Source organism: Lentzea kentuckyensis (assembly GCF_002150765.1).
Lineage (GTDB): Bacteria > Actinomycetota > Actinomycetes > Mycobacteriales > Pseudonocardiaceae > Lentzea > Lentzea kentuckyensis.
The window spans coordinates 1-55,269 of the sequence record NZ_MUYM01000008.1 but is presented as its reverse complement, the minus strand read 5'-3'; the positions used below and the strand labels follow the sequence as shown (position 1 = coordinate 55,269).

Genomic DNA, 55,269 nt, shown 5'->3' with positions numbered 1-55,269 from the left:
CGACCGGCGAGCCGGTCGAGCTGTTCGGCGACGGCTTCGGCGGGATCGACGGCACGATCGGCCGCCCGCCGCGGCCGCTGCAGCTCAAGGGCCCGCCCCAGGCAGGCCAGGCCGGCGCCGCCGCGGTGTACGAGTCCGCCGTGGTCGCCCACGAGAAGGCCGTCAGATTCGGGTTCGGTGACGTCGAGACCCACATCACCGCCCCCAACGTCACCAGAGCCGAGGTCGCCGCGGAGTTCGCCCGGCAGGGCAGGCCCGCCAGCTACATCGGCGGTGGCGCCGTGCGCAGGGTCGTCGTCTACTGCAAGAACGGCGAGATCTTCGTGCCACCGAGCACCGCCGTCGTGCCACCGCCGATCCACGTGGACGCCGGCAAGGACGAGGCCCGCGCCCCTGCGAGTGCGGGTGCGGCCGATGTCCTGTCTCGATCTACGTGATGCACAGACCTGCCCTCTGACCTGCACGGAATCAGATCCATTGAGACTCCTGGCGTGGCAATCTCTCTGTGTACCTGATCCGGACGGAATCGGGAATGAGCAACATCGGCATGGAATTTGCCAGCCGAGTCGTCGGCCGACCTCGGCGAACGCGGCGCGTTTGCCAGCGAAGAGGTTGGCCCGCTCGACATCGATCCCCGCGTAGACGAACGTGGCGGGAATCCGTTCGGAGAAGTACTTCAGCAGGTCGGAGACCTCGGCGCCGGAGCGGGTCGCGAGGTGGGTGGGTCCATGTCGGCTCAGCCCGAACGCAGCTCGGGCGGCTGAAGGTCCTGATGAACCCACCGCGCCCAAGCTTCCTTGGTAGTCAACGGCTCATCTGGCTGTGGATCGAACGACGACGATTCGGGCGTCATGGCCATCGCTGTGCCTCCGCTCGCGCGTCGAACACTCCGAACGGAATCACCGTTCCCAGCTCCTCCTCATCGACGACGCTGTCGTCGTCGAACTCCTCGTCGACCGCCGCGAGCTCAACAGGCTCGATCATGGGCCGCGCTGCAGCACGGGTGCGCGCGGCGACCCGCCGGTCCGCAGGCTCCGTGGCGGGTCGGCCAGCCGCCGATAGGGCAGCACGGACGCGGACATCTTCAGCGCCTCCACCCAGCCGGGCCGCATAGGCTCGGGCACCAGCATCCGTGCCAGTAGCAAGGAAGCATCGACGGCCTTTGTCCCCATTGGACGAAGAACAGCCGCGCAGATCGTGCGCGTGGCGACGTCGACAGCCGCTGTGTGTTCGACCCGCGGGCCTGGCCGTCGTCGAACACGGCCATTACGTCCAGGGAAGTGGAGTCGATCTGGACCTGCTGCCCAGGCCGAGCCGCCCACGACACGGTGAATGGCCCTCCGGGACGGTTGGCGGTGGAACGTCGCGCCGTCGCGGTGCCGAAGGTGTGCTGACCAGCCGACATTTTGGTGATCAGGCGGTGAAAGACCGCCTGTGACGGCAGCGGCACGATCTCGTCACCGTGCCCCTCCGCCAGGATGCTCTCGACCTTCCGGTGGAGCCGATCTCTGGTGCCAGTCGATCGGTTCACCTCGCCGGCCAGAGCCTCTTGGATCGCATCGACGACTCGATCGTCGGTCCGTCCGTGTGGCGAGCTCTGTCGTCGACTGCGCCCGTCGACCAGCCCCGCAGCCCCTCGGCGCGGTAGCGGTGCCGCATCCGCTGCACGGTGATCGCGCTGGTCGGGCGGCCCGCAGCGGTCAACTCGGCTGCTCCGCGTCAGCGGGCTGGGTCACGTTCGATCTCCATCACGGTGGCGAGACCGATCAGTCAACCAGCCGGCAACCGGCGCTCAAACCGAGTTACAACGTCGTCCCGAACTGGGCAGCTCCTGTCGATCAGGGGATCGTGCTCCACAACGGAGGGGCGCCACTGTGCCGCAGCGGCTTCACCGCCGCCAGTAGACGGCGTCATTCTCGTCGGCGGGAATTGGACAGTGTGATCGCGGCGAGGGTCCCCTCTCCCGCCCGCGATCGAGGCCCGGACCGTGAGGATCACCTCGTCGCGCGCGAATTCGCTGGTGTTGTGGTGGATAACGACCCTTATCCACCACAACACCGTTACGGATGATGCCCTTCCGGCCTCCTGGGTGCGGCAGGGAAGGGAGCGGTCGCTGGCGTGGTTGCGGCCGCCGGGCACAACGTCTGGATCGGTCACTGACATCCGACTCGACAGTTCGTGTGCGCATGCGCTGACATGCCGCTGCGTTTGCGCTGGTCGAGCGCTGACACCACAGCTGCGCGTCACATCGACCCGGCCGCCGCGCACCGCGTGCAGAATTCTGACCTCCGATAACGTTCACTTATCGGAGGTCAGACTTTTCGTGCCCGATTGGGTAGCGTTGCGTTGGATAACGTAACTGCACACGTAATTCTGCTACGATATTGCCGTGGAGACGAGCTGCAACTTCCCCGGCTGCGAACGCCCCGTTTTTCGAGGTGGCGGGCCAGGCAGGCCCTCGGAGTACTGCGACCTGCCGGAGCACACGCGCTGGCGGGCGTGGCGGGAGCGGCAGCGGCTGGCTGAAGCACCCGAGCAAAACCTGGAGGTCGTCACCGTGACGAATCTCCCGAGGGTCTCCGGTACCGCCAAGATCAGGGCCGAAGAGCTCCTCGACCGGTTCCGGGTGCTGTCCGAGCAGATGACGCAGACCCTCGGCCGCGCGGTCGGCGAGCTGAACGCCATGGCGGACCCGAGCGTCGCGGAGAGCCAGATCCAGGCGGCCGAGGCCGAGGCTGCCCGCCGGGTCGCTGAGGCCCAGTCGGAGCTGGCGGCCGCCGAACGGCGCCGGCACGACGCGGAGCGGGCTCGCAAGGTGGCCGAGGAGACGACCGAACAAGCCGTGCGCGCTGCGGAGGAAGCCGACGAGGCGGCGGACACGGCGTTCACCGAGCGGGATGAGGCCCGGGAGGCCGCGCGGGTGGCCGGCGAGCGGGCCGAGGCGGAGATCGCCGAGGTCAGGGTGCAGGCGGCGGCCGTGATCGAAGAGATCCGGGCCGAGGCGGACGAGAAGGTGCGCCAGGCCCTGGAGGCGGCGGAACAGGCGCGGGCGGACGCGGTGAAGCACGCCGAGCAGGCGCGGCGGCAGGCGGCGAAGGAGATCGAGCAGGCGCGTGCCCAGGCCGTTCAGGAGGTCGAACAGGCTCGCGCTGAAGCCCAGGTCGAGGTCGAACAGGCGCACGCGGCTGCGCAGGTGGTGGCTGAGCAGGCTCGGGCCGAGACGGAGTCCGCTGTGCAGGCACGTGCCGATGCGGCCGCCCTGGTCGAGGCGACGCGGCAGGAGGCCACCGAGACGGTGAGTCGTGCGGCCAAGGCGCGTGACCTGGCCGTGGTGCGGGCGGAACGGGCGGAGCAGGCCGCTGCGGATGCCCGTGCGGAGCTGGAACGCTCGCGCGGTGAGTTCGACGCGCGGATCGGGGAGGTCCGGCAGGAGGGTGCCGAGCAGGTGGCGGCGGTGCGGCAGACGTTGGCCGCGGTGGAGGACGCGCGGGCGCAGTTGCTGGCCAGGGCCGAACGGGCGGAGCGGCAGCTTGACGAGACGGCGGCCGAGTTGCGGGCGCTGCGCCGTTAGGGCGGGACGGCGGCCCGTATCCTGATCGGTGATGAACGAGCTGAAGGGCGACTGCGCCAACTGTTTCGGGTTGTGCTGCGTCGCGCTGCCGTTCGCGAAGTCAGCGGACTTCGCGGCCACCAAGGACGCGGGCACGCCGTGTCGCAACCTGCTGGCCGATCACCGGTGCGGCATCCACGACCAGTTGCGGCAGAAGGGTTATCCCGGCTGCACGGTCTACGACTGCTTCGGCGCGGGCCAGCGTGTGTCGCAGACCGTGTTCGGCGGCACCGACTGGCGCACCGGTGAGCGGCAGAAGATGTTCGACGTGTTCCCGGTCGTGCGGCAGCTGCACGAACTGCTCTGGTACCTCGCCGAAGCCCGAAGGCTCGACCCGCACGACGACCTCGACGCCGCTTACGCCGAGGTCGAGGCGCACACGGTCGCGGCGCCGGACGACATCCTGCGGCTCGATGTCGCGGAGGTCCGCGCCAAGGTGAACGTCCTGCTGCTGCGCACGAGCGAACGGCTGCGCAGCAGCGCCAAGTCGTACCGGGGCGCGGACCTGATCGGCGCGCGGCTGCGGAACAAGAACCTCGGCAACGCCGACTTCCGCGGCGCCTACCTGATCGGCGCGGACCTCACGAACTCCGATCTGTCGCGGGCGGACATGATCGGTGCGGACCTGCGGGGCGCCGAGCTCGCCGGTGCGGACCTGAGCACCTGCCTGTTCCTGACGCAACCGCAGGTCAACGCCGCGCGCGGGGACGCCAGGACGAAGCTGCCGGCCACGTTGACCCGGCCCTCGCACTGGAACGCGCCGGCCGGACGCCGCTGAGACGGACGTCCGCTGATTGCTCCGTTTGGCGGGCACGAGCGCGGCCGTCTGCCTACGATCGGAACGCACACCTGATCAATTACGGGGAGGAGGGGGAAGTGCGTTCGACGATCAAGCGCGTCGCGGCCACGGTATTGGTGGTCGCGACGGCACTGGGGTTGACGGTCGCGTCCAGCGGTACGGCACTGGCCTGGGGGCCCGCGTGCCGCAACGGTGAGGTCTCCACGGGGTTCAAGTTCACCGGCGACGGCATCAAGATCCGCACCAGGCCCGTCGGGAACGCGACGGTGCTCGGGCTGGGCTACCGCAGTCACAACCTGGCCGGTGGCAGCCGCAACGGCGACTTCATCTACATCATCGACTGGACCACGAACGTGCGCGGCTGGGCGCCGGGCGCGTACGTGACGTGGCAGTGCGCTGGCCAGACCCATCCAGCGGGCTGACCAGCTCGAACCGTTTGACTGAAATTTCAGTCAGGGTTATCGTCGCGCCATGAACAGGCGCAGCTTCGTGCAGTCGGCGGCAGCCGTCATGAGCGGTCTGCTCGCCGGCTGCACGGACGACACCGGCGGCAGGACGTGGCTGATGCCCGAGGAGGGCGAGCCGCACGCGCGGACGTGGATGGCGTTCGCGGCGAACGAGCGGATCTGGGGCCGTGACCTCGCGCCGCGGGTGAAGCGCGACCTGGCGACGATCGCGACCACGATCGCCCGGTTCGAGCCGGTGTCGATGCTGGTGCGGGCCGACGACTTGGAACAGGCGCGGTCACTGATCGGCTCCGCGAACGTCGAACTGGTGACCGCGGAGCTCGACGACCTGTGGATGCGCGACACCGGGCCGGTGTTCGTGCGGGAGCGGGGCGCGGTCGACTTCAACTTCAACGGCTGGGGCGGCAAGCAGGAGCACCGCCGGGACGCGAAGGTCGCGGCGTTCGTGGCCGGACGCGCCGGGGTCGAGCGGGTGCGCACGGACCTGGTGCTCGAAGGCGGTGCGCTGGAGGTCGACGGCCAGGGCACCGCGATCATCACCGAGAGCTGCGTGCTCAACGGCAACCGCAACCGGGGCTGGACCAAACACGATGTCGAGGAGGAGCTGGCGCGTCTGCTCGGGATCAGGAAGGTGATCTGGCTGCCGGGTATCGCGGGCCAGGACATCACCGACGGCCACACCGACTTCTACGCGCGGTTCGCCGCGCCGGGTGTGGTGGTGGCGGGGCTGGACACCGATCCCGAGTCGTTCGACCACGACGTGACGCGCCGGCACCTGGAGATCCTCAGGCGGGCGACGGACGCCGCCGGCCGGTCGTTGCGGGTCGAGGTGCTGGAGGGCCCGTCGGTCGTGCGGGTGCAGGATCCCGATTTCGCGGCCGGGTACGTCAACTTCTACGTGTGCGACGGTGCCGTGATCGGGCCGGAGTTCGGTGACGCGCGGGCGGACGCGGCGGCGAAGGCGACGATGGAGCGGCTGTTCCCGGGACGTACGGTGGTGCAGATCAACATCGACGGCATCGCGTCGGGTGGTGGCGGCATCCACTGCGCCACCCAACAGGAACCCAGGTGAGGACACAGTGTCGGAGCGCAGGACCCAGATGCTCGAGGCGGCGGTGCGGGTGATCGCGCAGGACGGCGTGCGCGGGTTGCGCGTCGAGAAGCTCGCGGCCGAGGCCGGGGTGTCCACGGCGTTGATCTACTACCACTTCAGGGACCGCGCCGGGATCCTGCGGGCCGCGCTGGAGCACGTGAACCACCGCGCGCAGACCTACGCCTCGGCCCCGGCGTCGGACGATCCGCGCACGCGCGTCGAGCAGATGTTGCTGGGCGAACTGCAGGACGTCGACCTCGTGCGCGAGACCAGCGTGGCGTGGGGTGAGCTGCGGGCCAGCGCGGCGTTCCACGAGGAGCTGCGCTCGACGTTGCTGGCCACCACCGACGCCTGGAACGCCGACGTCGAAACCCTGGTGCGCCAGGCGAATCCCGACGTGGACGCGGCGGCGGTCGCGGAACGGCTCACCGCGCTCGTCGAAGGCCTGAGCGAACGCTGGCACAGCGGCTCGACGACCCTGGAACGGGCGCGTGAGCTGCTGTCCGGCGCGATCGCCCGTGAACTCGGCTAGACCGACAACCGTTGCTGGGCCACGGCGCGCGCGAAGCCCTCGACGTTGTCGATCATGATGTTGTGGCCGGCGTTGGGCACGGAGACGATCTGCACACCGGCCGCGGTGAGCTCGCGTGCCCCGCGTGGCGGTGCCTCCTCGGGGTGCAGGAAGACGCGCGGGATCTCCAGCTCCAGCAACAGCTTGCGCATGGTCGGCGAGGTGCCGCGGATGAGGTCGACGGCGCTGCGGTAGAGGGCTTCGCGCCCGGCCATGCGCATGGTCGCCGCCCAGTGCGGTCCGACGTCGCGCAGCACGCGCTCGAAGCCGTGCGAGAGGAAGTCGGCCTCACCGTAGGCGGCGATGCCCCGGCTGCCGGGAGCACCGAGCGCGGGCGTGGCGGGGTCGACGTGGGGGTCGACGAGAACGAGCGAGCGCACCATCTCGGGGTGCCGCGCGGCCAGCACGATGGCGACGGCGCCACCCATGCTGTGCCCGATGATCTCGCTGCGCCGCAGGCCGATCTTGGCCAGCGCCACCGCGAGCGCGTCGGCGTGGCCCTCCAGCGAGTAGGCGAAGCCGGTCGGGCGGTCGCTGATGCCGAACCCGAGCAGGTCCATCATCAGGCTGCGGCGCCCGGCCAGCAGCGGGTGCGCGACGGCCTCGGCGTAGTACGGCGCCGATGACGCGCCGAGCCCGTGCAGGTACACGCGGGCAGGTGTCGCGCCCGGCACTTCCACCCAGCGGATCCGGACCCCAGGTCTGATCTCGACGGCGCGCATGTCTCTCCCCGCGTGAATTCGGATTGCCGGACCCTACCCCGCGTACACGGCGATTGAGACCGGTTTCGAGAGCCGTTTCTCATCTAGTCGACTACGCGTGCCGAGAGCGCTACGAACAACAGCGTCACGGCGGTGAACACGAGGGTGTAGCTGAATCCTATGACCGCGTGCAGCGGCCGCGAACGCGCTCCCTCGCACAACTGGAGCTGCCAGTACCCGGCGCCGAGGCCGAAGATCAGCCAGGGCACGACGACCAGCGGGTCCGTTGGCCCGCCGAGGATTGCGGCGACCGCGAACGGGGTCGCGGCGGTGAGGATCGCGGTGCCGGCGGCGATGATCCGCGGCTTCTCGGTGGGTTCGCCGGAGACGTGTCCGGCCGCCGTCGCGATCACGGTGGCGAGCAGTGCGGCGGTGGTCAGCAGGCCCAGCAGCCACAGGCTTTCGGGGCCGGCGGTGGTGACCGGGATGAGGGCGACCGCGATGAGCAGCACGGCGGCGGTGGGTGCCAGCGGCAGCACCCAGGCGTGGCGGAGGGTCACCCGCGTGATGCTCGCTCATGCGCGCGTTGATCGGCAGCGGCCGAACGGTGTCACTCAGCCGCTGTCTTGCCGTTCGCTTACGAACTGGGGTAACCGTTGTCGGCCCGGCGTCTGTTCTCAGGGGGGTCTGACGGTGACAAGTCCGAAGGCGTTCGTGGTCATGCCGTTCGCGCGGGAGTTCGACGACATCTGGACCGAACTGCTCAAGCCGGCACTCGAACGGGCGGGCTTTGTCGCGACCCGCGCCGATTCGGTGCTGAACCAGCGGAACATCCTGCAGGACGTCGTGCTCGGGATCGGTGAGGCGTCCCTGATCATCGCCGATCTGACCGGCCTGAACAGCAACGTGATGTACGAGCTCGGGCTCGCTCACGGCCTGCGGCGCCGAGTTGTGCTGATCACCCAGAACCTGGACGAGGTGCCGTTCGACCTGAGGGCGTACCGGGTGATCGAGTACTCGACGAGATTCGGCCGCAGTGACGGCCTGGTCTCCGTCATCACGGAGATCGCCGGCAATCTGTCCCAGCTCGGTTTCGGCAGCCCGGTCACGGATTTCTGGAACCCCGACCTGCACGCGATCGAGGCCCAGGACGAGGCGGAGCTGTCCTTGGCGGCGCGCTCGGTGGCACCTGCCGACGTCGAGGCGGCCATGGCGTTGACCGAGGCCTCGATGCGGACACTCCTCTCGCTCGCCACGACCGCGGTCGAACCCATCGGCACCGACACGGCCACGCTGGTCGGGCTGGCCACCGTGCTGCAGCCGGACGAGCCGCCGGTCGGCAAGCCCGGGCTCTTCCGCCGGCGCGCTCGCGAGAACGACGTGGCCGTGGCCGAGCGGGAGATGGCGTCGTGGATCACCGCGCTGGGTGCGCGCCTCGAGGAGTACCTCGCCGACATGACGCGCGAGCTGGAGAAGATCGCTCACGGGGTGAGCACCATCGCCTTCGCGGACCGGCTGGACTTCCCCTCAGCCGTCGTGACGCTGAACAGGTGGCGGATCTCCGTCCCCGACCAGCTCGAGAGAATCGGCAAGGCGGAGACGAGTCTGCGCCGGTTCGCCATGGGGTGCGAGTCGCTCGGCGCGGACTACCCGTTGATCCGGCGGGCCAGCGACCGGGCGGGCGTGCCGCTGTGGGCGATGGTCGACCGTTACGTGAGCGCTCAGGCGCAGCTGTCGCGGCTGGAGAGCCTGCTGGAGACCAAACCGGCCCCGGCCGCGGGCCAGTAGCTCAGGTCAGGCCGAGCGCGGCGCACGCGGCTGTCACCGTCGCGGCCCGCAGCTCGTCGACCGGCGCGTCGGGGAACTGCATGGTGCAGTCCTGCATGCCGCCGAACGCCAGCACCGCGCGTGCCTGCTGTTCCAGGGTCGGGGTGGGGCCGAAGACCAGGCGGGTGAGGCGGGCGCGCCAGGCCAGCACGACGTCGATCAGGCCGAGTTCGGCGAGCGTGGTGAGCTCGGAGAGCAGTAGCAGCATGTCGGCGCGGTGGCGGTAGTGGAAGTCGAAGAAGCCCTCGACGAGGTCGAGGGGCGAGACCTCGGCGCGGGCCTCCATGCGGGTCAGGAACCCTTCGCCGTCGTCGAGCAGCGGGGTGACGATGCTGCGGATCAGCTCGTCGCGTGAGGCGAAGTGGTAGTAGAGCGCGGGTTTGGTGATGCCGAGGCGGTCGGCGATCTCCTGCAGGCTGGTTTGCTGCACGCCCTTGGTGGCGAACAGGTCGCGCGCGGTCTGCAGGATGCGCTGTTTGGTGTCGGACGGTCGGGCCACGCGCCGAATCTTACTTAACAGTCGGTAAGTCTGAGGTGTAGGCTCGCCGACGAGTGACTTACCGACCGTTAAGTAAGGGGGTGTGACGTGCGGATACTGGTTTCCGGAGCGAGCGTTGCGGGGCCGGTGCTCGCGTACTGGCTCACGCGGTACGGGCACGAGGTGACGGTGGTGGAGCGTTCGCCGGTGCTGCGCAAGACCGGTGGGCACGCGGTGGACCTGTTCAAGCCGGCGATGGACATCTCCGAGCGGATGGGGGTGTCGCCGCGCATCGAGGCGTTGGCGACGGGGACGCAGCGGCTGACGTTCCTGCGCGAGGGGACGCGCCGGCCGATCAGCGCGGACGTGACGAAGCTGTTCGCGGCGGCGTCGGATCGGCACGTCGAGGTGATGCGTGACGATTTGAGCGAGATCTACTACGACGCCACGCGCGCCGGGGTCGAGTACGTGTTCGGCGACTCGATCACGTCGGTCGGTGAGGACGGCGCGGTGACGTTCGAGGTGGGCTCGCCCAGGCGGTTCGATCTGGTGATCGGGGCGGACGGGTTGCATTCGAACGTGCGGCGGCTGGTGTTCGGGGAGGTCGCGAAGACGTTCGTGGGCGCGTATCTGGCGGTGTTGTCGGTGCCGCGGGAGCTGGGGGTGCCGGGCGCGATGACCGGGCACATCGGGCCGGGGCGCAGTGCGGCGGTGTACGGGGCACGGCACCTGGACGACGCGCGGGCGGTGTTCCTGTTCCGCAGCGCCGAGGAGCTCGAGTACCACCATCGGGACGTGGCGCGGCAGAAGGAGCTGTTGCGGCAGGCGTTCGCCGGGCTGCATCCGCGGGTCGACGAGTGGATGTCCTACCTGGACGGCGACGGCGCGTTCTACTTCGACTCGATCACGCAGCTGCGCAACGACACCTGGTCGCGCGGACGGGTGGCGCTGGTCGGGGACGCCGCGTACTGCCCTGGTCCGGCGATCGGCGGGAGCACGAGCCTGGCGGTGCTGGGCGCGTACGTGCTGGCCGGTGAGTTGTCGGTGGGTGACGATCATCAGGCGGCGTTCGCGCGGTACCAGGACCAGATGCGGGAGCTGGTGGTGGCGAGCCGGGCGCTGGCGCTCGGGGTCGCGAAGACGCTGATCCCGTCGACGCGGGCCGGTGTGTGGGCGTTGACGCGGGGTGCGCAGTTGCTGACGTCGTTGCCGTCGTGGGTGGTGCGGCCGGTGGCGAAGCTCAACTCCAACGGTGTGCGGCTGTACGACTCGATGCGGGTGAAGGACTACGAGCGTCAGGGCGCCGGCGTACCGGCGCCCTGACGGCTCAGGCGGGAACCGCGGGGGTCAGAACTGCAGGCTCCACTTGTCGAGGAACCCGGTGTCCTGGTTGGCGTTGTCGTTGACCCTCAGCTGCCAGGTGCCGTTGGCGACCTCGCTGGAGGCGTTGACGGTGTAGGTGGTGTTGATGTTGTCCGTGCCGCCGCCGGTGCGGTTGTGCAGGATGTAGACGGTGCCGTCCGGGGCGACCAGGCTCACCTGCAGGTCGCCCTGGTAGGTGTGCTTGATGTCCACGGCGACCTTGAGGGTGGCCGGGGCGTTGCCCGTCACCTCGGACACCGCGATCGGGGAGTTGATGGTGCTGTTGTCCGCGATCTGGAAGTCCGTGGTGTTCTCGAAGTACTTGCCCGGCTGCGGCGGGGTGCCACCGCAGTACTGCGCTTCCTTGCCGATCGCCTCGTACGGGCAGTCGGCGCGCTCGAGCAGTTGCAGCACGGCTTCCTTGTTGCGGGCGGTCTGCTCCGGGATGACCTCGTCGGGCGGGTAGAAACCGCCGCCGGAGCCGGAGCTGCCGGGGTACATCTCGAAGGTGTAGGCGAAGACGCCCTGCGTGCCCCACAGCCAGTCAGGGATCGACCCGTCGGTGATGTACAGGTCGCTGGACTGCTCGGGCGTGTAGCCGTTGCTCTGCGCCATCGACTGGCCGATGGTGGCGAACGTGTCGCGCTGGTCCTGGGTCAGGCCGGGCGCGACGTCGTCGTAGGTCCAGCCCCACGGCCACAGGATGAGCTGGCTGTAGGTGTGGAAGTCGATGGACGAGGTGATCTGCTGCTTGCCACCGACGTTGCGGCCGCGCACGAAGTCGGCCACGACCTTGACCTCGGGCGCGGACTCCGCGCTCGGCCCGCGGTAGGTGTCGGAACCGGTGCTGCCCGAGGAACCGCCGCAGCAGCCCCACTTGTAGCCCCAGTTGCGGTTGAGGTCGGTGCCGACGTTGCTGGAACCGGCGTTGGGCTGCCGGTTCTTGCGCCACGACCGGTAGCTGCCGGTCGCGATGTCGTACTCGCCGCCGTCGGGGTTGACGTCCGGGATGATCCAGATCTCGCGGGTGTTCACCAGGTCGGTGAGCCGCGCTTCGCTGCCGTACTTGGTGGTGAACTCCTTGACCAGGTACAGCGCCATCTCGACGGTGAGGTGCTCACGGGCGTGCTGGTGGTGCGTGAACAGCACCTCCGGCTCGTTCTCGTCGACGCCGACGTTGTCGCTGATCTTGAGCGCGATGATGTCGCGGTTCTCGTAGGACTTGCCGATGACCTGCTTGCTGAGGATGTTCGGGTAGGCCGCGACCGCGCTGTTGATCTCGGCGGTCATCTCGGCGTAGTTGTGGTAGTTCGAGTCCGCGGCGGGGAAGTCGAACGGCCCGATCTCGGCGTTCGCCTCCATCCGCTTGGGCAGCTCGGCGACCTCGAAGCCCTGGGCCTTGAGGTTCTTCACCTCGCGCTCGGTCGCGGTGATCACGACGATGCCGTGTTCCTCGACCGAGTCGATCGCGGCACCGGACCGCGCGACCTTGGAGCGCTGTTCAGCGGTGCGAACGTTGCTGACCTGGTAGTTCGTCGTCGTCTCTGCCTTGTCGGGGGCGGCGCCGGTGGGCACCCCTCCCATCGTGAACACGACACTGGCGGCGACCGTGACCCCGATCAGGGGTCTGAGATGGCTTTTTCGCATGCAGGGCAACCCTTTCGTACCACGGCAGGGACATGGCACCGCCTTGTGTAGTCCGTGTGAAGGCTCACTGTCATCCCGCCATCCGTATGGGCTTGGCTGGCGAGATGACGCGCTACGACGCTGTGGAGGCTGCCTCGTACCGGGTGGCCCGTGAGATTTCGCTGGTGGGGTTGTCGTCGTGGCGGGACGCGGTGGCGCCGTATTTCCGGCCGGGCCGCACGGTGCTGGACCTGGGCGCCGGGACCGGGTTGTTCGTGCGGGCGTTCGCGCAGTGGTTCCCGGACGTGTCCGTGATCGCGGTGGAGCCGTCCGCCGACATGAGGGCGGCGTCCGGGCTGCCGATGCTCTCGGGCGACGCGGAGTCGATCCCGGTGCCGGACGGATCGGTGGACGTGGTGTGGATGTCCACCGTGGTGCACCACGTGCGTGACTTGCCGGCCGCGGGGGCGGAGTTGCGGCGGGTGCTGCGTCCGGGCGGGGTGGTGGTGTTGCGGTCGTTGTTCCGGGAGCGGCATTCGGGGATCGGGTTGTTCCGGTTCTTCCCCGAGGCGGTGCGGGCGCTGGACGGCTTTCCGACGGTGGCGGAGGTGGCCGGCGGGATGGGGTTCACCGTCGAGCGGCTGGAGCCGGTCGCCCAGGTGACGGCGGAGTCGTTGGCGGACAAGGCGTCGACCGTGCGGTGGGAGGCGGACACGTTGCTGCGGTCGCTGTCGGAGCGGGAGTTCGAGGCGGGCCGGGCGCGGCTGGAGGAGGCCGCGGCGGTGGAGACCGGGCCGGTGGTCGATCACCTGGATCTGCTGGTGCTCAAAACTGTCGGTGCTGTCTGAGACGCTGCTCGTCGTGGATCTCATCGACGAGAAAGCCCTGCTGCACCGGTTCCTGGAGGCGGCCCGCTCGGCGTTGCTGTGGAAGCTCGACGGCTTGTCGGAGTACGACGTGCGCCGCCCGGTGACGCCGACCGGCACGAACCTGCTGGGGCTGGTGAAACACGCGGCCGGGGTGGAGCTGAACTACTTCGGCCGCGTGTTCTCCCGGCCGTTCCCGGAGCCGCCGCTGTGGTCGACCGCGCAGGCGTTACCGGCGTCGGACATGTACGCCTCGCCCGAGGAGTCGCGCGAGTCCGTGGTGGCGTTCTACGCGCGGGTGCGGGAGTTCGCGGACGCGACGATCGCGGCGTTACCGGTGGACGCGCCGGGGGTGGTGACGTGGTGGTCGCCCGGCCGGCGCGAGGTGACGCTGCGGCAGGTGCTGGTGCAGGTGTCGATCGAGCTGCACCGCCACGCCGGGCACGCGGACGTGGTGCGGGAGCTGATCGACGGCGCGGTCGGCATGCAGGACGGCAACTCGAACATGCCCGCCGTGCCCGAGGAGTGGTGGGCCGGGCACCGCGCCCGGCTGGAGGAAATCGCCGTCGCCGCGGGCCGGGCTCTGCGAGGCTGAGCGGCATGGCATCGGATCCGAAAGCCGACCTGCACCGCTACCTGACGGTGGCCAGGGAGGCCGTTCGCTGGAAGCTCGACGGGTTGTCGGAGTACGACGTGCGCCGGCCGTTGACGCCGACCGCGACGAACCTGCTGGGCCTGGTCAAACATCTCGCGACCACCGAGCAGGAGTACTTCGGCGCCTGCCTGGGCCGGGAGTTCGGCGAGAAGCTGCCGTGGGCCGACCAGTACGACACCGACCCGAACGCGGACATGTTCGCCACCGCGGACGAGTCCCGCGAGGACATCCTGGCGCTGTACGCCCGTGTCGCGGAGTTCTCGGACGCGGCGATCGCGGAGCTGCCGCTGGAGGCGCCGGGGGTGGTGCCGTGGTGGCCGGAGGAGCGTCGTTACGTGACGCTGCACCTGCTGCTGGTGCACATGATCGCGGAGACGAACCGGCACGCCGGGCACATGGACGTCCTGCGGGAGGGCCTGGACGGTGAGGCCGGGTTGCGGGAGGGGCTGTCGAACCTGCCGTCGGTGGACTGGGCGGCTCATCGGGAACGGGTGGAGCTGGCGGCGCGGGAGGCGTCGGGTCAGGCGTGAGCTCACGTCCTGGGAAAGGCCGCTGACAGGGGGCGCGCGACGATCAATACTGCTGAGCATGGGTAAGGAATACGAGCGCATCGAGCCGCGGCTGTGGGAGTTCATCGAGAACCAGAAGGTGTTCTTCGTGGCCAGCGCTCCGCTGGCGGGCGACGGTCACATCAACCTCTCGCCCAAGGGCCGGCGGGGCACGCTGCGGATCCTCGACGACCGCACGCTGGCCTACCTCGACTTCGGTGGCAGCCACGCCGAGACGATCGCGCATCTGCGGGAGAACGGCCGCATCACGTTGATGTGGTGTGCGTTCGACGGGCCGCCGAACATCGTGCGCGTGCACGGCCGTGGTGAGCCGGTGTACCGCGACGACCCGCGTTTCGCCGAGCTCGCCGCGGGGTTCGGCGACGCGGACGGGCCGGCATTGCGGGCGATCATCGTGGTCACCGCCGAGCTGATCAGCGACACGTGCGGGTTCGCGGTGCCGTTCATGGACTACCGCAGTGAGCGCGACCTGCACGCGGACTACTTCGGCCGCAAGAGCGACGAGGAGTTCCGCGAGTACACGGGGAAGAAGCCGTACAACATCGAGAGCATCGACGGTCTGCCCGCGGTTCCGCTGCCGTTGCCACCCCGCTGAAAAGTTCTTGGCCGTGCGATGTCGAGAACGCGCGGCGGGCTCCGTCCCCGGGGTGACGACGACGAGGGAGACCCGAGATGCACAAGGACGAGATCGCCGAGGTGCTCGACCGGCCGCTGAGCAGGGAGCTGCTGGCCCGCGACCTGACCCGGCTGGCGTACGTGGCCAAGGACGGCACGCCGCGCAGCATCCCGATCGCGTTCACCTGGAACGGCGAGCAGATCGTGTTGTGCACGTCGAAGAACGCGCCGAAGCTGCACTCGTTGCGGGCGAACCCCGCGGTGGCGCTGACGATCGACACCGAGGTGCACCCGCCCAAGATCCTGCTGATCCGCGGCACGGCGGAGCTGGACCCGGTCGACGGCATCCCGGAGGAGTTCCTGCGGATGAACGGCAGCTACGAGATGTCGCCGGAGCAGCGGGTGGAGTGGGAGCGCGAGGTCCGCTCCCTCTACGACGACGGCATGGTCCGGGTCGTCGTCACGCCGACGTGGGCGAAGCTGATCGACTTCGAGACCACCCTGCCGACGCCGGTGCAGGAGCTGGCGGAGCGGCGGTCAGCTCGACAGGAAGCGGTCTAGGACGCGGACGCCGAACTCGAGGCCCGCGACGGGGACGCGTTCGTCCACGCCGTGGGCCATGGAGCGGTAGTCGAAGCCGGTGGGCAGCAGCAGTGGCGAGAACCCGTAGCAGTGGATGCCGAGCTGGCTGAAGGCCTTGGCGTCGGTGCCGCCGCCCAGGCAGTACGGGACGACCACGGCGGCGGGGTCCTCGTCGCGCAGCGCTTCGGCCATCGACGCGAACCACGTGGTGTCCACGGGTGCTTCGACCGGTGGCTGGTGTTCGAGGAACTCCCGCGTGACGCCGTCGGACAGCAACGAGTCGATGGTCGCTTCGAGTTCGTCGACGGTGCCGGGCAGGGTGCGCACGTCGAGCTGGGCGGTCGCGGTGCCGGGGATGACGTTGACCTTGTACCCGGCCTGCAGCATGGTCGGCGTGGTCGAGCAGCGCACGGTGTTCTCGACCAGTTTCGCGGCGGGGCCGAGGCGGGCGATCGTGGCGTCGACGTCGTCGAGGTCGACCTCGACGCCCAGTGCCTTGCCCGCGCCCACCAGGAACGCCTCGACGGTCGGCGTGAGCCGGACGGGGTGCTCGTGGGCCGCGATCCGCGCCAGTGACGTGACCAGCGCGGTCACCGCGTTCTGCGGGTTGCGGCGGGAGCCGTGCCCGGCCCGGCCGGTGGCGGTGAGCTTCATGTGCGAGGTGCCGCGCTCGGCGGTCCCGATCGGGTACAGCCGGGTGCCCTCGACGTCGAAGGAGAACGCGCCGGACTCGCTGATGGCCGCCTCGACGCCGGCGAAGTAGCCGCCGTGGTGTTCGACGAGCCAGTGCGCGCCGTATTCGCCCTGGTCCTCCTCGTCGGCGACGAAGGCCAGCACGATGTCGCGGCGTGGCCGGCGGCCTTCGACGTGCCAGCGGTTGATCACCGCGAGGGTCATCGCGGCCATGTCCTTCATGTCGACCGCGCCGCGGCCGTGCACGAACCCGTCGCGGATCTCGCCCGCGAACGGGTCGAAGCTCCACTCGGCCGGGTCGGCGGGCACGACGTCGAGGTGCGACTGGACCAGCAGGGCGGGCAGGTCCGGGTCGGTGCCGTGGATGCGCGCGAGGACGTTGGTGCGCCGGGGCGCGGGTTCGAGCAACGTGGGCGGCACGCCGTTGTCCTGCAGGATCGCGGCGACGTGCTCGGCGGCCTCCCGCTCGCCCGCGCTGTCGCCGCCTCCGCGGTTGGTCGTGTCGAAGCGGATGAGCCGCGCGCACAGCTGCGCCACGTCCAGCGTCATGCCGTCACCCTACGCATCAGCGCGCAGTGCTTTTTGTCGCCGGGCTTTGTCGCCGGCGTTCATCCGTAGATTCCCTCGATCGCGCCGGCGGCGACGTGGGTGACGATTTTGAAGGCTTTCATGGCGTCGGTCATCGACGCCGCGTCGAACCCGACCCGGCGTGGCCCGACGAGGTCGACGGTCGGCACGACGGCGGCGGCGTCGGCGAGGTGGGTGGCGTCGAACTCGACCTCGATCCGATGCGCCGACACCACGCCCTCGGTCCGCCCGGCGGACGCCATCGCCGCGGTGGCCGCTTCTGTGATCTGTGAAAAAGCCACCGCGGGCGGCAGGCACACGGCCGCGTAGCGCGACACGCACTCCTTCACCGCGACCAGCCTGGCGCCGGGCGCGTAGTCCGCGGCGTCGGCGCAGGTCAGGTCGTCGCCGGTGACCAGCAGCACGGGAACGCCGTACTCGGCGGCCAGCGCGGCGTTGAGACGTCCCTCGGAGGCGGGCAGGCCGTCGAGCCACACGCCGGTGATCGAGTTCTCCAGGTAGGTGTGCGCGAGCACGCCCGGTGAGCCCGCGCCGGTGTGGTAGCCGAGGAAGACCACGCCGTCCACGCCGCTGTCGACTCCCTGCATCATCGACAGCGGTTTGTGCCGGCCGGTGAGCAGGCGCGCCTCGGTGTGGAGGTCTTCGAGCAGCAGGTTTCGTTGCGAGGAATGGGCTTCGTTGACCAGGACGTCGTCTGCGCCGCCGGCGACCAGGCCCGCGACGCAGGCGTTGACGTCTCCGGTGAAGACACGCCGAAACCGTTGCCATTGCTCAGTACCGGGCAGCACGTCGCCGGTCCAGGTGACGCCGGTGGCGCCTTCCATGTCCGCCGAGATCATGATTCGCACATCTCGGTAACGTAGCGGTGGGCTGCTGGGGAAGAGGGGTATTTCGTGCGGGTCAAATCGTGCGCGTTGCTTGCAATAGCAACGACACTGGGGTTGTCGGCCGCTCCGGCCACCGCCCAGGCGCAGGCACCGGTGATTCTCAAGGTCGCGATCGTGCAGCAGATCGACTCGATGAACCCGTTCCTCGCGGTGTTCCAGTCGAGCACCGAGATGGGCCGGCTGATGTACGACTACCTGACCGCCTACGCGGCCGACGACCAGCGGGTCACCGAGGGCGTCGCGAACAAGTGGGAACCCTCGGCCGACAAGCTCACCTGGACCTTCAGCGTCCCGGAGGGCAAGAAGTGGTCCGACGGGCAGCCGATCACGGCGCAGGACGTCGCGTTCACCTACAACCTGATGCTGACCGACGAGGTCGCGCGGACCGCGAACGGCAGCTTCGTCACCAACTTCGCCTCCGTCACCGCGCCCGACGACAAGACCGTCGTGATCAAGACCAAGGCGCCGCAGGTGACGATGCTGGCCCTGGACATCCCGATCGTGCCCAAGCACGTGTGGGAGAAGGTCACCAGCATCAAGGACTACGCCAACGACCAGATGCCGGTCGTGGGCTCGGGCCCGTTCGTGCTGACCGAGCACGTGGCCGGGCAGTTCATCAAGCTCAAGACCAACAAGGACTACTGGCGCGGCGCGGCGAAGTACGACGAGCTGCACTTCGTGTACTTCCAGAACTCCGACGCCGCCGTGCAGGCGCTCGCCAAGGGCGAGGTCGACCTGGTCAACCGGATGGCCCCGGCCCAGTTCGACTCGCTCGAGGGCAAGGCGGGCGTCACCCGCAACAAGGCGCAGGGCCGCCGCTTCACCGAGCTGATGATCAACCCCGGCGCGCAGACCAGAACCGGTGAGCCGATCGGTGACGGCAACCCCGCGCTGAAGGACGTGCGGGTCCGGCGGGCGATCGCGCAGGCCATCGACCTCGACGCGCTGGTGTCACGGGTGAACCTCGGCTACGCGGAGAAGGGTGCCGGCCTGGTGCCGCCGGTGTTCGACAAGTGGCACTGGGAGCCCAGCGCGTCCGAGCTGCGCAAGTTCGACCCGGCCGCCGCGAACGCCGCGCTCGACGCCGCCGGTTTCCCGCGCAAGCCCGACGGCACGCGGTTCGGGCTGCGGCTGATCGGCCGGGCCGGCCGCGCCTACGACGAGCAGGCCTCGGAGTACCTGAAGCGGTCGATGAGCGACATCGGCATCTCGCTGGACGTGCGGCTGGTGTCGGACAACCAGCTCAACGAGGCGACCACGGCGGCGACCTACGACCTGGCGTTCTCCGGCTGGGGCACGAACGTGGACCCGGACTTCATCCTGAGCCTGCACACCTGCGCGCAGCGGCCGGGCGCGGACGGCAAGGGCGGCACCACCGACGCCTACTTCTGCGACGAGACCTACGACAAGCTCTACGCGCAGCAGCTCTCGGAGTTCGACGAGGGCAAGCGGGTCGAGATCGTGAAGCAGATGCAGGCCCGCTTCTACGACCAGGTGCCCGCGGTGGTGCTGGCGTACGAGAACGCGCTGGAGGGCTACCGCTCCGACCACTTCGCCCGGTTCACGACGCAGCCCGCGGAGGGCGGCGTGATCATGGCGCAGAACGGCATGTGGGGTTACTACGGCGCCGAACCCGCCGGCCAGGTCACGCAGTCCGGGCGCGGCAAGTGGGCCGGCCTGGCCCTGGGCGGCGCGGTGATCGGCGGTCTGGTGCTGATGACCGTCGTGTACGCGCGCCGGCGCAACGCCACGGCCGGGGAGCGCGAGTAGGTGCGCCTCGCCGGCCGGCTCGGTGGTGCCGCGGTCAGTCTGCTGATGGTGGCGGTGCTGGGTTTCTTCCTGTTCCGGGTGGTGCCCGGCGACCCCGTGGTCTCGATGACGCGCGGCCGGCCGACGACAGCGGCGATGCAGGCCGAACTGCGCACGCAGTTCGGCCTGGACCGCCCGCTGGCCGCCCAGTTCTGGGACTACGTCACCGCGCTGCTGCAGGGCGACATGGGCACGTCGTTCACGTTCCGGCGCCCGGTGGCGGACGTGATCCTGGAACGCCTGGGCCCGACGCTGCTGCTGGTCGGCACCTCGACCCTGATCGCCGTCGGGCTCGGCCTGTGGCTCGGCGTCCGGGCGGCGTGGCAACGCGACTCGGCGTTCGACAAGGCCACGACGGGGGTGTCGCTGACGTTGTGGGCGGTGCCGACGTTCTGGCTCGGCATGCTGCTGATGATGGCGACGGGAGACCTCTTCCCGTCGCGGGGCATGCGCGACACCGACACGGCACCGGACTTCGTCTCGCAGGCGCTCGACGTCGGCCATCACCTGGTGCTGCCGTCGGTCACGCTGGTCGCGGTGGTGTGCGCGGAGTACATGCTGGTGATGCGGTCGTCGTTGTTGGAGGAGATGCACGCGCCGTATCTCGTCACCGCGCGTGCGAAGGGCCTGCGCGACGACCTGGTGCGCCGCCGTCATGCCGTGCCGAACGCGGTGTTGCCGGCGATCACGCTGGTGTTCCTGCGGTTCGGGCTGGTGGTGGCGGGGGCGATCACGACGGAGACGGTGTTCTCGTGGCCGGGGCTGGGGTTGTTGTTCTACGACGCGCTGACCGGGCCCGACTACTTCCTGCTGCAGGGGCTGCTGGTGGTGACGGCGGGCGCGGTCGTGGTGATGAACCTGCTGGCCGACCTGCTGCACGGGGTGCTGGATCCACGGGTGAAGGTCGTATGAGCGGAGTCGGCGCGCGCGGGCGCGGGCGGGCTGGTCGTCACGGGGCGCGCGGGACGGGCGCGGCCGGGTTGGGCGCGGGTCGGGCCGGTCGTCGCGGCGACGTGCACTGGGTGGTGGCTGCGGCATGACGAGGTTCAGCACGCGTTGGTCCGGTCGCACCGGTCGCGGCGATGGCGCCGTGGGCGGCTTTCTCGCGCACCGGGCGGGTGTGGCGGGTGCGGCGATTCTGGCGGTGGCCGCGCTGGTGGCGGTGATCGCGCCGTTGTTCATCCCGGCGGACGCGTTGGACGTGACGCGGGTGACGGACGCGCCGTGGCAGGCGCCGGGGGCTGGGCACTGGCTGGGGACCGATCACACCGGGCGGTCGGTGGCGTTGCTGGTGGTGCAGGGGGCGGGGACGTCGTTGTTCGTCGGGTTGACGGCGGCGGTGCTGGCGGTGGGGATCGGCACGCTGGTGGGGATCGTGAGCGGGCACTTCGGGGGGCTGGCGGCCGGGGCGTTGTTGCGGGTGACGGACTTCTTCCTGGTGTTGCCGGCGTTGGTGCTGGCGATCGCGTTGTCGACGGTGCTGCCGCGAGGGCTGGGCACGATCGTGCTGGCGATCGGGCTGACGAGCTGGCCGTCCACAGCGCGGATGGTGCGGGCGCAGACGCTGACGATCGAGGCGCGGCCGTTCGTGGAACGCGCGCGGGCGTTGGGTGGCGGGCACTGGCATGTGATCGGGCGGCACGTGTTGCCGTCGGTGGTGCCGTTGGTGCTGGTCAACGCGACGCTGGCGGTGGCGTCGGCGATCGTGGCGGAGTCGACGCTGGCGTTTTTGGGGCTGGGGGATCCGACGCGGATCTCGTGGGGGGCGATGTTGCACCAGGCTCAGCTGCACGGGGCGGTGCCGCAGCGGGCGTGGTGGTTCCTGTTGCCGCCGGGGCTCGCGATCGTGGTGGTCGTGTTGGCGTTCACGCTGGTCGGGCGGGCGCTTGAAGCCGTTGTGACGCCGAAGAGGTAGCCAAGATGCTGGAACTGAGGAACCTCTCCGTCCATTACGGACACAAACGCGTCGTGCAGGACGTGAACCTGACGCTCGAGCCCGGTCAGACGCTCGGGCTGGCGGGCGAGTCGGGGTCGGGCAAGTCGACGGTGGCGATGTCGGTGCTGCGGTTGCTGCCCAGGACCGCCCAGGTGAGCGGGGAGATCCTGCTCGACGGTGACGACGTGCGGACGATGTCGTGGGGCCGGTTGCGGGCGGTGCGCTGGGCGTCGGCGTCGATCGTGTTCCAGGGCGCGATGCACTCGCTCAACCCGGTGCGGCGCGTCGGTGACCAGATCGCCGAGCCGATGCGCCTGCACGGCACCACGGGCAGCGTCGGTGAGTTGCTGGAGCAGGTCGAGCTGCCGCACGAGAAGGCGCGGGCGTATCCGCACGAGCTGTCGGGCGGGCAGAAGCAGCGGGTGATGATCGCGATGGCGCTGGCGTGCGGGCCTCGGCTGGTGATCGCGGACGAGCCGACGACGGCGCTGGACGTGGTGGTGCAGGCGCAGGTGCTGGGCGTGTTGAAACGGCTGGTCGCCGAGCAGGACCTCGGGCTGCTGATGATCAGCCACGACCTGTCGGTGCTCGCCGAGACGTGTGACGACCTGGCGGTGATGCACCGCGGCGAACTGGTGGAACGCGGCCGCACGCGCGAGGTGATCGCGAACCCGCGGCACCCGCACACGGCGGCGCTGACGGCGGCGTTCCCGGTGATCGGCGATCCGGCGCACCGCTGGGCCGAGCCCGCACCCGAACCACCGCCGCTGCTCGAGGTGCGGGATCTGGTGGTGGACTACGGCCGGACCCGCGCGGTCGACGGGGTGGATCTGACGATCGGGCGGGGCGAGATCGTGGCACTGGTCGGGCAGTCCGGCTCCGGCAAAACGACACTGGCTCGTACCATAATGGGGCTGCGGGCACCGTCCTCCGGTCGGGTGATCTTCGACGGTGTCGAGGTGCCTCGCAAGGGCAAGGCGCTCAAGGCCTTCCGACGCCAGGTGCAGCTGGTCCTGCAGGACCCCGCGAGCGCGCTGAACCCGCGGCACAAAGTGCACGACGCGGTCGCGGAGGGACTGCGGGTGCACGGCTTTCCCGGCGACGAGGAATCGCAGGTCACAGCCGCTGTCGAACGCGCGGAGCTACGGCCGGCGAGCCTGTATCTGGAGGCGTTGCCGCACGAGCTGTCCGGGGGTCAGCAGCAGCGGGTGGTGATCGCCGGAGCACTGGTGCTGGAGCCCCGTCTGCTGGTGGCCGACGAGCCCGTCGCGTCGCTCGACGCCTCGGTGCGCGGGGAGATCGTGGCGCTGCTGCTCCGGTTGCGGCGTGAGCTGGGCCTTGCTTCATTGATCATCACGCACGACCTCGGGCTGGCGTGGCAGATCGCCGACCGGGTCGCGGTGATGCATCAGGGGAAGATCGTGGAACAAGGCTCGGTGGAACAAGTGCTGCTCAACCCCACTCACGACTACACCCGCGCCTTGCTGCGCGCGGTGCCTCAGGTCTGACGTGATCCCGATCGAACACGCCCGGTACCGGGCCTCGCTGACGCCTGCGGAGATCGGGCGGGGCGGGGCCGACGGCTGGGTGCACGTGCACGAGGTGCCGACGCTGGCCTGGCTGGCGTGGAACGACCTGGGCCGCCCGCCAGGAGTGCTGGGCGAACTCGCCGAGGCCAGCGAGCCGGAACACGTGCTGGAGCTGTGCCGGATCCTGGCCTCGACCTCACGCGCGGACACCGCGGCGGTGTGGCGCTACTTAGCCGCGGACTGGGAACGCACGGGGGAGCGTTCCGACGGCAGGCAGCGGTTCCTGCTGGACCGGGCGATGCGTGGGGATGGCATGGACTGGCGCAGCTACTCGGCGTTGATGGGCACCGACCGGCCGGAGGAGGTCGACGCGGCGTTCGACCGCGGAGAGGACATGGTCGGCATCTCCGTCATCGGCCTGGCGTTGTCGTATCCGGATCCGTGGGTGGCGCTGTACCGCGTCGCACGCGCGTTGGACCACAACCGCATCGAGGTCCGCCAGCAGGGCGCCACCGCGCTGGCACACGTGGCACGGCTGCACGGGGTGGTGTCCCGGGAGTGCCTGGAGGTGCTGCGCCGCCACCCCAACGACGTCGCCGAGGACGACCTGTGGACGTTCATCGCCCACCGCCGGCTGCCGCCGTGGCTGTGGTGGCGGCGGATCAAGGCCCGGCTAGGGCGGCGAGTTCCGCGCGCACCGCGTTCTCGGTTACGCGGTTGCGTTGCCGCACCGCCCGGTCCAGCGCGTCGTCGAAACACGCCAGGGCCTCGCCGAGATCGCCTGCGGCACGGGCGATCCGGCCGCGTTCCAGCGCGATGTGGCAGCGCATCTCGTCCGGCCCGTACCAGCCACCGGGTGTGAGCTCCCACGCCTGGTCGCAGTGCGCTCGGGCGGCCGCGTGGTCGCCGATGAGCCGTGCCAGCTCAGCGAGCCCGAGATGGGCGCCCGCCTGCACCACGACCGCTCCGGCGCGGCGGGCCAGGCCGAGCGCGAGGTCGAAGTCGGCCAGCGCCCCGGCCCGGTCACCGGCCGCGAGCCTGGCCTGCGCCTGCGCGGTGACCACCTCGGCGGTGTCCTCGGTGGAGCCGAGCTCGGCGAGCAGCCGGCGGGCCCGCCCGACGTGGTCCAGGGCGGCCGCGGGGTCACCGTCGGCCAGCGCGATCTCGCCGAGCTGGTTCAACGCCAGCGCCGCACCCCACCGGTCACCCACCGACCCGAACGCCGCCGCACCCTCACCCAGCAGGTCCCGGCCACGCGCGACATCGCCCTGCATGCGGGCCACGAGACCGTCGCCGACGAGTGCGAGCGCCGCACTCCACGGGTCGGTGCCCAGCAGCCGGTTGCGGCGGTGCCACAGCTGCGACTCGGCCTCCGGCGCACCGAGCGCCATGCCCCACATCATGGTCATGATCGGGTAGCGCGGCGGCTCCCGCATCAGCTCCAGCAACGCATCGGCCTGCCGGATCCGCGCGGACTGGTCCCCGGACGCGACGGGCCAGGCGATCAGCAGGCACAACGCGTACTCCTGCTCGCGCCCGGCCGGGGGTGTCTCTCCGCACGCGTGCAGCACGGCGTCGGCCTGTTGTGCGGCCTCCGTGCGCAGCCCGCGGAACCAGTAGTAGGTCGCCAGCGCCGCCACGAGCTCCAGCGCGAGCTCGACGGAGTTCCCGGTCGCCCACGTGACGGCCGCGACGAGGTTGTGGTGGTCGGCGGCCAGCCCGCGCAGCCACCGCACCTGCTCGTGCGCCCGCAGGTGCGGTTCGGTCTGCTGGGCGAGCGCGAGGAACCAGCGGGCGTGCCGCTCCCGCAGATCGGGCGCGTGGGCGGCGCAGAACGCCCGGATGGTGTCGAGCATCCGGTACCGGTCGTCGGCCACCTCGACGAGTGACTTGTCCACCAACGACGACAGTGCCTCTATGTCGAACACAGTCACATCGGACTCGGTGACGCCGGCGACGGCATCCAGATCGGCACTTCCGGAGAACACCGTGAACCGCGCGGCGAGGTCACGTTCGGCGTCGGAGAGCAGGTCCCAGCTCCACTCCACGACGGCGTGCAGCGTGCGGTGCCGGGGCGCGGCGGTACGACTGCCGCGCGAGAGCAACCGGAACCGGTCGTCCAGCCGCGCCGCGATCTCGCCGATGGGCAACGACCGCACCCGCGCGGCCGCCAGTTCGATGGCCAGCGCGATCCCGTCCAGCCGCCGGCACACCTCCGCGATCACGTCCTGATCAGCGGCGAACCCCGGCTTCACGGCCTGCGCCCGGTCGCGGAACAGCGCGACGGCGGCCTCGTCGTCCAGCGCGGTGACCGGGCTCAGCGTCTCACCGGTGATCCCCAGCGGCTCCCGGCTCGTCGCGAGCACCCGCACGTCCGGACACGCCGACAAGACCCCGCCCAGCACCCGCGCGGCCTCGTCGATCACGTGCTCGCAGTTGTCGACGACCAGCACCACCTCGCGCGCGGCCAGCGCCGCCCGCACCCGTTCCTCGACGCTGACCGGCCCCGCCGACAGCAGCCCGGCCTCCCGCACCCCGACACCGTCCAGCAGCGCCCTGGCGACATCGGTGGTGGCGCTGAGATCGACGAACGCCACCTCGCCGGGTTCGCGATGCGCGACCTCCACGGCGAGGCGGGTCTTGCCGGTACCGCCGGGCCCGATCAGCGTGACGAGCCGGTTCTCCCGCAGCCACTTCGCGACGCGACGCAGATCGTCGTCACGTCCGACGAAACTCGTGAGCTGCGCGGGCACACCCCGATGTGGCGCCTCGGCCCGCAGCACCTCCAGGTGCGCCGCGGCCAGATCGGGGGAGGGATCGACACCGAGTTCCTCGGCCAGCAACGCACGGCCCGCCGCGAACACCTCCAGGGCCTCGGTCTGCCGGCCGTCGCGGTGCAGCGAGCGCATCAACGCCGCCCGGACGTCCTCCCGCAGCGGGTGCTCCGCGACCAACTCCCGCAGGACGTTCGAGGTCCCGCCGGACAGTGCGCAGTTGATGAACACTTCTGTCAGCCGCTGCCTGGCCGCGACGACGAACGGCGCGTCGACGTCGGCCAGCGCCGTGCCCCGCCACAACCCCAGCGCCTCCGCACCGCGCCCGGCGTCGAGCAACTCCAGGCACCGCAGCAGGTCCACGTCCGTCGCCACCAGCCGATATCCAGCGGGGTGGTGCTCGATCACCAGGCCGGGCACGGTCCTGCGCAGCCGCGAGACCTGCGACTGCAGCGCGTTGGCCGCACCCGCGGGCGGGGAGGTGTAGAGACCGCCGAGCAACTGGCCGTGCCCCACGATCCGCCCGGCGTCGAGCACGAGCATCGCCAGCAACGCCCGCTGCCGTGGCGCGGCGACCTCCACACCGTCGACCAGCACCGGACCGAGCACCCCGAACCTCACACCGCGTGATTGTTCCCGAAGAGCTCGTGCCCGGTGGTCGCATCCACATGATCCGGAACCTCGTCATGACGGTCGCCGACCGTCGACGTCCCCGCCGGTTCGAACAACAGGATCTGCGCGCCAGAGGGCGCGAACGGCTTGTGGAACGTCCCGCGCGGCACGGTGAACACCGCTCCACGCGGCAACACGACCGTGCGCTCGCCCGAGGCCTCACGCAGAGAGATGCGCAGTTCCCCGTCCAGGACCAGGAAGAACTCGTCGGTGTCGTCGTGAACATGCCAGAGGTGCTCGCCACGGACCTTCGTGACACGGACGTCGTAGTCGTTCACCCGCGTCACGATCCGCGGGCTCCACAGAGCGTCGAACGAGGCCAGGGCGTGGTCGAGGATGATCGGTTCGCTGTTCACGCCCTCCAGCCTCGCCGCTACCGCCCGCCGAGCGTGAGTGCTAGGAATCGCACATGCCGCAAGAATCCTCGCACCGTGTCGTCGTGATCGTCGACGAGAACTCCAACCCCTTCGAACTCGGCTGCGCCACCGAGATCTTCGGCCTCACCCGCCCCGAGATCGGCCGCGACCTCTACGACTTCCAGCTCTGCGCACCCGAACCGCACACCCCCATGCGCGACGGCTTCTTCACCCTCACCGGCGTCGCCGACCTCACCGCCGCCGACACCGCCGACACCCTCATCGTCCCCAACCGGCCCAACGTCGACGCACCCCGCCGCCCGGCCGTCCTCGACGCCATCCGCCGCGCCCACGCCCGCGGCACCCGCCTCGTCGGCTTCTGCAGCGGCGCCTTCACCCTCGCCGAAGCCGGCGTCCTCGACGGCCGCCGCGCCACCGCCCACTGGCAATGGGCCGAGAACTTCCGCACCCGGTTCCCCGCCGTGCACCTCGAACCCGACGTGCTCTTCGTCGACGACGGCGACATCCTCACCGCCGCCGGCAGCGCCGCCGCCCTCGACCTCGGCCTGCACCTCGTCCGCCGCGACCACGGCGCCGAGATCGCCAACGCCGTCAGCCGCAGGCTCGTCTTCGCCGCCCACCGCGACGGCGGCCAACGACAGTTCGTCGAACGCCCCATGCCCGACCTGCCCGACGAATCCCTCGCACCCCTGCTGGCCTGGGCCCAGCACCACCTCGACCAGCCGCTCACCGTCACCGACCTGGCCACCCGAGCCGCCATCAGCCCCGCGACCCTGCACCGCCGCTTCCAGGCCCAACTCGGCACCACACCACTGGCCTGGCTCACCGGCGAACGCGTCACCCTCGCCCGCCGCCTCATCGAACTGGGGGAGTCCCGCCTCGACGTCGTCGCCCGCCGCACCGGCCTCGGCACCGCCGCCAACCTCCGCGCCCTCATCCGCCGCGTCGTCCACCACCAGCATCATGTCGACCACCGGCTTCGCACACAGCCCCGACACCGACGTCGACCCCACGTGCTCCAACTCGGCACCCGGCAGCACCCCCAGCACCCTGGCACGTTCCCGCTGGTAGAGACCCGGCCACGCGGCGTCGTAGTCGGCGAGCTCGATCTTCATGGCGTCCCCCTCGCAAAAGTGAGCAGTCAGCCAGAATATCAACTCCTGAACAGGTCACCCGCCGCGTCCACCCGCTCCAACACCTCGTCCGCCGTGAACAACAGATCCTCCACGACCTCGCAGTCCTCGACCTCGTCCCACGTCACCGGCGTCGACACCGCCGGCCGCTCCCGAGCCCGCAACGAATACGGCGCCACCGTCGTCTTCGCCGGATTGTTCTGCGACCAGTCGATGAACACCCTCCCCGCGCGCTGAGCCTTCGCCATCGTCGCCACGATCAGCTTCGGATGCTCCTTCGCCAACCGCCGCGCCACCTCATTGGCGTACTCCGACGTGTCCTTCGCCGGCGCATGGGCATACACCTGCATGCCCTTGTTACCCGACGTCTTCACCCACGAGTCCACACCGTCGTCATCCAGCACCACCCGCACCCGCTCCGCGACCCGGCAACACTCCACGACCGTCGCCGGCGCACCCGGATCCAGGTCGAACACCAGCAGATCCGGATCCCGCTTACCCCCACGCGGCCCCACCGTCCACTGCGGCACGTGCAACTCCAACGCCGCCAGATTCGCCAGCCACACCAACGTCGCCAACTCGTCCACCATCACGTAGTTGACCGTCTCGTTGCCCTTCGAACTACCCGGCGACTCCAGCCGCATCGTCCGCACCCACTCCGGACGGTGCTCCGGCGCGTTCTTCTCGAAGAACCACTTCCCGTCCACCCCGTTCGGATACCGCTTCAACGTCACCGGACGATCCTTGAGATGGGGGAGCAGCACCGGAGCGACCCGCGTGTAGTAGTCGATCACCTCGCCCTTGGTGAACCCGAACCCCGGATACAACACCTTGTCCAGGTTCGTCAGCTTCAACACCCGGTCCTCGACCCGCACCGTGGCGTCACTGCTCAACGCGACGCACCTCCCCAGGCGACTTGTCCGGCCGCAGACCCCGCCACGCCGGAAACCGCATCCGCCCGTCCGGCGTCCACTGCCGGAACACCACCTCCGCCACCAGCTCCGGCTCCACCCACTTCGCGCCCTTCGCCCGTTCCCTCGGCATCTCCGTCACGAACGGCGACGTCCTGCGCGCCAACGCCTTCAGCCGCGGCGTCAACACCGCCAACTCAGCGTCGTTGAACCCGGTACCCACCGAACCCGCGAACGCCAGCCCACCGTCCTGAGGGATACCCAGCAACAACGCGCCGATCACCCCGGCCCGCTTGCCTTCACCCATCCGCCAGCCACCGATCACCACCTCCTGCGCCATCAGGTCGGTGATCTTGCGCCACACCGGCGACCGCGCACCCGGCTGATAGGGCGAATCCAGCCGCTTCGCCACCACCCCCTCCAACCCCTGCTCACGACTCGCCGCCAGCACCGCCGCACCATCCGCGTCGAACGACGGGGGAGTAAGCCAGTGCGACCCCTTCAACTCCAGCTCCCGCAGCAACTCCCGCCGTTGCCGAAAAGGCAGCTGCAACGTCGAACGACCGTCCAGATGCAGCAGATCGAACAACAGCAACGTGATCGGGTACTGCCGGGCAGCCCGCCGCGCGGCATCGGACTTGCTCACATGCATCCGGTTCTGCAACGCGCTGAAACTCGGCCGGCCGTTCTGCAACGCGACGATCTCACCGTCCAGCAGCGCCTCCGTGGAACCGAGCTGCTCGCCGACACCCTGCAGCTCCGGATACGCGACGGTGATGTCGTTGCCCAACCTCGACCAGGCCTGCACCCGGCCACCCTCGACCCGCAGGATCGCCCGGACACCATCCCACTTGAACTCATAGGCCCAAAGATCATCATCGTCCTGGGGGAGGGGACCAGGCACCGCCAACATCGGCTTGACCTGCTCAGGAAGGACCGCCCAGTCCGGACGCGCCGCAGCATGCCGACGCTTCATCATCCAGTTCTTGCCATCGGCCCCCGACCGGAAGAACACGAACTGACCCTCGACCCGACGACCGTGCAGGACCACGTCGACCTCGCGATCCGACCACTTCACCGTCTCGTACCGGCCACGATCCCAGATGACCATCTCGCCACCGCCGTACTCGCCCTTCGGGATCCTCCCCGAGAACTCCGCGTACTCCAGGGGGTGATCCTCGGTGTGCACAGCAAGCCGGATGACATCCGTCGTAGGCGGCAAACCCTTCGGCACCGCCCACGACACCAGCACACCATCACGCTCCAGCCGCACATCCCAATGCAAGCTGCTCGCGTGATGCTCCTGAATCACAAAAGTGTCGTTATTACCCCGAGGCAGCACCTCAGCATCAGGCACAGGCTCCGGCGTCCTCGCCGGATCCCGCTTGCGCCGGTACTCGTCGAGCCCGGCCATCTACGCCGACGAGGCCTTCTTCTTCGGCGGCGCCTTCTTCGCCGCACCCTTCCGCCCGGCCTTCGCCTTCTCCACACTGCGCTCCAGCGCGGTCATCAGGTCGATGACATCGCCCTTGTCCTCGGCCTCCGGCTGCTCCGGCAACTCCGCACCCTCGGCCTTCGCCGCGATGACCTTCTCCAACGCGTCCCGGTAGTCATCGGTGAACGTGTCCGGATCGAAGTCCCCGGCCATCGACTCCACCAACGACGTCGCCATCTTCAACTCCTGCGGCCGCACCTCGACGTTCTGGTCCAGGAAGTCGAACTCCGCCTTGCGAATCTCGTCCGGCCACAACATCGTGTGCATCACCAGCACGTCATCGCGCGCCCGGATCGTGGCAAGGGTCTCCTTCTGCCGAATCGTGATCTTCACGACCGCCAGCTGACCCGTCTTCACCAACGCGTCCCGCAACAGCACATACGGCCGCGCCGCCGCCTTGTCCGGCTCCAGGTAATACGTCTTCTGGAAGAAGATCGGATCGATCTCCTCCACCGGCACGAACTCCAGGACATCGATCGACTTGTCGGTCTTCACCGGCAACTTCTCGAAGTCCTCGTTCTCCATGATCACCATCCGGCCGTCGTCCAGCTCATAGCCCTTGGTGATATCCGAATACTCGACCTCGTTGCCGCACACCGAACAGACGCGCTTGTACTTGATGCGCCCGCCGTCCTCCCGGTGCACCTGGTTGAAACGGAAGTCGTGCTCCTCGACAGCCGTGTAGAGGCGCACGGCGATCGTCACCAACCCGAAGGAGATGGCCCCACGCCACACGGATCTCATTCTCATTGGGTACCCCTGAAATGCGGTTTTCGCACTATCAGGTCACCCACTTGGCCTAACGATCCGGCAACTGAGCGACCCCCGGCCCACTGCGCTTCAGCCGAGAGTGCCCTACCGCGGTAGAGCACCGCTAGATGTCCTTGAGCGCCCGATACGTCCGATTGCTCGCCACCGCCGCCCGACGCTCCCGCGCCGTCGCCTCGATGTAGTTCTGACTCGTCGCCAAACTCGCATGCCCCAGCAACGCCATGATCTCGCTCGCCGACGCCCCATCCTCCGCCAACCGCGTCGCGAACGTGTGCCGCAGCGCATGCAGATTCGCACCCGTCGGCACCCTGTCGTTCAACCCCGCCCACCGGAAACACGACTTCACCAGATACTCCAGACCACCACGACCGATCGGCTCACCGTGCCGGTCCCGCAGCAACGCCGACTCACGATCGAAACGCCCCTGCGGGAAGCGCTGCCGGCAACTCTTGAGGTAGGCGTCCACGATCCGCTCCATCGGCGGCTCGATCGGCACACTCCGATCCCGGTTGCCCTTGCCCTTCACGTGCAGCCTCTGGTCACCTTCCCGGCCGACGACGCTCGCCAGCGTGAGCGTGCGCATCTCCGCGCTGCGCAGACCCGCGACCAACCCCAGCGCGATCACCAGCACGTCCCGCTCGGGCCACGGGTCACGACCTTTGCGCGCGCCTTCCGCGGCGGCCGTGAGGAGTTGCTCGGGGGTGTCCTCGCCACGCAGCGGCTTGGGGACGAGCGGAGGCGTCTTGGGACGGGCGACGGCGCCCATCGGGTTGCCGGCGATGAGGTCCTCGGCCACGCAGAACGTCAGGAACTGGTTCCACGTCGACCAGGCCCGCAGCACGGAGCTCTTGGCGTGGGTGTCGGCGAACAACCCGAAGGCGTTGCGGAGGTTGGAGCCGGTGAGGTGGTGTGTCGTGAGGTCTTCGACGGGGGAGGAGAGTGTCTCGGCCAGGAGTGTGTTCACGCCGGAGAGATCGCGCTGGTAGGCCGCTGTGGTGTGCGGCGAGTCCTTGCGAGTCCGGCGGGCGAGGAAGAAGGCGTCCTGGGCGGCGAGCACGTGCATATGGATCTTGTACCGCACGCCACCGACAATTCCGTGTTCCGTGCTGGATAATAGCGATTATGCATGAAATGTCCATTTTGCCCGAGTTCGCCGGACGCTGGACCAGGTGGCGTCACTTGTCGGGGATCGTGAGCGTAATGACGCACCTCTACGTACGTCTCACTGACGACACGTCGGTGTCGACCGCGCTCCGACATCGCCGGTTCAGATGTTGTGGCGTCTGCAAGTGCAGCCGGCCTGCCCGTTGGCTGACACTTGCAGACGCGCCAACACAGGCGTTTCAGCCCCTTCTGAAGACGATCTTCGCAGGTCGCCGTTTCGCCGATAATCTACATTATGTCAAGTAACGTGGATCCGGCCCGCCTGGAGGGTCTCTCCCGGCTTGATGGAACCTGCCGGCCGCGCGGCCGTCCTCGTTGTCATGATCGACGAATTCGCCAAGGCGTACCTGCACAGCGACCTGCGTGAGTTGCGTGAGACGTTGGTGTGGAAGCTGGACGGTCTGCCCGACGCCGACATCCGGCGCCCGCTCACCGCCAGCGGCACGAACCTGCTGGGCCTGGTGAAGCATCTGGCGCTGTCGGAGTCGCGATATTTCGGTGAGGTGTTCGGCCGGCCGTTTCCCGAGCCGATGCCGCGGTGGGACGACCTGGCGGCGCGTGGTGCGGACATGCGGGCTGCGGAGCACGAGACGCGCGAGGAGATCGTTGCTCGTTATCGGCGCGTGTGGGTGCATTCGGACGCGACGATCGATGCTCTTGCGGTGGACTCCCCCGGTTATGTGCCGTGGTGGCCGCGTCCTGACGTGTTGTTGTTCAACGTGTTGGTGCATCTGCTGACCGAGACGGCTCGGCATGCGGGGCACGCGGACATCTTGCGGGAGCAGATCGACGGTGCGACGGGTGTGGGGCCGACTCCCCCGTAGTCAGGTGTGCAGGCCGCGGAGCAGGGTGTCGAGGTAGCGGCGGGCGGTGGGGAGCCGGTCGGCCGGGGTGTCGCTGTGGACGTAGGTGGCGTAGGCGATGCCGCACATGAGTGGGACGAGGTCGTTGTCGGCGAGGTCGGGGTGGACGACGCCGGCGGCGCGGGCGCGGGTGAGCAGTTCGGTGCCGGTGGCGATGAGCTGCTTTTTGAGTTCGGTGGTGCGCGGCAGTGTGTCGTGGGCGGTGCCGGCGACTTTGACGAGTGCGGGGTCGCTGACCTGGGCTTCGACGAGCCGGGTGAGGAAGTCGGAGAAGGCGTGCCAGGGGTCGTCGTCGCGGAGTGCTTCGTCGCCGTGGCCGGCGAGTTGTTCGAGGCAGGGGGTGGCGACGGTTTCGAGGAGCGCTTCGGTGGTCGGGAAGTGCCGGTAGACGGTGCCGACGCCGAGTCCTGCGCGGCGGGCGACGTCGTTGAGCTGCAGCGGGGTGCCTTCGTCGACGAGTTCCCTGGCGACGGTGATGATGCGGTCCCAGTTGCGGGCGGCGTCCTTCCGCAGCGGCGTCATGTGTCCAGTCTAATTGGATACCTCATCCGGAACCTGGACGAGTGGTGCGTGCCGCTCGCTGAGTGTGCGGACGGCTTGGGCGATGCGGGGGTCGGTGGCTGCCTTGCTGGGTGTCACGGGCAGGCCGTGGGCTCCGATCATGGTGCCGGTCGGCAGTGTCTCGTCGGTGGCGGCGATGATCGAGGATCGTGCCGCGACCGATGCCGGTCCGGAGGTGGAGCGTTCGAACTTGCGGCGTACCAGGGGCCAGAGCAGCCGCAGTCCGGGCGAGACGATCTTGGGTTTGCGCAGGGTGCCGTCGGTCATGTCGGTGGCGGCGCCGCCGGGGTCGGCGGCGAACACCGTGACGCCGGTTCCGTCGAGTCGGCGGGCGAGGTCGAGGGTGTAGGCGAGGTTCGCGAGCTTGGCGCGTCCGTACCAGTGGAAGCCGTAGTAGCCGCCGGGTGGTTCGACCTCGTGGAACGTCTTCTTGGCCAGCACGACGGCTCCTGTCGTCACGTTCACGACTTTGCTCAGCCTCGGTAGCAGCAGTTCGGTGAGCAGGTAGGGCGAGAGGTGGTTGACGACGAACGACGCCTCCACTCCGTCGAGTTCCGTGCGGTCCTCGAACATCGCGCCGACGTTGTTGACGAGGATTTCGACGTCGTCGATCCGGGTGGCGAGCGCTCGTACGTCGTCGAGTGAGGCGAGGTCGGCTCGTAGGAACTGTGCGGTCTCCCCTCCCCCTGCGTTGATCCTCTCGACCGCCCGCTCCCCTCGTTCGGTGTTGCGTCCGACGACCGTGACCGCGTATCCGGCCTTGGCGAGTCCGAGTGCGGTCTCGAGTCCGATGCCTCCGGTCCCTGCTGTGACCACTGCTCTGCGGGCCATGACTCTCTCCATCCGGATAGTCCATCCACTTACTCGGCCACGCTAGCACATATCCGGATTTTCTATCCGATTCGTGGGCCTGAAGAATGCCGCCCGTGGATCTCGGGGTGATCGGCCAGGCAGCGGGCATGTTCGCGGTGACGAACGTCGACGACCTGGTGCTCCTCGCCCTGTTCTTCGCACGGGCGCGCAGGGCCTGGCAGGTGGTGGCGGGCCAGTACCTGGGCTTCGCGGGCATCCTCGCGGTGGCGGTGGTCGGCGCGCTGGGCGCGTCGCTGCTCCCGGACCAGTTCCGCCCGTGGCTGGGCCTCATCCCCCTGGCGCTGGGCCTCAAAGCGGCGTGGTCGCTGTGGCGCGGTTCCGACGACGATGACGAGCCCGACGCCGCACCCGGCGTCCTCGCCGTGGCGGGCGTGACCCTCGCGAACGGCGGGGACAACATCGGCGTCTACGTCCCGGTCTTCACCGTCGCGGACTCACTGTGGGTGTACGTCGCGGTGTTCCTGGTCCTGGTGGGCGTGTGGTGCCTGGCCGGCTGGTTCCTGGCCTCACGCCAGGTGGTGGCCCGCGCGCTGGCGAGGTGGGGCCACATCGCGTTGCCGGTCGTGCTGATCGCGATTGGCCTTTTGGTGTTGTTCTCCGGCTGATCGGCCCGTTGGTGAGGTAGACACTTCGGGTGCGAAAGACCTACAGCTACAACGAGGCCGTCAAGATCCTCGGCGGACGCGAGCACCCGATCGTCGCCGCCATGGACAAGCTGCTGAACGGCGCGCTGCTCGCGGGCTCGTTGGGGCTGTGGCACGTGCTGGACCTGTTCGACGCCAAGCCGGATTTCATCCGCCTCAGCAACGAGCTGATCTCCAAGGTGTCGGAGAAGCGCCGCAAGGTCAGCCGTTACACCCGCACTCAGCAGTTGCACGCCGCCCACGCCGTGCTGGTCATGACCGCGTTCTTCGAGGCGTTCGAGGAACAACGGCTACCGGTCAAGCTCGCGGCGAAGGACCGCGAGCTGGTCGCGAAGTACAACCCGTGGGACTTGGATCTGCCGCTTCCGTCGGTGGGTCGTCCTTACGAGAAGAACCTGGTCGCTTTGCGGCGTTTGTACGGGGAGCTCGGCGCGTACCTGCGCGAGGCGATGTCGAACGCGGCCTCCTGGGACGACCTCAACGAGACCGAACGCGACCGCGTCCACGAGGCCGCTGTACGGGGTGCGCCGACGCGGGCCATCGAGCGGTACGAGGAACTGCTCGGCCAGCTCGCGGCGGAGTATCCGGAGATCAGGTTCTGGTGCGCGATCCACGACGCCCGCTCGACGCGATCGGCGTTGGCCCGGCTAGAAGAAGTGCTGCGTGAGACCACGACCGACCTGACCCCCGAAGTGCGGCTCGCCGAGTTGGCGGGCGCGTACCGGGGTGCGTTGCGGCGGCCGTTGGTGAAGTCGTCAGAAGGTGTCCGGATCCCGAGCCTGGCCGAGGCGTACGTGGACCCTCGGTTCCAGGTGGTGCTCGGTACCGAGCGGACCGCGGCGCCGTCGTTGCTGGCGTGGTGGGACGAGGTGCCCGTCCGGGACGACCTTTACGCCTACCTGGTGGGCTATCTGACGTCTCCAGCGGCGCTGACCGCTCCCCTGCTGGTGCTGGGTGACCCGGGCTCCGGCAAGTCGGTGCTGACCGAAATGCTGGCCGCTCGGCTGCCCGCGTCGGACTTCGCCGTGGTGCGAGTGGAGCTGCGCAGCACTCCGGTCGACGCCGACCTCAAGCGACAGATCGAGCACGGCCTGCACAAGCTGTTGCACGAGCCAGTCAGCTGGGCTGACTTCTCTCGCAACACCAGCGGCGCTCTGCCCGTGGTGATCCTGGACGGGTTCGACGAGCTGTTGCAGGCGACCGGTGTCAGCCAGACGCGGTACCTGACCGCGATCGCCGACTTCCAGCAGACCCTCCAGGACATGGGCAGGCCGGCTGTCTTCGTGGTGACGAGCCGGCTGAGCGTCTGTGCCGGACTGGAGCTGCCCGCGGGCACGCACGTCGTGCGGCTGCTGCCGTTCTCCGAGGAGCAGGTCCGGGCGTGGCTGGACGTGTGGAACGCGGTGAACCGCCCGTTGCCCGCCGAGACCGTGCTGGAGTACGAGGATCTGGCCTCGCAACCGCTGTTGTTGCTGATGCTGGCGTTGTACGACGCGGTGGACGAGTCGTTCCAGCGTGATCACCAGAGCATGAGCCGCGGGCAGTTGTACGAGCGCCTGCTCAACCGGTTCGCCCGGCGCGAGGTGACCAAGGACGACGCGGACCGGTCCGAGGCCGATCTGGACGCGGACGTCGAATCCGAGCTCGAACGGTTGTCGGTCGTGGCGCTCGCGATGTTCAACCGGGGCGCGCAGTGGGTGGCCGAGCACGAGGTGACGTCGGATCTGGCTCAGTTGCTCGACGTCGACTCCCCTGACCGGCAGGTGGGAACGCAAACTCCTCTCTCTGCCGGCGAAACGGTGCTCGGGCGGTTCTTTTTCGTACAGAAGACGGAGGCTGTACGAGAGGACAAGACCAAGCTGCGTACCTACGAGTTCCTGCACGCAACGTTCGGCGAGTACCTGGTGGCACGATTCGTGTGGGACCGGCTGCTCGTGCTCCAGCGCGAGGACGCGGCACGCTCGCGTCGTAAGTCCACTGTGGACGACACCGAGCTGTACTCGGTGCTGTCGTTCACAGCGCTGACCAGCAGCGTGCCGATCCTCGACTTTCTCCGGGAGTTCGCGCGGAGGTCCGGCGACGACGGCTTGTTCGACCTGGTGGTGCGGTTGTTCGGGGCGCGGGACGAGCGGCGTCTGTCGCGGGGTGTCTACCTGCCGAACGTCATGACGGACTCGGCCAGGGACGCCACGTACTCGGTGAACCTGGTGGCCCTTGCGGTGGCGCTGAAGGAGAAGGTCCACGGACAAGACCTGCGGCTGAGCACGGCTGAGTGGCATCGGGAGGCGCTGTTCTGGAAGTCGCGGCTGGCGGACGCTGAGTGGACAAGCGTGGTGCGGTGCTTTTGGGTGGATCGGAACCCCGATCACGGCTTCACGGTCAGCTGGAGCAAGCGGACACAGGACGTTCGTGCCGAATGGCTGTTGATGTCAGAACCGGACGTGATACTGGACGACCTCTCGATGACACTCCGGGACGCGGTGATGCCGTTGGCGTCGCAGTACGGCATCGAGGTGACGGCTGCGTGGATCGAGTTGATCGCGACACCCCCTGAACGATGGGTGTCTGCGATTCAGCGGCTTGCTCAGGCCGACAAGGACGGTGTGGTCTGGTTGCGGGAGGCCGACGCCCGACTCGGCCTCGGCGGCGACGACGTAGCGATCATCGAAGGGACTTCCAAGATCGCCGGAGTCATGGACAACGAAGTGACAGCGGACGCGTGGCTGCGGCTGCATGAGCGAGGATTTCGATTCGAGCTGGTGCCTGATGTGCGAGACCTGAAGTACCTTTTGGCCAGAGTCAGCTTGCGGGAGGTGTTCCAGCGCAGGCCTGATCTGTTCAAGCGGGCCACAGCGGCCGCGGCCGAGTTGGGTCTTGAATGGCCGCCGTCAGACTGGCCGACATCGCCGCCAGATCCTCCTCGCTGAGGTCCCTCTCCCCCACCTGCCGAAGGATCTCCGACCGCGAGCACACCACCACCGCGCCGGTGTAGCCGCCCAACTCGGCGGCGGCGACGATCTCGGGGGTGTCGTTGTGCACGACCAGGATCGGGTCGGGCGTGTCGGTGTAGAGCAGGCGCTCGATGTCCCGTCCGGTGATGGCCATGCTCAGTCTTGTACGGCGCGGGCGTAGCGGGCCGCAAGGGTGCGAACGTGTGCGACCAGCTCGGGCGGTGAGACGACCTGGAAGTCGTGGCCGAGCATGCCGATCCACACGGCCACGCTTTCCACGGAGTCGGCGCCGGTCACCAGTACGCAGGAGGAGGCGTCGACGGCTTCGACGGTGCCGACGGCGGCGGTGATGCGGGCGGCCACTTCCTCGGCCGGGGCGTGGACCAGGACGCGGGCTTGGACGCGCCACGCGGCTGAGCTGGCGCTGGAGGCGACGTAGGTGGTGGCGTCGAAGTCGCGTGGGGTGAAGCGCGGGCCGAACGGGGGCTGCGGTGGGGTCATGCGGTCGACGCGGAAGCTGCGCCAGTCGGTGCGGTCGCAGTCCCAGGCGACGAGGTACCAGCGGCGGCCCCAGTTGACCAGGCGGTGGGGTTCGACGCGGCGGCGTGAGGGGGTGCCGTGGTGGGAGTTGTAGTCGAAGCGGATGGTGTCGGAGTCGCGGCAGGCGGCGGCCAGGGTGGAGAGCAGTTCGGGGTCCAGGGCGGGTGCTGGTGAGTCGCGGGGTACGGATTCGACGTGTTGCAACGCCGAGACGCGGTGGCGCAGGCGTGATGGGAGGACCTGTTCGAGTTTGATCAGGGCGCGCAGGGAGACTTCTTCGAGGCCGGTGACGGCGTTGGTGCGCAGGGCGGCCGCGACGGCGACGGCTTCGTTGTCGTCGAGCAGCAGGGGTGGGAGTTCGGCGCCGGCGCCGAGGCGGTAGCCGCCGAAGCTGCCGGTGGTGGCGTTGACGGGGTAGCCGAGTTCGCGCAGGCGGTCGACGTCGCGGCGGACGGTGCGGGGGCTGATCTGGAGTTCGTCGGCGAGTTCGCTGCCTTGCCAGTCGCGGCGGGACTGCAGCAGGGCGAGCAGGCGCAGCAGGCGTGCCGAGGTTTCCAACATGACCGCAGACTTTAGGACAGAGGCTGGCCGCAAGCCCCTTTAGCCTTGGGTTATGACGGAGATCAGGGAATTCCACATCGCGGTCGACGAGGCGGACGTCGAGGAGCTGCGGTTCCGGTTGGCGCGGACGCGGTGGACGGATCAGGTGCCGGGGGCGGGGTCGCGGTACGGCGACGCGGTCGAGGACGTGCGGGAGATGGCGCGGTACTGGGCCGAGGAGTTCGACTGGCGGGCCGTGGAGCGCACGCTCAACGCGTTCCCGCAGTTCATCACCGAGATCGACGGCACCGATGTGCACTTCCTGCATGTCCGCAGCGACAACCCGGACGCGTTGCCGTTGCTGATGATCCACGGCTGGCCGGGCTCGATCCTGGAGTTCGTGGACGTCGTCGAGCACCTGCGGGGCGACTTCCACCTGGTGATCCCCTCGATCCCGGGCTTCGGGTTCTCGGGGCCGACCACGGGAACCGGGTGGCACTCCGGGCGGATCGCGGGGGCGTTCGCGGAGTTGATGGCGCGGCTGGGTTACGACCGGTACGGGGTGCACGGCAACGACGCCGGGTCGCTCATCGCGCCAGAGATCGGGCGGGCCGCGGCGGAGCACGTGGCGGGGGTGCACGTCACGCAGATCTTCTCGTTCCCGTCTGGTGACCCGGCCGAGATGGAGGGGCTGGCCGAGGACGACTTCCGGCGGCTCGGGGTGTTGCAGAACTTCTACGAGAACCTGTCCGGGTACGCCAAGCTGCAGCAGGCGCGGCCGCAGAACGTCGCGTTCGCGCTCGCGGACTCCCCCGCCGGTCAGCTCGCCTGGACGATGCAGCTGATGGGTGTGCCGGACGTGACCAGGGACTTCCTGCTGGCCAACGTGTCGATCTACTGGTTCACCAACACCTCGGGTTCCTCGGCGCGGCTGTACTACGAGGACGCGCACCGCGAGGACGTGCCGGCCGAACCGACGACGTTCCCGCTGGGGGTGGCGATCTTCGCGAACGACTTCCAGACCATCCGCCGCTTCGCCGAGCGCGATCACCACAACCTGGTTCACTGGTCGGAGTTCGATCGTGGCGGTCACTACTCCGGTCACCAGGTGCCGGAGCTGCTCGCCGATGATCTGAAGGTGTACTTCGCCAAGATCTAGGACATCCCCGGGAAATGTCACAGTGGGTTGAAGCGGGTCTGTGGGGACTGGCAGGCGGCGGTGCGCTCGTGGCGGGCGCGCTCGTCGCCTGGTTCCTGCGGGTGCCGCGCGATGTCGTGGCCGTCGTGATGGCGTTCGGCGCGGGCGTGCTGACCGCGGCGGCGGCGTTCGAGCTGATGGACGAGGCGGAGCGCAACGGCGGGCTGCTCGCCACCTCGGCCGGGTTCCTCGGCGGCGCGGTGATCTACGTGCTGGCGAACGTGCTGCTGGCCCGGCGTGGTGCCCGGCACCGCAAGCGCAGCAGCAACCAGCCGTCCGAACAGGACCAGACCGGTAGCGGCACGGCGATCGCGGTCGGGGCGCTGCTCGACGGCGTGCCCGAGTCCGTGGTGCTCGGTGTCTCGCTGCTGGGTGGTGGCGGGATCGGGGTGACGATGCTGGCGGCGGTGGTCATCTCGAACGTCCCGGAAGGACTGTCCAGCGTCGCCGGCATGAAGCAGGCGGGCCGCGGGGCCGGGTACGTCTTCGGGGTGTGGGGCGCGATCGCGGTGGCGAGCGGGGTGTCGGCCGCGCTGGGCAACGTGCTGCTGGCCGACGCGTCGCCGCAGCTCATCGCGGTGATCACGGCGGTGGCCGCCGGGGCGATCCTGGCGATGATCGCGGACACCATGATCCCCGAGGCCTACGAGCGGGCCCGCCTCTACACCGGGCTGTGCACCACGGCGGGGTTCCTGACGGCCTTCGTGGTGGAACGGTTGGGCTAGTTCACCTGGTGCTCGAGCCACGGCGGCGGTAGGAGTGCAGCCATGGGTGTTCCGCTGGTGGACTTGACCGGGTGGTTCGACGGCACGCGGCGTGCCGAGGTGGCGGCGCGGGTGGACGCGGCGTTGCGGGAGTCGGGATTTCTGCTGATCACCGGGCACGGCGTCCCGGACGCGCTGCGCTCTCAGGTGCGCGGGCTGACCCGCTCGTTCTTCGCCCTGCCCTCTGATCAGAAGTCGGCCTACGCGGTGCGGACCGGCGGGCGGGGCTGGCTGCCACCGGACGAACAGGCCACCGGCCGCGCCGACGGCGGCCTGGCTCCCCCGGACCTGAAGGAAACGCTGGCGTTCGGCTCTGACGACCCCGAAGGTGACGCGTTCTTCTTCCGCCCCAACGTGTTCCCGGCCGAGGTGCCCGGCCTCGAAGGCGCCGTGACGGAGTACGTGCGGCGGAAGCGGGCGCTGTGCGACGAACTGCTGACGATCTTCGCCGTCGCGCTCGACTCCCCGCGGGACCTGTTCACCCGGCACACGCGGAGGCCCTCGTACACGTTGAACGTCAACCACTACCCGCCGCTGCGGCAGGTCGGGCCCGCTGGGCCGGGACAGTTCCGCATCGGCGAGCACACCGATTTCGGCACCGTGACGATCCTGGACCGCCAGCACGGCGTCGGCGGCCTGCAGGTCCGCTCCGCCGACGGGGTGTGGGAGAACGCGCCGTTCGACCCGGCCGCCTTCACCGTCAACATCGGCGACCTGATGGCCCGCTGGGTGTCCGACCGGTGGCGGTCCACCCCGCACCGCGTGCTGCCACCGGACGCCTCCGCCCCCGACGAGGACCTGGTGTCGCTGATCTTCTTCTACAACACCGACACCGACGCGCGGATCGTCTCGCTCGACGGCCGCTATCCGGAGGTCGGGGGCGGCGAGTACCTGCGGGCCAAGCTCGAGGCGATCTCGATCGGATAGTGGGGGTCCGTCGGTGAGCTGCACGATTGCCCGGACCCGGCGCCGCTCGTCAAGTTCTACCGGATGTACGCCGATCCCGCCGGGCACCCGTTCTACCTGGTCACCACCCAGGGCCTCGATCGCCGCAGACTCGTTCGAGTGAAGCGGCGCACGGCCAGCACGCTCCGCAGTCCCCACCCCGTCTGCCGTCGGGCACGCGGGGGCCTTTCGTCCGCTTCTGTCGTACGCGGGGTCCCCGCGTGTCTGAAAATGGGGCTGGTGTGGTTCGGGTGAGTGAACGGGTATCGGTTCGGCAGGGGTCTAGATGGCCCACACGGTCGCGGACCGGGTCTCGGTGCTTTCCAGGGTGAGCGGTACCGGCACCTCGTAGCGGCCCTGTGCCCGGAACCGGTCGCGCGGCAGGTGCGCGCGGTCCGGGTCGCCGAGCAGCACGAGCGCACCGCGCGCCGCGGCCCTGGTCAGGAACGGCAGCATGAGCGCGGTGATCTCCGCGTCGTAGAAGACGTCACCGGCCAGCACGACGTCGGCACCGAGCGCGTCGCTGTCGAGCTGGTCGCCGGGCAGCGTCGTGACGGTGACGTCGTTGGCGGCCGCGTTGAGCTCCACCGCCGCGAGCGAGAGCGGGTCGATGTCGTTGGCCGTGACCGAGTCCGCGCCGGCCAGCGCCGCGGCGATCGCGACCAGGCCGCTGCCGGAGGCGAGGTCGAAGACCTTCTTGTCGCGCACCAGCCCGGGGTGGTCGAGCAGGTGCCGCGCCAGGGCCTGACCGCCCGCCCAGGGGAACGCCCAGAACGGCGGCTGGTCGTGGTGGGTCAGTTCCCACAGGTCCATCGCCTCGGCCGCACTGTGCAGCAGGACCTCGGGTACCAGGGGCACCGGTGTGAGAGCCGTGTTGGCGAGCACGAACTCGGACAGCGTGGGCGCGGACATGACGGAGAAGCTTAGGGGCCGCCCCTGCGGCGGCCGCAGAGGCGAAAGGCCATGAGTTCGCGCGGGGTTCACCGGCCCAGCGCCGCCAGCACCGCCTGGTAGGTCTGCTCGGCGTCGGCCTCACCCGTCTCGATCACCACCGACTCCGGCGTGAGGTAGCGGGTGAACTGGTCGCGGATCCGGCGGATCATCGCCGCTCCGCCCAGCGCCTCGACCGCGCCGTCGATGTGGTGATCACGGCCCTGGAACCGGCGCACCGCGACGTCCGCGGGCGCGAGCAGCATGATCTCCAGGTAGTCCGCGCCGGCGGCGTGGGCGGTCTCGGCGAACCTGTCACGTTCGGGCCGGCGGGCCACCAGCTGCGGCATCACGACGTCGTGGCCCGACGACAGGTGCGTGGCCGCCATGGCGAGCGCGAGCGGACGCACCAGGCCCACGGTGCCGAAGAAATCGTCCTGCCAGCCGCCGACCAGCCGGACGATCTCGTCGGCGTCGAGGTTGAGCGTCTTCGGGTGTTCGGCGGCGTAGCGGGCGGCGATGGTCGACTTGCCGACGCCGGTGGGGCCGTTGAGGTGGATCAGTGCGGGCACCGGCCCGAACTTACTGGCCCGGCACTATTGGCAGACCCGCGCCAGTTCGTCGATCGCGGTGGCGACCAGGGCGATCGCGATGTCGGGTGACTTGCCGCAGCTGGCCGGGCGCGGCGGTACCGGTTGCTCGGTCAGCGCCACCTGCCACTCGCGGCCGTCGTCATGTCGCACGGTCGCGGAGTCGGCGGTTTCGGCGACGACGGTGAGCACGTCGCGGGTCTCGCCGAGCTGCTCGCGGACGGCGACCTCGGCGACCTGACCGCGCGGGCTGAAGCAGGAACGGCCGCGGCACCGGTCGGCGACGATGCCCTCGGTGACGACGCGCTGCGCCAACTGGTGGTCGAGTCGTCCGTACAGGTGACCGGTGGGCAGCAGGACGCCGGTCGGGGCGAAGCGGTGCCCGCCGGTGTGGGTGCACTCCCAGAGGTTGAGCGCGGTGGCGATCGGACGGCCGTACAGGGCGCAGCAGACGTCGCGTTTGCTGTTGGTGCACACCAGCAGCAGCGGGTCGGGCACGGGCGTGCCGAACGCGGTGGAACGGCCCGCGCCGAGGGCCTCGAAGTCGAGCTCGAGGGCTTCCTCGGGGGCGGTGAGGTCGGCCTGTTCCAGCCACGACGCGCCGGGCTTCGTCGAGGCCAGGTACAGGCGGCGGGTCGCGGGCAGGTGGTGGTCGGCGTGCTTGCCGGGGCGGCGGATCAACAGGATGCGCACACCCGTGCCGGCGGCGCGGCGTTGCAGTTCAGCGCCGAGTTCGGGGTCGAGGTGGCTCTCCACGATCGCGTCGCGGCCCCACGGGCCCGGCTGCTCCAGGCACAGCCACGCCGTCGCGGTCGCGGCCGTGCCGGCCAGCGGTTCGCCCGCGAAGTCGGAGAGTATCGAGCACCTCATCTGCACACTCTATACGGCCGTTCGGGTGAGGAATAAGGTCACCCTTACCGGCTACACCGGACCCGTCGCGACGAAACGTGATCAGGTCCGGCCCTCCAGCTGCGCGACCCGGTCCCTCATCCCCGCCTCGAGTCGCGCGCGGTAACCGATGAACAGCTTGTTCGCCAGGTAGGGAGCCCAGTTGCCCTGCTTGGCGATGTTGTAGACGCGGTGCACGACCAACGCCCCCTCCGGATGGGCATGCAGCGTGTCCTCACCGCGGTACCACCAGTCGCCCCAGTACGCGATCACGCCCTGATCCCGGTCGACCAGCCGATGCGACCCGGACACCCCGGCGTCGGCGAACATCCGCTCGCGCACGTCCTCCAGCGGCGCGCGCACCACGCCCTTCACCTCGAACAGCAGTCGTGTCATCGGTGCTTGTCCTCCCAGTGCTCGTGTCCGCCGACGGTGCCGTCGCGGATGGCGGTGGCGAACCAGGTCAGCCAGGCGCGTTCGGCGCGCAGCATCGCCATCCGGTAGTCGAGCTCGATCCACGCCAGCTGCGGCAGCCCCATGCCCGCGAGCCGTTCCAGCAGCACCGCGAGCGCGGCCAGCTGCTCGGCCACGGCCCGTTCACGCTGCTCGACGACGGTCAGCGCGTCGTCCGGCGGCAGCAGCCCGACCAGGGAGATCCCGGCCTCGAACCGCGGGTACTCCTTGGCCGGCACCGCGATCAGCTCGCGCAACCAGTCGTGCAGCTCGCCGGTGCCCGCGGCGGTGACCGCGTAGACGGTCCGCTCGGGCCGGTTCCCGGACTTCTGCGTGGCGCTCGCGGTGATCAGCTCGTGTTTGGCCAGCGACTCGACGACGGTGTAGAGCGAGCCGTAGTTGAGCTTGATCACCTCCTCCTGGTGGCGTTCGCGCATGGTCTGCGCCATCTCGTAGGGGTGCATGGGCCGCTCCGACAGCAACGCCAGCACCGCGAGAGCCAGGGGGTTCGTGCGCCTGAACGACATATCCGCTCCCAGATACTCGGCACCGAATATATGGGTAGGGTGGACGTCATGACAACGGTGATCACCGGGGGAAGCCGGGGTATCGGAGCCGCGACCGCACGCAGGCTGGTGCGCGACGGCCACCAGGTCGTGATCAGCTATCGCCAGGCCGCCGACGAGGCACGCTTGCTGGAGAAGGAACTCGGTGTCGTGGCCGTGCGGGCCGACACCTCCGACGAGGACGACGTGGCCCGCCTGTTCGACGCCGCCGGCGACGACATCACCGGCGTGGTCAACAACGCCGGCATCACCTCCCCCTCGGGCCCGCTGGCCGAGCTGCGCACCGAGGACCTGCGCCGGGTCGTGGACGTCAACGTGATCGGCGCGTTCTTCGTGGCCCGCGAGGCGTCGCGGCGGATGAGCGGCGGCTCGATCGTGAACGTCTCCTCCGGCGCCGCGACTCTGGGCAGCCCTGGCGAGTACGTCCACTACGCCGCCACCAAAGCCGCCGTCGACGCGATGACCATCGGGTTGTCCAAGGAACTGGCGCCGCGCGGGATCCGGGTCAACTGCGTGCAGCCGGGCACCATCCGCACCGACATCCACCAGCTGTCGGGCCAGCCGGACCGCCCGGACCGGGTGGCCGGGCGCGTGCCGATGGGACGGCCTGGTGAGGCCGACGAGATCGCGAACGCCATCGCGTGGCTGCTGTCGGACGAGGCCTCGTACACGACGGGCGCGATCCTGCGGGTGACCGGCGGAACCTGAGCCGAACTGTCAGACCCGCTGGGTAGGTTGATCGGATGGGCACCCTGCTGAGTTCTCATCCCGTCGCCACCGACCGAAGACGCGTGCTGGGCCGCGTGTTGCTGATCGTGGCCCTGGCCAGCGCCCTGCTGCTCACGCTGATGTTCGTGGTCGACCTCGGCGGCGCGCAGTACGCGCTGGTCTTCGCCGCGTTCCCGCTGCTGCTCGCCGGCCCCGCCGCGGTGGTGCTGCTGCGCAAGGCCCGCACGCCCGAGGTGATCGAGCTCTACGACGGCGGCATCGCGCACGTCCTGGGCGGCACCCGGCGCAGCTGGACGTGGGAGCAGGTGCGGGCGATCGACGTCGCCGAGCGCGGCGAGTACTCCTACACCGGCTCCGACCTCGACTGCACGATCCGGTTCGACGACGGCCGGCTGCTGCACTTCAGCGGGCTCACCCAGGACAGCCGCGTGATCGTCGGCGCGCTGGGCACCCACTGCGCCGCCGCGGCCCGCGAGCCGGTGCGCACGAAGTACAAGGGACGCGCGGCGGCGGTGCTCGGGAGCATCACGCTCGTCGGTGGCGGGGTCGCCGCGTGGGCGATCACCGCCGTGCCGCACACCGGGGAGGGCGGCGACCAGTTCGGGCTGGCGATGCTCGCGGTGGCCTGCGTGGTGCCGGCGGTGATCAGCCTGATTCTGCTGATCTCTGTTCTGGTGACTGGCCGGCGCTAGGGACGGTCGCGGAGAACACGCCGATTCCCAGCGCGTACGGGTCGTCGAGGCCGACGGTGCGCAGGGTCTCCGTCGGCAGTGCCAGCAGCGAGATCGCCACCCCGAGGAAGTAGGCGTCCAGCAGACCGGTGTCGCGGACCGTGGCGGGCAGGCCCGCCGCCCGCTGCAGGGTCGCGGCCGCCTCGGCGTTGGCCAGCACCATGCCGGACAGGGCCGCGCGCACGCCGGGCCGGCGGACCGCTTCCAGGTACAGCTCGACCATCGCGAGCATCTGGGTCGGGTCGTCGGCCACCGCGCGGCGCAGCAGGGCCGGGTAGAGCTCGGCGACGTCGGAGGCGCTGATGTCGGCCGGGGTGGTCTCACGCAGGCGGTCGACGGCGGCGCGGTGCAGGGCGGTCATCCTGGCCGCGGAGGCGGTGAGGATCGCCTCGCGGGTCGGGAAGTAGTTCTTGGTGGTGCCGATGGGGACGCCGGCCTCGCGGTCGATCGCGCGGTGGGTCAGGCCCCGGCCGCCTTCCACCGCGAGGATCTGGATCGCGGTGTCGCACAGAAGATCACGACGGCTCACGGTCCGGGACCCTAGCAAGATCACCACGGCTGTGGTGAACCGGGGCGAACGCGCTGGTCCCGGCGGTCGCGATGAGCACTCCCCGCTCCACGACCAGGAACAGGCCGCACACGCAGCGGACGTAGGACACGGCGCCGTGCGAGGAGACCGGCGAGGTGCAGGACCAGTGGCAGGCGGGGCAGGTGGCGATCATGCACACCAGCGTGCTGTCATGGTCTAGTGCATTTCAACCCTTACGGCGGGGCGGCGGCGGAACTCGCCGCGACGCTGGTCAACGCCGATCCCGGCGCCGACCTGCTCGACGTGCTCAAAGCCTCCGACTACAAGCCGCTGGGCTCGCTGGACGCCCGCCAGGAACGTGACGTACGAGACTGGATCGAGCGCCTGCGCCAGGTCTTCCACCGCCCGACGGTGGAGCTGCTCAACGAGTTGCTGGCCGAGTCGTCGACCACGCACTACATCTCCACCCACGACGGACGCGCGCCGCACCTGCACTACGCCCGTGAGGACGCACCGACCGATGTGCGCGTGAAGGCGTACACGGCGGCGGGCATGGCGGCGTTGTTCTGCGAGGACGCCGGACGCATCGGCGCGTGCGACCGCGACGGCTGCGACACCGTCTTCGTCGACACCAGCCGCAACGGGCGCCGCAGGTTCTGCTCCACCAAGTGCGCGAACCGCGTCGCGGTGGCGAACCACCGCACTCGCCGGCCGGCGTGACTCAGCTCGAACGGCACGTCCGCCTCACTTGTCGATGACGTTGTTGAGCCGGCGGGCTTTGTAGTCGGAGTAGGGCTCCAGGCCGTAGGTCAGCGAGCGGTAGTCGGTGCCCCAGTCGCCGCGCTGCTCGTAGGCGAAGTAGCGGGTCTTGGCGCTGTCGGTCCACCGGTCGAAGATCACGGCGTGGCGGTTGTTGCCGTCGCCGATCGCGTCGATGACCAGGTCACCACGTTTGAGCTGGGACATCGTGATCGACGTCGTCCAGGTCGAGGTGGCGAGCTCGACGGTGTTGGGGCCCGGCTTGTCGAGCCGCGCGGCCATCGACGCGTAGCCGGAGCAGTCCATGCGGTAGCCGTCGGTCCAGGTGCGGTTCTGGTCGTAGGGCACGCGGGTGCCGTTGTTCGCCGTCAGCCAGCTGTTGGCGCGGTTGATGATCTCGTAACGGTACATCGGCGTGGCGGCGGCGTGGGCCGGTGTCACCAGCGTGGTCAGGGCGAGCAGGATCGCGGCCGTCGTCGCGAGGACTCTCATGCGCGGTACTCCCATTCCGTAGATCACCTGTCGGCGCTTAGGGTCGGTTCATGGAGCTGACGGAGCTGTGTTTCGCCGGGGTGGCCAGGCAGGCCCACGCCGTGCGGTCCGGCGAGGTGACCGCGCGCGACCTCGTCGCCGAGCACCTGCGCCGCATCGAGCGCGTCGATCCGCAGCTCAACGCGTTCCGGCTGGTCTTCGCCGACAAGGCTCTGGCAGAGGCCGAGCAGGCGGACGCGCGCAGGGCGGCCGGTGAGGAGCTGCCGTTGGCGGGGGTGCCGATCGCGGTCAAGGAGGACATCGCGATCGAGGGCCTGCCCACGACCAAGGGCACGAACGCCGCCCGCACCCCCGAGCCCGCCGACTCCGCGATCGTGGCCCGCCTGCGCGCGGCCGGGGCGGTGATCATCGGCCGGACCCGCATGCCCGAGCTGGGGTTGTGGCCCTACACCGAGAGCGGCTGGGCGGGTCCGACCCGCAACCCGTGGTCGCTCGCGCACTCCCCCGGCGGCTCCAGCGGTGGCTCCGCCGCGGCCGTGGCGGCCGGGCTGGCGGCGGCCGCGATCGGCACCGACGGCGCCGGGTCGATCCGCATCCCGTCCGCGGTCACGGGCCTGTTCGGGCTCAAGCCCCAGCGCGGCCGCGTCTCGCTCTCGCCCGAACGCGAGGCGTGGGGCGGCCTGGTCGTGGCCGGCCCGATCACCCGCACGGTGCTGGACTGGGCGTTGGTCGCCGACCAGATCCACGGCGCCGTCCCCGGTGACGCGCACGTCGCGCACCCGCCGCGCACGAGCTTCACCCAGGCCGCGCGGACCGATCCCGGCCGGTTTCGGATCGGGGTGTCGCTGCGGCCGTGGGGTCCGGGCATCGCCATCGCCGACGAGGTCCGCGACGCCGTGCAGGACACCGCCGCGCTGCTCACCGACCTCGGCCACGACGTGGTGCGCCTCGACCCGCCGATGCGCGACGTCGCCGCCTCCACCCAGTTCGCCGCCCGCTACCTCTACAACGCCTATCTCGCGCGCACCGGCATGGAGTTCCCGGACCTGGTCGAACCCCGCACCCGCGCGGTCGGCGAACTCGGCCGCCGCCTCCCGCGCGGCACCCGCCGCTGGGCCACCAAGGACGACGCCGCGCTCACCGCGTACGCGAACCGGGTGTTCACCTCGGTCGACGTGCTGCTCACCCCGGCGCTGACCCGCCAGCCGATCCGCGTCGGCGAGTGGGACCACCGCAACGTCGTCACCGCGCTGCTCACGGCCTCGCACTACACGACGTTCCTGCCGCTGTGGAACATCGTCGGCAACCCCGCCGCCTCGGTGCCCGCGGGCCGCACGTCGTCGGGACTGCCGCTGGCCGTGCAGCTCGTCGGCCGCCAGCACGACGAGTGCACGCTGCTGTCGGTGTCCGCCCAGCTCGAGCGTGCTCGGCCGTGGGCGGACCGAACCCCGTCGGACCTCGGTCATGCGAAATAGGATAGTACGAGTACGGACTATCCGAAGTGGTATCGATCAGAATCCGCGTCGGGACAACTCGTCGAGCAGTTGACGGTCCGCGACGTGGCGGGACTTGATGTGTTCCAGGTAGTCGGCGAAGGCGTCGGGCTGCAGGCCGCGTAGCTGGTGCAGCCATTCGACGACGAGTTCCTGCTCCTCGATGCCGCGCCGGGCGAGCTCGACCTCGACGATGCGCCGGTAGACCTCGATGGCGAGCCGGCTGCCGTCCTGCACGAGGTGGTTCACCAACTCGGCGCGCAGCGGCGGCCAGTCGTCGGTGTGCACGACCAGCGCGCGGATCTTGAGGTAGACGTCGAGGTTCGGCCGGGCGAGGAACGCCTCCTTGCACACCTGTACCGCCTGCTGCGGGTTCCCCCGGCGCAGGTGCTCCTCGACGGCCAGGTCGATCAACCGCAGCGCCGCGCCCCGGCCACCTACCGCGCGCAGGCCGCGTTCCACCCAGTCCAGGGCCTCGTCGGAGCGGGCGTTGTCGCGCAGCACGGTCGCGACCTGGAGGTAGTGCCAGCCCGACGACAGGTCCTTGGACAGCACGAGCACCTGCAGGTCGACGTCCTCGCTGTACTCGGCGAGCTCCTCCATGACCCGCAGCAACGCCCAGCGGGCGCGGTCGTAGCGGCCGGTCTCGCCGAACCCGATCACCGGCAGCGGTTCGAACAACTCCACCGCGCGCTCGCGGTAGCGCGCGAGGCCCTCGTCGTCGAGCGCGTCGGCGTAGGCGGCGAGGCCGACGTCGGGGGCGTCGGGGTGCCGCAGCTGCAGGTCGAGCAGCCAGTCGGCCAGGCGCACCGGGTCGGGGGCGGTCTCGGCGCACGCGCGGGCGTGGGTGCCCAGCACGCGGTGGGCGAGTTCGGCCAGTTCGACCCGGTGTCTTCGGCTGCCGGCCACTCCGTCGGCCAACTGGGTGACGATCTGTTCGATCAGCGCGACCAGGTCCGGGCCGGGATCGGTGACAAGGAGTGACTGCAGCTCGACCGACACCGCGGTCAGTGCCTGCCAGCGGGCCGGCCAGTCCGTCTCGCTGTCGGCACTGTCGGCCTCGACGAGCGCGGAGGCCACGGTGGCGGGCAGCGAGTCCATCACAACATCATTCCCGCGTCACCCGGTCGAGTGCCACAGATGTCGCCCTAACGGATTTAAGGTTCACCCCACGTGGTCAGACGCCTACAGGTCGGCCAGTTTGCGGGACAGGACCTCGCGTTCGCGTTCGTTGCCGCACAAACGTAGTGCCTGCTCCAGCGCGGTGCGGGCCTCGTCGACCCGGCCGAGCCGCCGCAGCAGTTCGCCGCGTACTCCGGGTAGTTGGTGCGACTCCTTGAACACCTCGCTGCCCGCGAGGTCGTCGACGATCGGCAGCGCCGCGGCGGGGCCCCTGGCCATGGAGACGGCGACCGCGCGGTTGAGCTCGACGACCGGCGAGGGGGCGAGCCGGCCCAGCGCCTCGTAGAGCACGACGATGCGGTCCCAGTCGGTCTCCTCGACCGACGGAGCCAGCGCGTGACACTCGGCGATCGCGGCCTGCAACCCGTAGTAGCCGTAGCCGCGGCCGATGTCGGCGGCCTTCGCGAGCGCCGCGCGGCCGCGGGCGATGGCGGAGCGGTCCCAGCGGCGCCGGTCCTGGTCTTCGAGCAGGACCGTCTCGCCGTCGGGGCCGCGCCGGGCGGGAAAGCGGGCGGCGGTGAGTTCGAGCAGGGCGAGCAGGCTGTGGGCCTCGTGCTCCTCCGGCATCAGCCGCGACAGGATCCTGGCCAGCCGCTGGGCCTCCCCGGCGAGGTCCAGGCGCATCACCTCGTCACCGGAGCTCGCCGACGAGCCCTCGGTGAAGATCAGGTAGATGACGCTGAGGACCTGGGCCAGCCGTGCCGGGCGCTGCGCGACCGGCGGGACCTCGAACGGCACGTTCGCGGCACCGAGGGTCTTCTTGGCCCTGGTGATGCGGGCCTGCACGGTCGCGGTCGGCACCAGGAACGCCCGCGCGATCTCGTCGCTGGTCAGACCGCCGATCACGCGCAACGTCAACGCCACCCCGGCCTCACGCGACAGCACCGGGTGGCACGAGGTGAAGATCAGCGCGAGGGTGTCGTCGTCGATCTGGTCCGGGTCCCACAGCACGTCGTCGGGCGCGGGCCCGGGTTCGGTGGCGCCGGTGAGAGCGCCGCCCTCGCTGAGGTGGTGGGCCAGGGCGGCGTACTTCTCGTCACGGGTGCTGCGGCGGCGGAACGCGTCGATCGCGCGGCGCCGCCCGACCGTGAGCAACCACCCGGCGGGGTTGTTCGGCACGCCTTCGCGCGGCCACGTCACCAGTGCCTCCGCGAGGGCTTCCTGGGCGAGGTCCTCGGCCAGCGCGAAGTCGCCGGTGTAGCGGGTCAGCGCACCGATGATCCTCGCGGAGTCGATGCGCCACACCGCCGCTACGGCCTTGCGTCCCGTGGGGTCGCTGCTCATGGGGCCCAAAATAGATCAGACGCCAGGATCAGAGCTGGCCGGTCGACTCACGCCAGGCCCGTTCCTTCTTGATCCACTCGTTGTCCTGCGGGAACTCGTCGATCGTCGGCACGCGGCGGATCTCGGTCTTGAACCCGGCCGCGGTCATCGGGGTCCGCTTGGCCCACTCGATCGCGTCCTGGATGGTCGGGACGTTGATCAGGTAGAAGCCGTTGAACAGCTCCTTGGTCTCGCCGTACGGGCCGTCGGTGACGACCGGCGGTTCGCTGGAGAAGTCGACGACCACGCCCTCCTCGGCGGGGGCGAGCCCCTCCGCGGCGATCAGGACGCCGGCCTCGATCAGCTCCTCGTTGAACCGGCCGACGGTCTCCAGCATCTGGTCGAAGTCGATCTCGCCGAGGTTGCCCCAGGCCTCGTCCGAGGTCACGCGCCAGATCAGCATGAACTTCATGTGTGCTCACTCCCCAGTGGGATCGTGCGGGTCCGTTGTGGACCCTTTCACGCTCAGGTCGAACGGGCGCGCCGTTCGATCGACACGCGCCCGAAAAAAGTTCGAGCGGCCCGCCCCGCAGTCCGGGACGAGCCGCTCGACCAGGTGTTTCTCAGATCTGTTCGTCGGGCTGGTGCAGCGACCGCGGCTGCTCCCCCTCGAAATCGGACACAGGCAGCTCCGGCACCGGCGAGGCGGCGCCCACCGACCGCGGCGTGGTGCTCAGCGGGCCGGGCACCTCCTTGCGCGCCACGGCCTCCGCGGCCGCGACGGCGGCGGCGACCTTCGGGTCCGGCGCGGTGTCGAACCAGTCGGCGACCGCCGGGTCGTCCTCCTCGGGCTTGGGTCGCTCGCCGGTGTCGACCGGCGGCTCGTAGCGGAACACGCCGTCGTCGCCGGGCGCGCCGAGCATGCGGGCGAACCCTTCGAGGGCCTTGCCGTAGTCGGACGGGATCATCCAGACCTTGTTCGCGTCGCCCTGCGCCATCTGCGGCAGTGTCTGCAGGTACTGGTAGGCCAGCACCTCCGGGGTGGGCTTGCCGTCCTTGATCGCGGCGAAGACCTTCTCGATGGCCTTGGCCTGACCCTGCGCCTGCAGGTAACGGGCGGCGCGTTCACCCTGCGCGCGCAGGATCTGCGACTGGCGCTCGGCCTCCGCGGTGAGGATCGCGGCCTGCTTGGCGCCCTCGGCCGCGAGGATCTGCGACTGCTTCTGGCCCTCGGCCGTCTTGATCGACGACTCCCGCTGGCCCTCGGCGGTGAGGATCATGGCGCGCTTCTCCCGGTCGGCGCGCATCTGCTTCTCCATCGAGTCCTGAATGGACGGTGGAGGGTCGATGGACTTCAGCTCGACCCGCGCGACGCGCAGGCCCCAGCGGCCGGTCGCCTCGTCGAGCACACCGCGCAGCTGACCGTTGATGTGGTCACGCGAGGTGAGGGTCTCCTCCAGGCTCATGCCACCGACGAGGTTGCGCAGCGTCGTGATCGTCAACTGCTCGACACCGACGATGTAGTTGGAGATCTCGTAGACCGCGCTGCGCGGCTCGGTGACCTGGAAGTAGACGACCGTGTCGATGGAGACCGTCAGGTTGTCCTGGGTGATCACCGGCTGCGGCGGGAACGACACGACCTGCTCGCGCAGGTCGATGCGGGCCCGCACCTTGTCGATGAACGGCACGATGATGTTCAGGCCGGGTGCCGCGGTGTTGCGGTAGCGGCCGAGGCGTTCGATGACGGCGGCCTGCGCCTGCGGGATGACCAGCACCGACTTGACGGCGATGGTCAGCACGAAGATCGCGATGACGGCCACGACCACAGCGGTGATCGGGTCCAACTCGGCTCACATCCTTCTGGGGTCAGACAGCCGCGATGACCACGGCCGTCGCCCCTGAGATCTCGACAACGGTGACGGCTTCGCCCGGCTCGATCACGGACCCGTCGAGGGTGCGCGCGCTCCAGGTGTCGCCGCCGATCTTCACCTGCCCGCCGTGCTCGTCCACCTTCGACACCGCGACGGCCCTGCTGCCCAGCAACGCCTCGTGGTGCATCTTGACGCCCATGCCCAGCTGCAGCCGCCTCTTGACGAAGGGCCGGGCTCCGACGATCAGGCCGACCGACGACACCGCGAAGACGAGCACGCTCACCAGGTCGGCGGCACCCAGTGCGGACACGCCCGCCGCTGCCAGCGCCGCCGCGCCGAGCATCACCAGCACGA

The 55,269-nt window shown here is 69.6% G+C and carries 58 protein-coding genes and 3 pseudogenes; 28 read left to right on the top strand and 33 right to left on the bottom strand.

All coding sequences use genetic code 11. The annotated features are described in order from the left end of the window. Nucleotides 1-437, top strand: a pseudogene (locus B0F77_RS05585) (hypothetical protein); the annotation flags it as partial. Between the two features lie 412 nt (nt 438-849). Here the strand turns inward: B0F77_RS05585 and B0F77_RS50490 are convergent. The 3 genes from B0F77_RS50490 to B0F77_RS48905 form a co-directional block, all read right to left on the bottom strand. Further along, nucleotides 850-984, bottom strand: a complete 135-nt coding sequence (locus tag B0F77_RS50490; RefSeq protein WP_281252470.1) for a hypothetical protein — start codon at nt 982-984, stop codon at nt 850-852. Further along, on the bottom strand, nt 981-1,172 hold the full coding sequence (locus tag B0F77_RS48910; RefSeq protein WP_211293674.1) for a hypothetical protein: 192 nt from the start codon (nt 1,170-1,172) through the stop codon (nt 981-983). The genes B0F77_RS50490 and B0F77_RS48910 overlap by 4 nt, the downstream gene beginning before the upstream one ends. A 355-nt stretch (nt 1,173-1,527) precedes the next feature. Further along, the gene (locus tag B0F77_RS48905; protein ID WP_211293673.1) at nt 1,528-1,704 is read right to left on the bottom strand and encodes a hypothetical protein; all 177 of its coding nucleotides are present in this window, start codon (nt 1,702-1,704) and stop codon (nt 1,528-1,530) included. A gap of 685 nt (nt 1,705-2,389) precedes the next feature. Here B0F77_RS48905 and B0F77_RS05575 point away from each other — a divergent pair. From B0F77_RS05575 to B0F77_RS05555, 5 genes are all read left to right on the top strand, one after another. Further along, complete coding sequence (locus B0F77_RS05575) at nt 2,390-3,571, top strand: coiled-coil domain-containing protein (RefSeq protein ID WP_143466581.1); 1,182 nt, start codon at nt 2,390-2,392, stop codon at nt 3,569-3,571. Nucleotides 3,572-3,602: 31 nt separating this feature from the next. Next, nucleotides 3,603-4,388: a pentapeptide repeat-containing protein gene (locus B0F77_RS05570; protein ID WP_086661685.1), complete on the top strand. Its 786-nt coding sequence runs from the start codon at nt 3,603-3,605 to the stop codon at nt 4,386-4,388. A 98-nt stretch (nt 4,389-4,486) separates the two neighbouring features. Then, entirely contained in the window at nt 4,487-4,831 is a 345-nt protein-coding gene (locus B0F77_RS05565) for a hypothetical protein (protein WP_086661684.1), read from the top strand. Between the two features lie 49 nt (nt 4,832-4,880). Continuing rightward, a complete protein-coding gene (locus B0F77_RS05560) occupies nt 4,881-5,948 on the top strand; it encodes an agmatine deiminase family protein (RefSeq protein WP_086661683.1) in 1,068 nt (355 codons plus the stop codon). A 7-nt stretch (nt 5,949-5,955) separates the two neighbouring features. Next, entirely contained in the window at nt 5,956-6,501 is a 546-nt protein-coding gene (locus B0F77_RS05555; RefSeq protein WP_086661682.1) for a TetR/AcrR family transcriptional regulator, read from the top strand. On the opposite strand, the gene B0F77_RS05550 is transcribed toward B0F77_RS05555, so the two are convergent. Together B0F77_RS05550 and B0F77_RS05545 are read right to left on the bottom strand one after the other, a co-directional pair. Beyond that, nucleotides 6,498-7,262: an alpha/beta fold hydrolase gene (locus tag B0F77_RS05550; RefSeq protein ID WP_086661681.1), complete on the bottom strand. Its 765-nt coding sequence runs from the start codon at nt 7,260-7,262 to the stop codon at nt 6,498-6,500. The genes B0F77_RS05555 and B0F77_RS05550 overlap by 4 nt on opposite strands. Nucleotides 7,263-7,345: 83 nt before the next feature. Continuing rightward, entirely contained in the window at nt 7,346-7,801 is a 456-nt protein-coding gene (locus B0F77_RS05545) for a hypothetical protein (protein ID WP_086661680.1), read from the bottom strand. Between the two features lie 133 nt (nt 7,802-7,934). On the opposite strand from B0F77_RS05545, the gene B0F77_RS05540 reads away from it, so the two are divergent. Then, nucleotides 7,935-9,029 carry a hypothetical protein gene (locus tag B0F77_RS05540; protein ID WP_086661679.1) on the top strand — a complete coding sequence of 365 codons (1,095 nt, stop codon included), beginning with the start codon at nt 7,935-7,937 and terminating at the stop codon, nt 9,027-9,029. 1 nt (nt 9,030) lies between these two features. Here B0F77_RS05540 and B0F77_RS05535 read toward each other — a convergent pair whose 3' ends face one another. After that, nucleotides 9,031-9,567 (bottom strand): TetR/AcrR family transcriptional regulator, encoded by a 537-nt coding sequence (locus B0F77_RS05535; RefSeq protein ID WP_086661678.1) that lies wholly within the window; start codon nt 9,565-9,567, stop codon nt 9,031-9,033. Nucleotides 9,568-9,654: 87 nt separating this feature from the next. Between B0F77_RS05535 and B0F77_RS05530 the strand changes: the two genes are divergently transcribed. Continuing rightward, nucleotides 9,655-10,869 carry an FAD-dependent monooxygenase gene (locus B0F77_RS05530; protein ID WP_086661677.1) on the top strand — a complete coding sequence of 405 codons (1,215 nt, stop codon included), beginning with the start codon at nt 9,655-9,657 and terminating at the stop codon, nt 10,867-10,869. A gap of 24 nt (nt 10,870-10,893) precedes the next feature. Here B0F77_RS05530 and B0F77_RS05525 read toward each other — a convergent pair whose 3' ends face one another. Further along, a complete protein-coding gene (locus B0F77_RS05525; RefSeq protein WP_086661676.1) occupies nt 10,894-12,555 on the bottom strand; it encodes a M14 family metallopeptidase in 1,662 nt (553 codons plus the stop codon). A gap of 104 nt (nt 12,556-12,659) precedes the next feature. Between B0F77_RS05525 and B0F77_RS05520 the strand changes: the two genes are divergently transcribed. The 5 genes from B0F77_RS05520 to B0F77_RS05500 all read left to right on the top strand — a co-directional run bounded on the left by B0F77_RS05520 (nt 12,660) and on the right by B0F77_RS05500 (nt 15,800). Next, the gene (locus tag B0F77_RS05520) at nt 12,660-13,382 is read left to right on the top strand and encodes a class I SAM-dependent methyltransferase (RefSeq protein WP_086661695.1); all 723 of its coding nucleotides are present in this window, start codon (nt 12,660-12,662) and stop codon (nt 13,380-13,382) included. A 13-nt stretch (nt 13,383-13,395) separates the two neighbouring features. Next, nucleotides 13,396-13,995, top strand: coding sequence for a DinB family protein (locus B0F77_RS05515; RefSeq protein WP_086661694.1), 600 nt, complete (start codon nt 13,396-13,398; stop codon nt 13,993-13,995). A 5-nt stretch (nt 13,996-14,000) separates the two neighbouring features. Beyond that, nucleotides 14,001-14,585: a DinB family protein gene (locus B0F77_RS05510; protein WP_086661675.1), complete on the top strand. Its 585-nt coding sequence runs from the start codon at nt 14,001-14,003 to the stop codon at nt 14,583-14,585. Between the two features lie 58 nt (nt 14,586-14,643). Further along, complete coding sequence (locus tag B0F77_RS05505; RefSeq protein ID WP_086661674.1) at nt 14,644-15,219, top strand: pyridoxamine 5'-phosphate oxidase family protein; 576 nt, start codon at nt 14,644-14,646, stop codon at nt 15,217-15,219. Nucleotides 15,220-15,296: 77 nt separating this feature from the next. Beyond that, the gene (locus B0F77_RS05500; RefSeq protein WP_086661673.1) at nt 15,297-15,800 is read left to right on the top strand and encodes a pyridoxamine 5'-phosphate oxidase family protein; all 504 of its coding nucleotides are present in this window, start codon (nt 15,297-15,299) and stop codon (nt 15,798-15,800) included. Here B0F77_RS05500 and B0F77_RS05495 read toward each other — a convergent pair. Together B0F77_RS05495 and B0F77_RS05490 are read right to left on the bottom strand one after the other, a co-directional pair. Then, the gene (locus B0F77_RS05495) at nt 15,777-17,063 is read right to left on the bottom strand and encodes a M20/M25/M40 family metallo-hydrolase (RefSeq protein WP_086661672.1); all 1,287 of its coding nucleotides are present in this window, start codon (nt 17,061-17,063) and stop codon (nt 15,777-15,779) included. The two genes, B0F77_RS05500 and B0F77_RS05495, sit on opposite strands and share 24 nt — an antisense overlap. Nucleotides 17,064-17,122: 59 nt before the next feature. Then, a complete protein-coding gene (locus tag B0F77_RS05490) occupies nt 17,123-17,950 on the bottom strand; it encodes a M55 family metallopeptidase (RefSeq protein WP_211293672.1) in 828 nt (275 codons plus the stop codon). Between the two features lie 45 nt (nt 17,951-17,995). On the opposite strand from B0F77_RS05490, the gene B0F77_RS05485 reads away from it, so the two are divergent. The 4 genes from B0F77_RS05485 (at nt 17,996) to B0F77_RS05470 (ending at nt 23,242) form a co-directional block, all read left to right on the top strand. Beyond that, nucleotides 17,996-19,759, top strand: coding sequence for an ABC transporter substrate-binding protein (locus tag B0F77_RS05485; RefSeq protein WP_245847840.1), 1,764 nt, complete (start codon nt 17,996-17,998; stop codon nt 19,757-19,759). Nucleotides 19,760-19,804: 45 nt separating this feature from the next. Then, nucleotides 19,805-20,710, top strand: coding sequence for an ABC transporter permease (locus tag B0F77_RS05480; protein WP_086661692.1), 906 nt, complete (start codon nt 19,805-19,807; stop codon nt 20,708-20,710). Between the two features lie 124 nt (nt 20,711-20,834). Then, complete coding sequence (locus B0F77_RS05475; RefSeq protein ID WP_086661670.1) at nt 20,835-21,713, top strand: ABC transporter permease; 879 nt, start codon at nt 20,835-20,837, stop codon at nt 21,711-21,713. A 5-nt stretch (nt 21,714-21,718) separates the two neighbouring features. Next, nucleotides 21,719-23,242, top strand: a complete 1,524-nt coding sequence (locus tag B0F77_RS05470) for an ATP-binding cassette domain-containing protein (RefSeq protein ID WP_086661669.1) — start codon at nt 21,719-21,721, stop codon at nt 23,240-23,242. 683 nt (nt 23,243-23,925) lie between these two features. On the opposite strand, the gene B0F77_RS05460 is transcribed toward B0F77_RS05470, so the two are convergent. Continuing rightward, the gene (locus B0F77_RS05460; RefSeq protein WP_086661667.1) at nt 23,926-26,658 is read right to left on the bottom strand and encodes an AfsR/SARP family transcriptional regulator; all 2,733 of its coding nucleotides are present in this window, start codon (nt 26,656-26,658) and stop codon (nt 23,926-23,928) included. Beyond that, a complete protein-coding gene (locus tag B0F77_RS05455; RefSeq protein ID WP_086661666.1) occupies nt 26,655-27,065 on the bottom strand; it encodes a cupin domain-containing protein in 411 nt (136 codons plus the stop codon). The genes B0F77_RS05460 and B0F77_RS05455 overlap by 4 nt, the downstream gene beginning before the upstream one ends. A gap of 53 nt (nt 27,066-27,118) precedes the next feature. On the opposite strand from B0F77_RS05455, the pseudogene B0F77_RS05450 reads away from it, so the two are divergent. After that, nucleotides 27,119-28,030: pseudogene (locus tag B0F77_RS05450) on the top strand (helix-turn-helix domain-containing protein); the annotation flags it as partial. Nucleotides 28,031-28,078: 48 nt separating this feature from the next. On the opposite strand, the pseudogene B0F77_RS49640 reads toward B0F77_RS05450, so the two are convergent. The 5 genes and pseudogenes from B0F77_RS49640 to B0F77_RS05425 all read right to left on the bottom strand — a co-directional run. After that, nucleotides 28,079-28,201, bottom strand: a pseudogene (locus B0F77_RS49640) (GrpB family protein); the annotation flags it as partial. Between the two features lie 38 nt (nt 28,202-28,239). Continuing rightward, nucleotides 28,240-29,112 (bottom strand): non-homologous end-joining DNA ligase, encoded by an 873-nt coding sequence (gene ligD / locus B0F77_RS05440; protein ID WP_086661665.1) that lies wholly within the window; start codon nt 29,110-29,112, stop codon nt 28,240-28,242. After that, nucleotides 29,102-30,544, bottom strand: coding sequence for a non-homologous end-joining DNA ligase (gene ligD, locus B0F77_RS05435; protein WP_086661664.1), 1,443 nt, complete (start codon nt 30,542-30,544; stop codon nt 29,102-29,104). The genes ligD (B0F77_RS05440) and ligD (B0F77_RS05435) overlap by 11 nt, the downstream gene beginning before the upstream one ends. Beyond that, nucleotides 30,545-31,375, bottom strand: a complete 831-nt coding sequence (ku, locus tag B0F77_RS05430) for a non-homologous end joining protein Ku (RefSeq protein WP_342746777.1) — start codon at nt 31,373-31,375, stop codon at nt 30,545-30,547. It abuts the gene before it with no gap. Nucleotides 31,376-31,499: 124 nt separating this feature from the next. After that, nucleotides 31,500-32,477, bottom strand: coding sequence for a tyrosine-type recombinase/integrase (locus B0F77_RS05425; protein ID WP_086661662.1), 978 nt, complete (start codon nt 32,475-32,477; stop codon nt 31,500-31,502). A 403-nt stretch (nt 32,478-32,880) separates the two neighbouring features. On the opposite strand from B0F77_RS05425, the gene B0F77_RS05420 reads away from it, so the two are divergent. Beyond that, nucleotides 32,881-33,384: a DinB family protein gene (locus tag B0F77_RS05420; protein WP_086661691.1), complete on the top strand. Its 504-nt coding sequence runs from the start codon at nt 32,881-32,883 to the stop codon at nt 33,382-33,384. Here B0F77_RS05420 and B0F77_RS05415 read toward each other — a convergent pair whose 3' ends face one another. Next, a complete protein-coding gene (locus tag B0F77_RS05415) occupies nt 33,385-33,945 on the bottom strand; it encodes a TetR/AcrR family transcriptional regulator (RefSeq protein WP_086661661.1) in 561 nt (186 codons plus the stop codon). It abuts the gene before it with no gap. A 9-nt stretch (nt 33,946-33,954) separates the two neighbouring features. Then, nucleotides 33,955-34,815, bottom strand: a complete 861-nt coding sequence (locus B0F77_RS05410; protein ID WP_086661660.1) for an SDR family NAD(P)-dependent oxidoreductase — start codon at nt 34,813-34,815, stop codon at nt 33,955-33,957. A 95-nt stretch (nt 34,816-34,910) separates the two neighbouring features. Here B0F77_RS05410 and B0F77_RS05405 point away from each other — a divergent pair, with 95 nt between their 5' ends. After that, a complete protein-coding gene (locus B0F77_RS05405) occupies nt 34,911-35,462 on the top strand; it encodes a cadmium resistance transporter (protein ID WP_086661690.1) in 552 nt (183 codons plus the stop codon). A 29-nt stretch (nt 35,463-35,491) separates the two neighbouring features. Further along, complete coding sequence (locus B0F77_RS05400) at nt 35,492-38,428, top strand: NACHT domain-containing protein (protein WP_086661659.1); 2,937 nt, start codon at nt 35,492-35,494, stop codon at nt 38,426-38,428. On the opposite strand, the gene B0F77_RS46960 is transcribed toward B0F77_RS05400, so the two are convergent. Beyond that, complete coding sequence (locus tag B0F77_RS46960; protein WP_143466580.1) at nt 38,340-38,606, bottom strand: NYN domain-containing protein; 267 nt, start codon at nt 38,604-38,606, stop codon at nt 38,340-38,342. The two genes, B0F77_RS05400 and B0F77_RS46960, sit on opposite strands and share 89 nt — an antisense overlap. Nucleotides 38,607-38,608: 2 nt before the next feature. Next, complete coding sequence (locus B0F77_RS05395; RefSeq protein ID WP_086661658.1) at nt 38,609-39,553, bottom strand: helix-turn-helix transcriptional regulator; 945 nt, start codon at nt 39,551-39,553, stop codon at nt 38,609-38,611. A gap of 52 nt (nt 39,554-39,605) precedes the next feature. Between B0F77_RS05395 and B0F77_RS05390 the strand changes: the two genes are divergently transcribed. Genes B0F77_RS05390 through B0F77_RS05380 form a run of 3 tightly spaced genes read left to right on the top strand, consistent with a single transcriptional unit; the run spans nt 39,606 to nt 42,421 of the window. After that, complete coding sequence (locus tag B0F77_RS05390; RefSeq protein ID WP_086661657.1) at nt 39,606-40,691, top strand: epoxide hydrolase family protein; 1,086 nt, start codon at nt 39,606-39,608, stop codon at nt 40,689-40,691. 14 nt (nt 40,692-40,705) lie between these two features. After that, nucleotides 40,706-41,455 carry a ZIP family metal transporter gene (locus tag B0F77_RS05385; protein ID WP_086661656.1) on the top strand — a complete coding sequence of 250 codons (750 nt, stop codon included), beginning with the start codon at nt 40,706-40,708 and terminating at the stop codon, nt 41,453-41,455. A 42-nt stretch (nt 41,456-41,497) separates the two neighbouring features. Continuing rightward, the gene (locus tag B0F77_RS05380; protein WP_086661655.1) at nt 41,498-42,421 is read left to right on the top strand and encodes an isopenicillin N synthase family dioxygenase; all 924 of its coding nucleotides are present in this window, start codon (nt 41,498-41,500) and stop codon (nt 42,419-42,421) included. 300 nt (nt 42,422-42,721) lie between these two features. On the opposite strand, the gene B0F77_RS05375 is transcribed toward B0F77_RS05380, so the two are convergent. The 5 genes from B0F77_RS05375 to B0F77_RS05355 all read right to left on the bottom strand — a co-directional run bounded on the left by B0F77_RS05375 (nt 42,722) and on the right by B0F77_RS05355 (nt 45,827). Further along, nucleotides 42,722-43,351: a class I SAM-dependent methyltransferase gene (locus B0F77_RS05375; protein ID WP_086661654.1), complete on the bottom strand. Its 630-nt coding sequence runs from the start codon at nt 43,349-43,351 to the stop codon at nt 42,722-42,724. A 68-nt stretch (nt 43,352-43,419) separates the two neighbouring features. Further along, on the bottom strand, nt 43,420-43,941 hold the full coding sequence (locus B0F77_RS05370) for a P-loop nucleotide/nucleoside kinase family protein (protein WP_086661653.1): 522 nt from the start codon (nt 43,939-43,941) through the stop codon (nt 43,420-43,422). A 24-nt stretch (nt 43,942-43,965) separates the two neighbouring features. Then, the gene (locus tag B0F77_RS05365) at nt 43,966-44,829 is read right to left on the bottom strand and encodes a ferredoxin family protein (RefSeq protein ID WP_086661652.1); all 864 of its coding nucleotides are present in this window, start codon (nt 44,827-44,829) and stop codon (nt 43,966-43,968) included. Between the two features lie 81 nt (nt 44,830-44,910). After that, a complete protein-coding gene (locus B0F77_RS05360) occupies nt 44,911-45,243 on the bottom strand; it encodes a hypothetical protein (protein WP_086661651.1) in 333 nt (110 codons plus the stop codon). Beyond that, complete coding sequence (locus B0F77_RS05355) at nt 45,240-45,827, bottom strand: PadR family transcriptional regulator (protein WP_086661650.1); 588 nt, start codon at nt 45,825-45,827, stop codon at nt 45,240-45,242. Before B0F77_RS05355 ends, B0F77_RS05360 begins: the two co-directional genes overlap by 4 nt. 48 nt (nt 45,828-45,875) lie before the next feature. Between B0F77_RS05355 and B0F77_RS05350 the strand changes: the two genes are divergently transcribed. Then, on the top strand, nt 45,876-46,574 hold the full coding sequence (locus tag B0F77_RS05350; RefSeq protein WP_086661689.1) for an SDR family oxidoreductase: 699 nt from the start codon (nt 45,876-45,878) through the stop codon (nt 46,572-46,574). Nucleotides 46,575-46,609: 35 nt separating this feature from the next. Next, nucleotides 46,610-47,287, top strand: a complete 678-nt coding sequence (locus B0F77_RS05345) for a hypothetical protein (protein WP_086661649.1) — start codon at nt 46,610-46,612, stop codon at nt 47,285-47,287. On the opposite strand, the gene B0F77_RS05340 is transcribed toward B0F77_RS05345, so the two are convergent. After that, complete coding sequence (locus B0F77_RS05340; RefSeq protein WP_245847839.1) at nt 47,241-47,855, bottom strand: TetR/AcrR family transcriptional regulator; 615 nt, start codon at nt 47,853-47,855, stop codon at nt 47,241-47,243. The genes B0F77_RS05345 and B0F77_RS05340 overlap by 47 nt on opposite strands. Beyond that, a complete protein-coding gene (locus B0F77_RS46955) occupies nt 47,842-48,048 on the bottom strand; it encodes a hypothetical protein (protein WP_143466579.1) in 207 nt (68 codons plus the stop codon). Before B0F77_RS46955 ends, B0F77_RS05340 begins: the two co-directional genes overlap by 14 nt. Nucleotides 48,049-48,074: 26 nt before the next feature. Here B0F77_RS46955 and B0F77_RS05335 point away from each other — a divergent pair, with 26 nt between their 5' ends. Continuing rightward, a complete protein-coding gene (locus B0F77_RS05335; protein ID WP_086661648.1) occupies nt 48,075-48,575 on the top strand; it encodes a CGNR zinc finger domain-containing protein in 501 nt (166 codons plus the stop codon). 24 nt (nt 48,576-48,599) lie between these two features. Here B0F77_RS05335 and B0F77_RS05330 read toward each other — a convergent pair whose 3' ends face one another. Beyond that, nucleotides 48,600-49,106, bottom strand: coding sequence for a hypothetical protein (locus tag B0F77_RS05330; protein WP_086661647.1), 507 nt, complete (start codon nt 49,104-49,106; stop codon nt 48,600-48,602). Nucleotides 49,107-49,156: 50 nt separating this feature from the next. On the opposite strand from B0F77_RS05330, the gene B0F77_RS05325 reads away from it, so the two are divergent. Beyond that, nucleotides 49,157-50,581, top strand: a complete 1,425-nt coding sequence (locus tag B0F77_RS05325; RefSeq protein WP_086661646.1) for an amidase — start codon at nt 49,157-49,159, stop codon at nt 50,579-50,581. Between the two features lie 36 nt (nt 50,582-50,617). Here the strand turns inward: B0F77_RS05325 and B0F77_RS05320 are convergent, their stop codons facing one another. The 5 genes from B0F77_RS05320 to B0F77_RS05300 all read right to left on the bottom strand — a co-directional run. Next, complete coding sequence (locus B0F77_RS05320) at nt 50,618-51,700, bottom strand: hypothetical protein (RefSeq protein WP_086661645.1); 1,083 nt, start codon at nt 51,698-51,700, stop codon at nt 50,618-50,620. 84 nt (nt 51,701-51,784) lie between these two features. Continuing rightward, nucleotides 51,785-53,065 (bottom strand): RNA polymerase sigma factor, encoded by a 1,281-nt coding sequence (locus tag B0F77_RS05315; protein WP_086661644.1) that lies wholly within the window; start codon nt 53,063-53,065, stop codon nt 51,785-51,787. A 28-nt stretch (nt 53,066-53,093) separates the two neighbouring features. Continuing rightward, complete coding sequence (locus B0F77_RS05310) at nt 53,094-53,516, bottom strand: YciI family protein (protein WP_086661643.1); 423 nt, start codon at nt 53,514-53,516, stop codon at nt 53,094-53,096. Between the two features lie 151 nt (nt 53,517-53,667). After that, the gene (locus B0F77_RS05305) at nt 53,668-54,879 is read right to left on the bottom strand and encodes an SPFH domain-containing protein (protein ID WP_211293675.1); all 1,212 of its coding nucleotides are present in this window, start codon (nt 54,877-54,879) and stop codon (nt 53,668-53,670) included. Between the two features lie 31 nt (nt 54,880-54,910). After that, nucleotides 54,911-55,269 (bottom strand): NfeD family protein (locus B0F77_RS05300; RefSeq protein ID WP_143466578.1); only part of this gene is annotated, 359 nt, incomplete at its 5' end.

Bases quoted from the DNA above. Each gene is read 5' to 3' on its own strand.
- B0F77_RS05510 (WP_086661675.1), top strand. From the start codon at position 14,001: ATGGCATCGGATCCGAAAGCCGACCTGCACCGCTACCTGACGGTGGCC.
- B0F77_RS05500 (WP_086661673.1), top strand. From the start codon at position 15,297: ATGCACAAGGACGAGATCGCCGAGGTGCTCGACCGGCCGCTGAGCAGG.
- ku (WP_342746777.1), bottom strand. From the start codon at position 31,375: ATGAGAATGAGATCCGTGTGGCGTGGGGCCATCTCCTTCGGGTTGGTG.
- B0F77_RS05470 (WP_086661669.1), top strand. From the start codon at position 21,719: ATGCTGGAACTGAGGAACCTCTCCGTCCATTACGGACACAAACGCGTC.
- B0F77_RS46960 (WP_143466580.1), bottom strand. From the start codon at position 38,606: ATGGCCATCACCGGACGGGACATCGAGCGCCTGCTCTACACCGACACG.
- B0F77_RS50490 (WP_281252470.1), bottom strand. From the start codon at position 984: ATGATCGAGCCTGTTGAGCTCGCGGCGGTCGACGAGGAGTTCGACGAC.
- B0F77_RS46955 (WP_143466579.1), bottom strand. From the start codon at position 48,048: ATGATCGCCACCTGCCCCGCCTGCCACTGGTCCTGCACCTCGCCGGTC.
- B0F77_RS05475 (WP_086661670.1), top strand. From the start codon at position 20,835: ATGACGAGGTTCAGCACGCGTTGGTCCGGTCGCACCGGTCGCGGCGAT.
- B0F77_RS05325 (WP_086661646.1), top strand. From the start codon at position 49,157: ATGGAGCTGACGGAGCTGTGTTTCGCCGGGGTGGCCAGGCAGGCCCAC.
- B0F77_RS05520 (WP_086661695.1), top strand. From the start codon at position 12,660: ATGACGCGCTACGACGCTGTGGAGGCTGCCTCGTACCGGGTGGCCCGT.
- B0F77_RS05315 (WP_086661644.1), bottom strand. From the start codon at position 53,065: ATGAGCAGCGACCCCACGGGACGCAAGGCCGTAGCGGCGGTGTGGCGC.
- B0F77_RS05355 (WP_086661650.1), bottom strand. From the start codon at position 45,827: ATGTCGTTCAGGCGCACGAACCCCCTGGCTCTCGCGGTGCTGGCGTTG.
- B0F77_RS05420 (WP_086661691.1), top strand. From the start codon at position 32,881: ATGATCGACGAATTCGCCAAGGCGTACCTGCACAGCGACCTGCGTGAG.
- B0F77_RS05310 (WP_086661643.1), bottom strand. From the start codon at position 53,516: ATGAAGTTCATGCTGATCTGGCGCGTGACCTCGGACGAGGCCTGGGGC.
- B0F77_RS05395 (WP_086661658.1), bottom strand. From the start codon at position 39,553: ATGTTGGAAACCTCGGCACGCCTGCTGCGCCTGCTCGCCCTGCTGCAG.
- B0F77_RS05330 (WP_086661647.1), bottom strand. From the start codon at position 49,106: ATGAGAGTCCTCGCGACGACGGCCGCGATCCTGCTCGCCCTGACCACG.
- B0F77_RS05415 (WP_086661661.1), bottom strand. From the start codon at position 33,945: ATGACGCCGCTGCGGAAGGACGCCGCCCGCAACTGGGACCGCATCATC.
- B0F77_RS05505 (WP_086661674.1), top strand. From the start codon at position 14,644: ATGGGTAAGGAATACGAGCGCATCGAGCCGCGGCTGTGGGAGTTCATC.
- B0F77_RS05525 (WP_086661676.1), bottom strand. From the start codon at position 12,555: ATGCGAAAAAGCCATCTCAGACCCCTGATCGGGGTCACGGTCGCCGCC.
- B0F77_RS05480 (WP_086661692.1), top strand. From the start codon at position 19,805: ATGGTGGCGGTGCTGGGTTTCTTCCTGTTCCGGGTGGTGCCCGGCGAC.
- B0F77_RS05570 (WP_086661685.1), top strand. From the start codon at position 3,603: ATGAACGAGCTGAAGGGCGACTGCGCCAACTGTTTCGGGTTGTGCTGC.
- ligD (WP_086661664.1), bottom strand. From the start codon at position 30,544: ATGGCCGGGCTCGACGAGTACCGGCGCAAGCGGGATCCGGCGAGGACG.
- B0F77_RS05495 (WP_086661672.1), bottom strand. From the start codon at position 17,063: ATGACGCTGGACGTGGCGCAGCTGTGCGCGCGGCTCATCCGCTTCGAC.
- B0F77_RS48910 (WP_211293674.1), bottom strand. From the start codon at position 1,172: ATGGGGACAAAGGCCGTCGATGCTTCCTTGCTACTGGCACGGATGCTG.
- B0F77_RS05360 (WP_086661651.1), bottom strand. From the start codon at position 45,243: ATGACACGACTGCTGTTCGAGGTGAAGGGCGTGGTGCGCGCGCCGCTG.
- B0F77_RS05375 (WP_086661654.1), bottom strand. From the start codon at position 43,351: ATGTCCGCGCCCACGCTGTCCGAGTTCGTGCTCGCCAACACGGCTCTC.
- B0F77_RS05380 (WP_086661655.1), top strand. From the start codon at position 41,498: ATGGGTGTTCCGCTGGTGGACTTGACCGGGTGGTTCGACGGCACGCGG.
- B0F77_RS05385 (WP_086661656.1), top strand. From the start codon at position 40,706: ATGTCACAGTGGGTTGAAGCGGGTCTGTGGGGACTGGCAGGCGGCGGT.
- B0F77_RS05365 (WP_086661652.1), bottom strand. From the start codon at position 44,829: ATGAGGTGCTCGATACTCTCCGACTTCGCGGGCGAACCGCTGGCCGGC.
- B0F77_RS05560 (WP_086661683.1), top strand. From the start codon at position 4,881: ATGAACAGGCGCAGCTTCGTGCAGTCGGCGGCAGCCGTCATGAGCGGT.
- B0F77_RS05390 (WP_086661657.1), top strand. From the start codon at position 39,606: ATGACGGAGATCAGGGAATTCCACATCGCGGTCGACGAGGCGGACGTC.
- B0F77_RS05550 (WP_086661681.1), bottom strand. From the start codon at position 7,262: ATGCGCGCCGTCGAGATCAGACCTGGGGTCCGGATCCGCTGGGTGGAA.
- B0F77_RS05350 (WP_086661689.1), top strand. From the start codon at position 45,876: ATGACAACGGTGATCACCGGGGGAAGCCGGGGTATCGGAGCCGCGACC.
- B0F77_RS05345 (WP_086661649.1), top strand. From the start codon at position 46,610: ATGGGCACCCTGCTGAGTTCTCATCCCGTCGCCACCGACCGAAGACGC.
- B0F77_RS05410 (WP_086661660.1), bottom strand. From the start codon at position 34,815: ATGGCCCGCAGAGCAGTGGTCACAGCAGGGACCGGAGGCATCGGACTC.
- B0F77_RS05320 (WP_086661645.1), bottom strand. From the start codon at position 51,700: ATGGACTCGCTGCCCGCCACCGTGGCCTCCGCGCTCGTCGAGGCCGAC.